Origin of the sequence: Paenibacillus sp. OK003, assembly GCF_900109515.1 — a bacterium.
Taxonomy (GTDB): domain Bacteria; phylum Bacillota; class Bacilli; order Paenibacillales; family Paenibacillaceae; genus Paenibacillus; species Paenibacillus marchantiae.
Map to the genome: position 1 here is coordinate 1 of NZ_FOBD01000032.1, position 40553 is coordinate 40553.

Annotated in this window: 33 protein-coding genes; 13 read left to right on the plus strand and 20 right to left on the minus strand. The window is 49.3% G+C overall.

The genetic code is table 11. From position 1 onward, the window contains the following. Positions 1-722: 722 nt before the first annotated feature. Together BMW94_RS29225 and BMW94_RS29230 are read left to right on the plus strand one after the other, a co-directional pair. The gene (locus BMW94_RS29225) at positions 723-914 is read left to right on the plus strand and encodes a hypothetical protein (protein WP_091002124.1); all 192 of its coding nucleotides are present in this window, start codon (positions 723-725) and stop codon (positions 912-914) included. A 6-nt stretch (positions 915-920) separates the two neighbouring features. Beyond that, complete coding sequence (locus BMW94_RS29230; protein ID WP_091002125.1) at positions 921-1547, plus strand: hypothetical protein; 627 nt, start codon at positions 921-923, stop codon at positions 1545-1547. 422 nt (positions 1548-1969) lie between these two features. Here BMW94_RS29230 and fni read toward each other — a convergent pair whose 3' ends face one another. The 9 genes from fni to BMW94_RS29275 form a co-directional block, all read right to left on the minus strand. Next, positions 1970-3037, minus strand: coding sequence for a type 2 isopentenyl-diphosphate Delta-isomerase (gene fni / locus BMW94_RS29235; RefSeq protein ID WP_091002126.1), 1068 nt, complete (start codon positions 3035-3037; stop codon positions 1970-1972). A 333-nt stretch (positions 3038-3370) separates the two neighbouring features. Further along, positions 3371-4852 carry a phytoene desaturase family protein gene (locus BMW94_RS29240; protein ID WP_091002127.1) on the minus strand — a complete coding sequence of 494 codons (1482 nt, stop codon included), beginning with the start codon at positions 4850-4852 and terminating at the stop codon, positions 3371-3373. After that, positions 4849-5997, minus strand: coding sequence for a glycosyltransferase family 2 protein (locus BMW94_RS29245; protein ID WP_091002128.1), 1149 nt, complete (start codon positions 5995-5997; stop codon positions 4849-4851). Before BMW94_RS29245 ends, BMW94_RS29240 begins: the two co-directional genes overlap by 4 nt. Before the next feature lie 2 nt (positions 5998-5999). Beyond that, positions 6000-6758: a lysophospholipid acyltransferase family protein gene (locus BMW94_RS29250; RefSeq protein ID WP_091002129.1), complete on the minus strand. Its 759-nt coding sequence runs from the start codon at positions 6756-6758 to the stop codon at positions 6000-6002. Beyond that, positions 6727-7494, minus strand: a complete 768-nt coding sequence (locus tag BMW94_RS29255) for a carotenoid biosynthesis protein (protein WP_091002130.1) — start codon at positions 7492-7494, stop codon at positions 6727-6729. The genes BMW94_RS29250 and BMW94_RS29255 overlap by 32 nt, the downstream gene beginning before the upstream one ends. Next, positions 7494-8366 (minus strand): phytoene/squalene synthase family protein, encoded by an 873-nt coding sequence (locus BMW94_RS29260; RefSeq protein WP_091002131.1) that lies wholly within the window; start codon positions 8364-8366, stop codon positions 7494-7496. The genes BMW94_RS29255 and BMW94_RS29260 overlap by 1 nt, the downstream gene beginning before the upstream one ends. After that, a complete protein-coding gene (locus tag BMW94_RS29265) occupies positions 8363-9826 on the minus strand; it encodes a phytoene desaturase family protein (RefSeq protein WP_091002132.1) in 1464 nt (487 codons plus the stop codon). Before BMW94_RS29265 ends, BMW94_RS29260 begins: the two co-directional genes overlap by 4 nt. After that, complete coding sequence (locus tag BMW94_RS29270; protein ID WP_091002133.1) at positions 9823-11373, minus strand: phytoene desaturase family protein; 1551 nt, start codon at positions 11371-11373, stop codon at positions 9823-9825. Before BMW94_RS29270 ends, BMW94_RS29265 begins: the two co-directional genes overlap by 4 nt. Positions 11374-11659: 286 nt before the next feature. Then, positions 11660-12592 (minus strand): MerR family transcriptional regulator, encoded by a 933-nt coding sequence (locus BMW94_RS29275; RefSeq protein WP_091002134.1) that lies wholly within the window; start codon positions 12590-12592, stop codon positions 11660-11662. Positions 12593-12856: 264 nt separating this feature from the next. Between BMW94_RS29275 and BMW94_RS29280 the strand changes: the two genes are divergently transcribed. The 8 genes from BMW94_RS29280 (at position 12857) to BMW94_RS29310 (ending at position 22561) form a co-directional block, all read left to right on the plus strand. Continuing rightward, positions 12857-14332 carry a phospholipase D family protein gene (locus BMW94_RS29280; protein WP_091002135.1) on the plus strand — a complete coding sequence of 492 codons (1476 nt, stop codon included), beginning with the start codon at positions 12857-12859 and terminating at the stop codon, positions 14330-14332. Between the two features lie 125 nt (positions 14333-14457). Next, positions 14458-15081 carry a TetR/AcrR family transcriptional regulator gene (locus BMW94_RS29285; RefSeq protein WP_091002136.1) on the plus strand — a complete coding sequence of 208 codons (624 nt, stop codon included), beginning with the start codon at positions 14458-14460 and terminating at the stop codon, positions 15079-15081. Beyond that, positions 15078-15419, plus strand: coding sequence for a DMT family transporter (locus BMW94_RS29290; protein WP_091002137.1), 342 nt, complete (start codon positions 15078-15080; stop codon positions 15417-15419). Before BMW94_RS29285 ends, BMW94_RS29290 begins: the two co-directional genes overlap by 4 nt. After that, positions 15419-15733: a DMT family transporter gene (locus tag BMW94_RS29295; RefSeq protein WP_063566950.1), complete on the plus strand. Its 315-nt coding sequence runs from the start codon at positions 15419-15421 to the stop codon at positions 15731-15733. Before BMW94_RS29290 ends, BMW94_RS29295 begins: the two co-directional genes overlap by 1 nt. Positions 15734-15872: 139 nt before the next feature. Next, on the plus strand, positions 15873-16007 hold the full coding sequence (locus tag BMW94_RS31200; RefSeq protein ID WP_302848018.1) for a hypothetical protein: 135 nt from the start codon (positions 15873-15875) through the stop codon (positions 16005-16007). Between the two features lie 284 nt (positions 16008-16291). Beyond that, positions 16292-17239, plus strand: coding sequence for a TetR/AcrR family transcriptional regulator (locus BMW94_RS29300; protein WP_091002138.1), 948 nt, complete (start codon positions 16292-16294; stop codon positions 17237-17239). A gap of 40 nt (positions 17240-17279) precedes the next feature. Next, positions 17280-20498, plus strand: a complete 3219-nt coding sequence (locus BMW94_RS29305) for an efflux RND transporter permease subunit (protein ID WP_091002139.1) — start codon at positions 17280-17282, stop codon at positions 20496-20498. A 374-nt stretch (positions 20499-20872) separates the two neighbouring features. After that, complete coding sequence (locus tag BMW94_RS29310; protein ID WP_254790411.1) at positions 20873-22561, plus strand: PucR family transcriptional regulator; 1689 nt, start codon at positions 20873-20875, stop codon at positions 22559-22561. Positions 22562-22565: 4 nt separating this feature from the next. Here the strand turns inward: BMW94_RS29310 and BMW94_RS29315 are convergent, their stop codons facing one another. From BMW94_RS29315 to BMW94_RS29370, 11 genes are all read right to left on the minus strand, one after another. Further along, positions 22566-22793: a hypothetical protein gene (locus tag BMW94_RS29315; RefSeq protein ID WP_091002140.1), complete on the minus strand. Its 228-nt coding sequence runs from the start codon at positions 22791-22793 to the stop codon at positions 22566-22568. Between the two features lie 5 nt (positions 22794-22798). Beyond that, positions 22799-24238: a dihydropyrimidinase gene (gene hydA / locus BMW94_RS29320; RefSeq protein WP_091002141.1), complete on the minus strand. Its 1440-nt coding sequence runs from the start codon at positions 24236-24238 to the stop codon at positions 22799-22801. Next, entirely contained in the window at positions 24235-25530 is a 1296-nt protein-coding gene (gene preA, locus BMW94_RS29325) for an NAD-dependent dihydropyrimidine dehydrogenase subunit PreA (protein WP_091002142.1), read from the minus strand. Before preA ends, hydA begins: the two co-directional genes overlap by 4 nt. Positions 25531-26019: 489 nt before the next feature. Continuing rightward, positions 26020-27390, minus strand: a complete 1371-nt coding sequence (locus tag BMW94_RS29335) for an NAD(P)-dependent oxidoreductase (RefSeq protein ID WP_254790412.1) — start codon at positions 27388-27390, stop codon at positions 26020-26022. A gap of 140 nt (positions 27391-27530) precedes the next feature. Beyond that, positions 27531-28412: a nitrilase-related carbon-nitrogen hydrolase gene (locus BMW94_RS29340; protein WP_175480884.1), complete on the minus strand. Its 882-nt coding sequence runs from the start codon at positions 28410-28412 to the stop codon at positions 27531-27533. 171 nt (positions 28413-28583) lie between these two features. Further along, positions 28584-29849 carry a M20 family metallo-hydrolase gene (locus tag BMW94_RS29345; protein ID WP_091002145.1) on the minus strand — a complete coding sequence of 422 codons (1266 nt, stop codon included), beginning with the start codon at positions 29847-29849 and terminating at the stop codon, positions 28584-28586. A 78-nt stretch (positions 29850-29927) separates the two neighbouring features. Beyond that, positions 29928-31301: an aspartate aminotransferase family protein gene (locus tag BMW94_RS29350; protein ID WP_091002146.1), complete on the minus strand. Its 1374-nt coding sequence runs from the start codon at positions 31299-31301 to the stop codon at positions 29928-29930. Between the two features lie 88 nt (positions 31302-31389). Further along, positions 31390-32466, minus strand: coding sequence for an ABC transporter substrate-binding protein (locus BMW94_RS29355; RefSeq protein WP_091002147.1), 1077 nt, complete (start codon positions 32464-32466; stop codon positions 31390-31392). Positions 32467-32567: 101 nt separating this feature from the next. Then, positions 32568-33518, minus strand: a complete 951-nt coding sequence (locus BMW94_RS29360) for an ABC transporter permease (protein WP_254790413.1) — start codon at positions 33516-33518, stop codon at positions 32568-32570. Next, positions 33515-34339, minus strand: a complete 825-nt coding sequence (locus tag BMW94_RS29365; RefSeq protein WP_368086961.1) for an ABC transporter permease — start codon at positions 34337-34339, stop codon at positions 33515-33517. The genes BMW94_RS29360 and BMW94_RS29365 overlap by 4 nt, the downstream gene beginning before the upstream one ends. Then, positions 34308-35123 carry an ABC transporter ATP-binding protein gene (locus tag BMW94_RS29370; protein ID WP_254790414.1) on the minus strand — a complete coding sequence of 272 codons (816 nt, stop codon included), beginning with the start codon at positions 35121-35123 and terminating at the stop codon, positions 34308-34310. The genes BMW94_RS29365 and BMW94_RS29370 overlap by 32 nt, the downstream gene beginning before the upstream one ends. Positions 35124-35666: 543 nt before the next feature. On the opposite strand from BMW94_RS29370, the gene BMW94_RS29375 reads away from it, so the two are divergent. The 3 genes from BMW94_RS29375 (at position 35667) to BMW94_RS31205 (ending at position 40166) form a co-directional block, all read left to right on the plus strand. After that, positions 35667-37889: a methyl-accepting chemotaxis protein gene (locus BMW94_RS29375; protein WP_091002150.1), complete on the plus strand. Its 2223-nt coding sequence runs from the start codon at positions 35667-35669 to the stop codon at positions 37887-37889. A 119-nt stretch (positions 37890-38008) separates the two neighbouring features. After that, positions 38009-39010: a GTP 3',8-cyclase MoaA gene (moaA, locus tag BMW94_RS29380; RefSeq protein WP_091002151.1), complete on the plus strand. Its 1002-nt coding sequence runs from the start codon at positions 38009-38011 to the stop codon at positions 39008-39010. Between the two features lie 319 nt (positions 39011-39329). Further along, positions 39330-40166 carry a methyl-accepting chemotaxis protein gene (locus BMW94_RS31205; RefSeq protein ID WP_076287553.1) on the plus strand — a complete coding sequence of 279 codons (837 nt, stop codon included), beginning with the start codon at positions 39330-39332 and terminating at the stop codon, positions 40164-40166. Positions 40167-40553 lie beyond the last annotated feature (387 nt).

The window sequence follows — 40553 nt, forward strand, 5'->3', positions numbered from 1 at the left end:
GACGTTTTCAAGCCAAACTCAAACAGCGCGCACCGATTGAATATCGATGCGCACTGGCAGCATAGCTTTTTTTATCTGTCTACTTGACAGGGGTAAGACCAATTTTCGGACGGTTTTTTTGTGTTTTTACTGAGTCCTACTAATGCGAAACCGTATTGGCCATGCTTAATTCATTTTGGCACTACAGAGTCCGACAAGCGAATGTGTAAGGTGGCAGAAACACTATCTCAAGCCTATCTTTCTGTTTATCCAAAAAAAACAGGTATAGATATAACTGCTCACCGTCATTCGGCTTGTTTCATAGCTGATGTTAATTTTTCCAGTTCATTATGATTCTCCATAGCAGTTTTCAACTGTCCATCATTGATCTATTTCTTATTTAAAAAATGGTAAATCCACCCTGTTGGAGTCTGCTAAGAACTTTAATTCAACTTATACAGTTAACGCTATTATGTGACCTACTTTTGTTAAAACGAAAAAATTTACTTCACTTCCTCAATTTTCGTGATAACTGATAAAATTAGGTGAAAATACTCAATTACATAATTCAAACGTCCTGATTTGTCTAAAAAATACATTTTAGATCGTATTTATGCTATAGTTATATTGTAAGCGTTTTAAAAATAATTTAGAGAGGAGGATTTCGTTCTTCATTAAAATAAAAGAAGTATGGGGATACATATAACAACTTAGAAAACACTAAAATTGAGGAGTAGGTTCCCATGAAAAACTATCATCGAATTATAATTTGGGTAGATCTAATATTAATGTTTATTTGCGGTTATTTTTATACTTTTTTTGGAATCAAAGAAGATAAGAAAGAATACTTCTTTTTAGCAGGTATGTTTGTATTTATCTTGATACTTGATGTTATTAGAAGGTTAAAGAAAATAAAAGAACATAAAGAAGGATGATATAAATTGTCTATTAAACAAAAAGCAACTAAACTACTCTCTACTGTAATGGCAGCAACATTAATTGCAACATTTTATCCATCAACAATTCATGCACAAGAAAATAATCCATATGAGGTTATAATTAATGATAATAAACAAGTTGTCATTAATCATGATACAAATCAGAGTGTATCACTCGAATTCACAAATGACGAAAAAACAGAAGGCATCTGGACAGGCGCTAACGGTGTAACGCAACAATATAAAAAAGATGCTAACGGAAGCATTTATTTAGATGGTGTAATGGTTGTTGAGGCTGTTAGAGAATACAGAAAGACAAATTCCTTGAATTCAGCCGCAGCAACAAGTTGGACATATGTTACAACATTTAAAACAAAACAGAGTAATTTAAACAACGCCGGAGATGCTGCTCTGTTAATCATAGGACTTGTGCCGGGTATGGGAACAGTAGCTGTAGTAATAGGGGCTATCAATCTTGCTAAAAGAGCTGGAGCAAGTGAAGTTTATATAAAAATTGATCAATATATTAGCCATGATTATAGAAATGTTAAAAATGTTACTTACTATTACTCTGATGCTAATTACTCTAAACTTATCACTAGCCATGAGGCTATAAAAAGTACTTTTTAAAAATAATTAGTTATATAGTAAGACAGACTATCACGTTATGTTAGAAAAGGGAGAACGAAATTTTCGTTCTCCCTTTCGTAGTTTCACAAAAATCCTGTGCATAATTTATCCTTAGAAAGCTATAAAGATAGCAACAAAATAAGGGTAATTAGGTTAGAAATAATTTGGGAAGCAGTCTAGAAATGAACCCACGTACCTCAGGCCCCTAACTTTTGGCCAGCGCGGCAGCTAAAACAATGTAATAAAGATACAAATACGGGACACCATTAAGCAACTTAATCTTCAAATATTAATTCATCTAACTATCCGAGAGAATAATCATGCCAAAAGGTCAAAAAAAGGGGGCCGACAAAATTTGAAGTACAAGTCCCCTAGGGAAATCATGTGAGCTTGGGGTTCGCACCTTTATTTCAGCCCAAAATCTAACGCCGTTCCACCAGACGCGACGTCTGCTTCAAATCCTCAATCCGCCCTGCACCAATGCCAAACATCACGGTACGCAGCTCGAATTCGACCTGCTCCAACCGCTCATTCAGCGCATCATCGGAAGCGACCGCAGATTCCAGCAAAGATCGCCCGAAACCGGCCAGGTCTGCACCAAGCGCCAGCGCTTTGGCCGCATCCACGCCAGTGTACAATCCACCGCTGCCAATCAGAACACCTCCGGGGTTTACCACTCTGACTTCCTGAATACACTCCGCTGTAGGAATACCCCAGTCTGCAAAAGCTTCTGCTGCCGCACGACGTACCGGATTCGAATTTCGGAACTTCTCGACCTGCACCCAGCTGGTGCCACCTGCCCCGGCTACATCGATAAAAGCCACACCTGCTTCATATAATCGCTGCGCTGTCACTCCATCGATGCCAAAACCCACTTCTTTCACGCCAACAGGCACATCCAATTGACGGCACAGCTCCTCGATCCGATGAAATAATCCGCTAAAATCCGTATTGCCTTCAGGTTGAAAGATCTCCTGCAAGCTGTTCAAATGCAGCACCAGCATATCTGCGCCAGCAATCTCAACGGCCCGCTGGAAATCAGCAGTGTTGAAGCCGTAATTCAGCTGCACCACGCCAAGGTTCGCGATGACCGGAATATCCGGTGCCCAGCGCCGCACATCAAAGGTCGTTGCCAGCTCCGGCTGTTCCACGGCAGCCCGAATCGAACCTACGCCGAGTGCCCAGCCTCGGGCGTTCGCCACACGGGCAAGCCGCTCATTGATGGCGCCCGTTGTTTTGCTTCCACCCGTCATCGAACTGATGAGCAGGGGTGTGCGCACCCTTTTGCCAATAAACGCAGTCTCCAGACTTACCTCTTCAAAATTCAATTCAGGTAACGGGTTATGACGAAAAGCATACCGCTCCATTCCGCTGGTTACCCCTTCTCCTGCCACATTCTCTTCAAGACAGAGGCGCACATGCTCCAGCTTACGTTCCCCCGTAGCCACCTCGGGAAGCAGCCGCTCGCGGGCTCGCTCTTGTTCATTCATGATGAGACCTCCTTATGTGAGAATAGTGCTGATGGACAGGATCATTGCCGGTTTGGGCTAGGTTCCGTTCAGGATGTTGACCAATGCAGCAGAGAGATTCTCAGAAATATTAATTCTTATTATGTAACGTACAAACGTATGATTTGGATCTATATTATAAATGATATTTACATACAACGCGTCAACTCTACCCAGTATAACGTTCCGGCCCAGCAATGGAAAGGGTGCCCCGAAACCCAACAATAACTTGAATTTCGAGGCCTAATTCATATTGGCTACTCAGATATTTGAAGGTTGGGTCTGTCATTCTGTTATACGAATTGCTTCTATAACTTACGTTACGATTTCCGATGCAAGCTGCGCGCCAACAAGCTGCCCGGACAATGTCACAATCGGTGTTCCGCCTCCCGGATGCGTCGTTCCGCCCACGTACCACAGCCCTTGTACATCCTTGCTTTTGTTGCCGGGACGCATGAAGGTCTGCTTCACCGAATTGGATGAGATGCCGTAGATCGACCCTTGATGGGCGAGTGTATCCCGTTCTATATGCTGTGGTGTGTACCGGATCAGCACATCCGACTGCTTCAATCCCGTAATGCCACGCTCGGCCAGCTTGTCCAACACCAATTCGCCATAACGGTCCATCTGCTCATCCCAATGCCAGGAGTCCGACAAATACGGAGCGTTCACCAGAATGAACAGATTGCTCGCTCCTGTCGGAGCCATACCCGCTTCCGAATAACCCGAATAACAGATGTAGATCGTAGGGTCGGCAGGCATTTTTCGGTCACTGAAAATATGGTCAAACTCAGGTTCATACCGTTCCGGGAAAAAGACGGTATGGTGCAGCAGGGATTCATACTTTCTCCGCACACCAGCCAATGTTACGAACCCGGATATCGACGGCTCATACTTGCGAATTCGCTCATCGCTCATCTGTTTGCGATGCTCTGGCGCAAGCAGCAGCCGATTGACGCTCAGCACATCTCCATTGGCAACGACCTGATCGGCTTCCCGGAAGCCCTGATCCGTATCCACACCTGCCACTTTACCATGTCTGACAACAATTTGCCGGACTTCGATGCCAGTAACGATCTGCACCCCTTTTTCCTCTGCAAGCCGTGTCATGGCATCTATGAGTTGATAGGTTCCACCCTTCACCCCATAGACACCCTCTTCTGCTTCCACATGGCCCATCATGGCAAAGATCGAAGGCGCCTGATATGGCGATGACCCCACATAGGTTGCGTACCGACCGAACATCGCAAGGGTATGGGGATGTTGGAAATAAGAACGCAGCAGCTTATCCAGCTTCACTGTAGGCCGTACACGCAGCAGACTGCGCAGCATTCGAAGATTATATTTATCCTTACGCGACAACAGCAGCTTTCCAAGAAAATGACGATTGGCTTCCGCATAGAGCGCAGCAGACTCGTCCATAAATGCATCATAACGAGCCGCATCCTCCAGGCTGTAGGCAGCAATCTGCTCCTTCATCCTCTCTCGATTGCCCGACAAATCGACCACGGTCCCATCTGCAAATATATTACGTGTACGTGGTTCCAGCTCATATAGCTGCACGTAATCTTCCATCACCACACCAGCTTGATCGAAGACGGAACGGAAGCTTGCGGGCATCGTGATCGTACTTGGCCCTCGGTCAAAATGATATCCATCCTGCTCAATCTGTTGCAGCTTTCCACCGACCCGCTCCTGCCGCTCCAGAATGGTGACCCGTACGCCCTGCGAAGCTAGCCGAATGGCACACGATAGACCTCCAAATCCTGCTCCGATAATAATGACGTTACCCTTCAACTGTACCGCCTACCTTTCCATACATACCCCTTGCCGGAACGGCCTGCCTGCCAGGAAGCGATGCCGATCGCAATGACACAGGCCATACTTATCGGTTGCAGGAAAGCAAGCCACCAGGGTTGTCCTCCAGCGTGATCCGATACCCTTTTGACTGCCATCCCGAGCACGGTTCCCACAAGACCATAGATGATGGACGTAGAATTGCCCGCCAACAAACCGATCATCAGACCGAGCGGAGGAACAATATACATGACTGTATACATCAGCATCGTGCCTAACAGCAGCACATCTTTGCGCCCCATGCCTTCGTACATGTTTTTCTTATACCCGTTCCACACTTCTGCACCATTCTGGTACATGCGCGTATTTGTCACATCATGAACATCGGCCAGCATGACTGGATGTCCCGCACGCTTAACCGCCTTCGCCAGACTCATGTCATCGACCAGATCAGCCTGGATTGCAGCATGTCCACCAGAGGCCTTATAACTGGAACGATGAATGAGCAAAAACGCCCCAGTAGCGGCTACAAACATCGGATTAGATGATCTGCGTATCATGAAAATGGGAAGATGACTGATGATGGTGAACACCATCATAGGCACAACGAGCTTTTCCATCCAGGTCTTCGTCACCTGATAGGGGAATCCCGTTACGAGGCCGCCGCCCTGCTCACACCCCGCAGTAATAGTCTGCCGGATGGCTTGCGGTTCTAAGCGCACATCGGCATCCACGAACATAAACCATTCACCCTTGGCCTCCTGCACCAGTCGGTGACAGGCATGAGATTTCCCCATCCAGCCTGCGGGCAGCTCCACACCATGCAGCAGGCGCACACGTGGATCACGATCGGCAATCCCCTGAACTATGGCTGCTGTCTCATCTTCGGAGCGATCATCCAGCACCAGTACTTCCATCCGAAATCCGGATGTATCGCTGGCAAGCACACTTTCCAGACATCCTTGAATGTGCAGTTTCTCGTTGCGGGCAGGAATCAGCACAGAGACCAGCATATCCCTGTCCTTCAATCCGTCTGCGTTGAATGAACGCACTTTAGGCAGACAGGAAATGTTCCATATTGCAAACATCAACTGAACGCCCAATACACAAGTCAGTATAATCCATCCTATTTCAGATGCACTCATCGCTAACGGTTCACCCGCTTTCGTGCCGCATCGTATTTTTCACTCGTAGAACGCACATGGCGGATTAGTGGAAAAGCACCCGGCAAACTGCCCTGCCCGATGCGTACCAGCTCTGATTTATGGTCATTCAACTGCTGCTCTAGCACCCTGCTCAATCTGGTCGCAATCTCTTCACTCTTCCATGTCTTCCAATCCTCTACCACAGGCGTACCCACCTGCATCGATACTTCCGGCAAATCATGTTGAACCATGCCATGACACAAAGTCACAGGTACAGCTACGGCGCGCGGGGAGCGGCGAAGCAGCAGACCAATGCCTGGACGAAACTCGATTGGCCTGGCATCCTGATGCAGAATTTCCCCTTGGGGAAAGATCCAGACCCTTTTACCGGAGTGAAGCAGCTCGGTCGTATATTGCAAGGAGGTTCGAATGCTGGATGCATTCTCCTTGCTGATTGAATATGCGCCAAGTTTGCGGAAAAAGGCATATTGTCGCAGCTGCTCTTCTTCCATCATGACATAATGATCGCCACGGGAAGTCTGCTGCGATGCATGATAGAGCAGCAGACCATCCCACCACGAGCTGTGGTTCATGAAATAGATGACTGGTTGATCCGGTTCCATGGGTGAGCCATTGTTCGGGAGAAGCGGGTCCAGTGACCCTGATAACGTAAACGAGCGAAAACGTCTCCGCAGCAAATAATAATGATTGTATAAGGAAAAAATCCGGTTAAATGGTTTTGATTTTACGGCGCGAATCATATAGCCAGCTCCCCTCAGCAAGAAGCACACCCACAATAGCAATGATGAAGCTGCCCGTAATTCCTTCTTTGAGAGCTAACAACCCAAACAAAAGAATAAACAGCTGATATAACCATTTTGAACGAAGCAATGAGCTTCGATCTGAAGGCATTGCCGGAAGAAACAAGGAGAGGAACGCTCCCATTACAAACCAGCTTATGTAATTGGTCCAGGGCACACCGTAGAATCCACCTGGGGCTTGCCATTGCCAGAATCCTCTGGCATGCGCAACCGGGTCCAGCACCAGATCGAGCACGATGGCCCAAAATCCGGTCTTAACTGCCCGAATCAGCTTGCCAGTCCAGGTCGATCCACCGCCACTGAGCAGAGCCGAGTTACCAACCACGGCAATCCAGGCGAAGCCTAATGTAACGGGTACACTGAACAGGTGGATTCCGAAGAAGTCCGAATACGAATACTCGCCAAAGGGCCAGTGTGTATGCACGCCGACCCATTCCACCCCCATGCCGCCCAGCCATATAATAACGGAAACCAGCCAAAGTCCAGGTTTCATCCAAATGACTGAATGGTCGGATAACCCTGTCCGTTTCCGTCCTTGATATATCAGATCCAGCACATACAGTGCATAGAAGATTAGAAACAAACCGTTGGAGAAGGACAGTACATCCGGAACACCGATCGTCAGCATCAGTACCGCTCCGATGAAGTACCACGCCCAGTACAGGCCCTGAACCATCAGGATACCGCCGTGCGGGAAGCATGGTAAGCCAGCATTGGATAACGTTTCACAATAGCACCCAGCATCTCCAGTTTCAGTTCATCACTAACAAAGGCACGCTTCGTATACACGTCATAGTCGTTGCGCTCAACCGCATGCAGAATGGTCGAATAAAAGGCTGCCGCCAGCTCAATCGCAAATGCACTCTCGATTGGATACGTATCCAGGCGGTCCATACCGATACGGAACCAGCCCAGCGCAGCTGTTTTTAGTTCATGGATAATAGCTTTAAACCTTTCGTCAACCACACCGTTAGCCCAATCCTGTTCGGAATATCCATGCTTCTCCATCAACTCCAGCGGAACATAGCGGCGGGCTCTTGCCCGGTCTTCGCCCACATCACGGATAATATTGACGATCTGCATACCTTTGCCCAGCGCAATCCCGTTGATTGCGACTTCCGCGCCGTTATCATCCCGCAATACAGGCAGCAGCATCTCACCCACGGTTCCGGCAACCAGATAACAATAATGCTCCAGTTCCTCCATCGTTGTATAATGCGTGACTTTAAGATCAGTCAACTGTCCGTCCATTTGACGGAAGAAAGGCCCTTTGTCCAAATGAGGGAAGCTTGTAAACAGCCATCGTAATGCCGGCCAAATAAAATGCCCTTCCGCTTCTTCCAACTGATTGAACAGATGGCGGATTTCATGAATCGTATAGGGCGACTGCTCCGGTTCATCCACACTGTCATCGATCATGCGGCAAAAGGCATAGATCACGTACACGGCCTCGCGGCGTGGGCTGGGCAGACCTCTGAAGGCTTGATAAAAAGATGACGAGCCCTTTTGCATTAATTCCTCACACTTGTTCAAAATCGCTTCATTCATGTTTCCATCTCCTTCGTGAGTAGATTCACTGCCATCCGTGCACTTTGCATCACAATAGGAACCCCGCCTCCTGGATGTACAGACGCTCCTGCCGCATATAGTCCCCGAATTGCCGGGAACGGCTTCGGTTGTGGACGATATACACCGGATTGAAACAGTACAGGTGCGATGCCAAAGCTGCCGCCGCCGTACAGCCCGTCACGCTCAGCGTCAGCGGGAGTACGTATTTTTTGCCACCTGATCGCTTCACGGAGTCCCGGAAATCCACGTTGTTCCGCTTCTTCCAACACTCGTTCTGCCAGTACCTCGCTCTCCCGAGACCAGTCGACACCATCGGCATCCGGCACTGGAATGAGGAAGTACAACACACTCTGACCTGGCGGAGCTGCTGTCTCGTCCAATGCAGCCGGATTGAATACATAAAAAGAGGACTTCGCCGGAATGCGGCGCTGGTCGAACACTTCCCGCAGACTGCCGTCCAGACTAGGAGGCAGGAAAAACTGATGCGTTGTTGCATCCTCCCAGGTTTTGTCTACGCCCGCATAGATCAATACACATCCCGATGAGGGACGATATGGCTTTCGTTTACGTGAAACTTCAGGCGTCTGACCCAGCAGATCCGACAGGTGGGGGAAATCGCCATTGTAGATAACTGCATCCACATTTTCTGCGCCTGCGGCAGTTTCTATACCTTCGCACACACCATTTTTAATATTCAGTCCCGTCACTTCCGTGTTCAGCACCACGCGACCACCACGTGATATCAGTTCCTGTTCCAGTATGGCAGGTAATGCAGCATAGCCACCCTTCACCATCCAGATGCCGTATTCATGCTCTGCATAAGGAAGCAGGGAGTAAATACCCGGCGTACCGAAGGGAGAGCCCCCAATATAGAGACTTTGCAGCGAATAGGCATCCAACAGTTCCTCATGCTGAAAATAATCACCAACAGCCTTCCGTACACTTTTGTGAGCACGTAATCGGCCCATTAGGGACATCAGAGAGGGAGTGAAGAAATCCCGTTTTCGCGGAAAAGCTCGTTCCAGAAAAGCAGCCCGTCCCGCCGGAAACAGCGTGTCCATATCATTCATAAATTTCGAGAATCCCTGGCTTTCTCCAGGGAAGAGACGTTCAATCTCTTCGGCCTGCTGTTCACGTGCCGTCATTTTGGTCATCACACGTCCGCTGCTGTAATGAACCCTGTACAATGGATCACAACGCAGCAGCTCAATCTTCGAACGATCCACACCCGCTTCCTCCAAAATGCCAAGCAGCATCTCGGGCAGAAGTACGATGGTCGGGCCTTGATCGATCCGATAGTCCCCTTCCTGCTCGTAGCCGATACGACCTCCAACTCTGGAACCCCGTTCGTATACCGTTACATCCCAGCCCTGTTTATTCAACAGCAACGCTGAAGTCAGTCCACCAATGCCTGCACCTACGATGGCAGCCCTTTTCATGAATGGCCTCCCGCTTCCGCCGTTTTCACATACGAGGATGGTTTCGAGCGCTTGCGAGCGTCCTCTTCCTGGATCAGCTTCACGCTAATCCGAGCCGATTCAAAGATGGTCGGCAGCCCACTGCCCGGATGCGTTCCGCCGCCTACCAGCCATACTCTTTTTAACTCTTCAAACTGGTTATGCGGCCGCAGATACATCATCTGCCCAAGGTTATGAGCCATATTAAATGTTGCTCCGCGGTATACGTCGAGTTCATTTTGCCAATCCAACGGTGTAAACATCATGGATTCTTCAATACGGCTGCGGATGTCTGCCAACTCAGGAATCGATTCCATCCGCTTCATCATCGCCTCCCGCACATTCTCACGTTCTACCTCCCAATCGATGTCTCCAGTCAGGTTCGGTGTAGGCATGAGAACATATAAAGCAGATTTTCCTTCCGGTGCGAGCGTCGAATCGAGTCTGGAAGGGTTATGAATATAGAGAGATGGATCTGCAGACAACACTTTATGCTTCGTAATCTCGTCGACGTTCAGTCGATAGTCCTCGGGAAAATAGATGGAATGGTGCGGCAGATCCACATCACCGTCTACGCCCAGATACAACATCGCTGTGGAGCAGGAGAACTTCTTGCGTTTCATTTTCTCGGGTGTATATTTCTTGAGTACTCCTGGCTCAAACAGATGATTCACCGCATGCGCGAAGTCTGCATTAACAACGACATGATCCGCTTCAACACGCTCGCCATTCTCAAGCAAAACGCCTTCTGCACGGCCATTGCGAACAATGACCTGTTTAACCGGACAGGATGTATGTATTCTTCCTCCATATTCTTCAACTACATCAGCCATGGCTTGAAATACGCGATTGACGCCGCCAATAGGGTGAAATAATCCATAATGGTGCTCAATAAACGACAAAATCGTAAACGTACCCGGGCAATCCCAGGCAGACATGCCAAGGTATTTGGATTGGAATGTGAATGCCCAGCGCAAGCGCTCATCTGTGAAATAGCGGGACAGAATGCCATAGACTGTATTGTTAATATCCAGTTTCGGCAGTGCGGATATGGCGTCTTTTCTCAAATAATCGGCCAGTTTCCCGAAAGGCCTGCGCAGCAAAGGCATAACTTTGCCAAACTTCACTTCCTCTTCCTGCATGAACCGAAGGTAATTGTCCTCGTTGCCGGGGAAAAGCTCCTTGATCTGTGCGGCTGTATCTTCACGATTACGAGAAGGCGTAAACACCTTATCGCCAAAGTTCAGGGCATACAACGGAGTCAGCTCTTTCATCTCCACATAGTCGGCTAGCTTGCGTCCTACAACGTCGAACATCTCTTCAATCAACTGCGGCATCATCAAAAATGTGGCACCACGGTCGAATCGATATTCGCCCAGCTCCAGTCTGGCAGAACGCCCCCCGATGACTGGCTGTTTCTCATATATATCTACTTCGTACCCCTGGCCGGACAATAACATCGCGGCTGCAAGTCCACCCGGACCTGCACCAATGACAGCTGCACGTTTACGTTGCTGATTCGGTATCATGCCACTCACCTTCCCTATGTTAAGAACTATGTATAGTACTATAGTCTTTAACCTATTATTAAACCGCCCATGAACAGTTCAAGCGGGGAAACGCAAAAACATTATACAAATATAGTACAAATATTATACGACCTATTAAAACAAAAAATGACCAGCTGGTCAAATTCTTTGAAAAGATATTTTGGAATATAAAAAAAACACCCTCTGCGCTCTTGCGTCAAAGGATGTCCTGTATACTCAAACCTATACATTTTATTTTAGAATACATTTAAAAAAAGCATACGAATCAGTATCTCCGCCCAGGCGATGGTTCAACAAAATACTCACGTTCCATCCACGATTGCCAATCCGCTGAATCTTCAGGCATAATCCACTGCGGATATCGAGCGTTCTCTGTACGCTCATAGCCCTTGCCTCCAAGTACAAAGCGCATATGCGGGAACTCGTCCACAATTCGCCCTATGAGTTGATCACACCGCTCAAGGAGTTCGGAACGGGTAACCGATAGACAGACCAATCGGATGTTCTGCTCCCGGATTATTGGGAATAGCCCCTCTTCCGGCGTGTTGGCTCCGAGATAGAGCACTTCCGCACCATTTTTACGCATAAACAGGGAGAATAACAATAATCCCACCTGATGATGTTCCCCTTCCGGGCACAAGGCCAGAACTTTGGGCAGATGCGGATAGATCGGGAACAGATGGAAAAACTGATAAAAGCGCTGTGAGATCAATTGAGTCATAAAATGCTCCTGAGCGACCGAAGCCCGGCCCTGCTCCCATGCATCCCCAACCCGAACCAGAATGGGCACCAGCACATGATAAAACATGGAATCATACCCGTACATCGTGAAGCCAAAATCAATCAGACCATTGGCTCGTTCGCCTTGAAAGTTGTATAGCGAGTCATAGATCTGATCGGCTATACGTACATACGCCTCTTCCAGTGTGGGTACTGGAGGCGTTAATGACGTAGGTAATGCAGCTTCGTTTGAACTGGTTTTGTTGACCTTGAGCATACGTACCGCTTCCGAAATATTCGTCTGGTGCTGCTCCACCTGCTCTTTCAACCAGCGCAGATCTGCAACATTCTCTTCCGTGTACAAGCGATAACCCGATTCCGTCCGCTCAGGGGTGACCGCACTGTACCGATTCTCCCAAGCCCGGAGCGTTACCGTCGGTATACCCAGCATGGCAGCGACTTGTTTGATGGAATACACCTTATTACCCACTTTCTTTCCCGAAATAGCCAGACTTTCGCAGGTTAAACGAACCCTTATCCCGCCCTTCTCAGGTATATGAAAATCCGAACATTCCACAAAAATAATACACTCATTATACACAACGGTCATATGCCTGTCGATTGCATCAATCGAATTGGTTTTGCCTTTCCTGATGACTTAAATAATGCATCAGTCACTCTGCGTCAATGTTGTCGTCCCGGTGGTAATAGAAGTCAGCACGTTCAGAAAGGGGAGTTATTGTTGTTTTCTTATCGCCGCCAGACATCAGACCGCAAAACTTCACGCGGCACATTTCCATACATACGAACAGGCCTCGTACTACTAGTGCTATGGCTCATCGCCGTCATGCTCTACCAGACCTATAAACCGTTACCATCCGGCATTGCCTATGAAAGTCCTGAATACCGTGTGGATCAGGTACAGTTTTTGCATGATCTGACCTATCCATCCGCTGATGGACAGATGGAACACGAACAGCAGATCTTCCAGCGCATGCTTCAGGTTATCGAGGACGCGGAACAATTCGTCGTCGTTGATATGTTTTTATTCAATAACTACCAGCACAAAGGTCAGCAATTTCCACCCATCAGCACAGAGTTTACGGAAACACTGGTTGCCAAAAAACTTCAGAAGCCGGATATGGACATCTGGTTCATTACGGATGAAGTAAACACCAACTATAACTCTGCCCCCAACCCGTTACTGGAGCAGATGAAACAGGCCGGAATTCACGTGGTTATTACAGATGTGGACCCTTTACGTGACTCCACTCCTGTCTACTCCGCAGTCTGGCGCACCTTCTTCCAGTGGTTTGGACAATCCGGGAATGGCTGGATTCCGAACCTGATGGCAACGGATGGACCGGATGTTACTGTGCGTTCCTACCTTAAATTGCTCAATGTGAAGGCCAACCATCGCAAAGTGGTGGTCAGCGAGAAGACGGCTATTGTTTCCTCAGGCAATGTTCATGATGCCAGTGCCTATCATTCGAACATTGCTTTTGAAATAACCGGACCGATCATTGGAGATATCCTCCAGTCCGAGCAAGCCGTACTAAACATCTCGGGTGGAGGTAAAATTCCTTCCTATACAGCTCCTACCACAGACCCGAATAAAGGAGATTTGCGAATTCGCTATCTGACCGAGGGCAAAGTGAATGACGCAGTGCTCCATGAGATTAATCAATCGGCAAAAGGTGATACCTTATGGATGGGCATGTTCTACATCGCTTCACCCAAAGTACTGGATGCCCTGCTCGAAGCCTTGAAACGGGGAACCGAGATACGGCTTGTGCTCGACCCGAACGAAAATGCCTTTGGTCAGGAAAAGACTGGCATTCCCAATCGTCCTGTAGCTGCTGAGTTGCATGATAAATCGGATGGCAAAATCCAAATTCGCTGGTATAACACAACCAAGGAGCAATACCATACCAAGATGATGTACATTGCCAAAGCCACCGGGGATCATATCGTCCTTGGAGGATCAACCAACTTCACCCCTAGAAACATGAATGATTATAATCTGGAAAATGACCTCTGGGTTGCTGCACCACCAGACAACTCATTTACTCATGATGTCGCGAATTATTTTGACCGCATATGGAATAATGAAGATGCCGAGTTCACCCTGAACCTGGATGAATTTCAGGAAAAGACTACATTTTTGAAAGAAATCGTATATAAGCTGCAACTGATTTTGGGTTTAACGACCTTCTAATTGAACATGAAAGCTCAAGCATAAAGCCGCCTGTACACTATCGTGCAGGCGTTTTTTGTGCCTTGACAGCGAATGTAAAATGTGAAAATATAGGTTACCTAACGACCGTTAGGAAGGTGATATTAATGACTGCACATTCGATTCGGGATGCTGCCCTGTTCTACTTTGCAAGAGATGGATATGAAGGAGCCTCCTTAAGAGCTATCGCTGACGAAGTCGGGATTAAAAAACCGTCCATATATGCACATTTTAGCGGCAAGGATGACTTGTTCTTGCACACCCTTGCGCATGCGTTCAAGGAGGTTCAGCGTCGAACGCTGGAATACTTCCGTGATCACGCCGAACTGCCACTGGAGCAGAGGTTGAAGGGTTTGCTGATATGGTTTGAGCAAGAGTATAACTGTAATGCCTCTGCCCGCTTTATGCTGCGTATGTGCTATTTCCCGCCGCTTGCGCTATATAACGAAGTGATGGATCTAGTTTATCCGTTTCTGGACGGGATGGAGCGGTCACTGACACGGCTGCTGCAAAGGGCGACGCGCAAGGGAGAACTACAGGCCGTTCCTGCGGAACAAGCTGCAATTGCCTTTATGACTTTTCTCGATGGCATCACGGTTGAGATTATATATGGAAGTTCACGTCGATACAGAAGACGGATTGAAGCTTCCTGGCCAGTCTACTGGCATGGCATTCATCATCTGAAACAAGAGGCACTGCCCGTTGTTTTGAAAGGAGATTCATCATCATGAACCGCAACTGGTTATATGTTTTTATCGGAGGACTCATTGAGATTGTATGGGTAAGTGGGCTGAAACACGCCTCCAATGTTTGGGAGTGGGCTTTGACGGCCCTGGCCATCATCCTGAGCTTTGGATTAATCATCGCTGCTTCCAAAAGATTGCCTGTGGGTACGGTATATGCCGTATTTACGGGGATTGGTACTGCAGGTACGGTACTGACTGAAATGCTGCTATTTGGTGAAGCATTCTCACTTGCCAAGGTTTTGTTAATCGGTCTGTTGCTATGTGGTGTGATCGGACTGAAACTGGTCACGGATCAACAATCGGCAAAAGGAGGTGAAGCATAATGGCTTGGATGGCAATTGTGGGCGCAGGCATATGTGAAATTTTTGGCGTCATCGGCATTAATGGTGCTTCTACCCGAAAAGGCTGGCCTTATATCGTGCTCATGCTCGTATCGTTCGCATTCAGCTTCTCCCTGTTATCCTACGCGATGACTTCTATTCCCATGGGTACCGCGTATGCGGTGTGGACTGGAATTGGTACGGTAGGCAGTACGTTAACAGGGATGTTCCTGTTCGGTGAGCGGAAGGAAGCCAAGCGGCTGCTGTTTATTGCCATGATTTTGGTGGCGGCAATCGGATTGAAACTGATTACGTAACGTAAATACTTCCATGATGTAAATTCTATAATAAATAAGGGTAAAAAAAGGCGACTTCGATCAGGAAGTCGTCTTTTTGGTATATGATGTTAATAGAGAAACCTCCCTACACTTTGTTACGTAAGAAAGGATGTTCGTGATGATGAAGAAATGGTTCGCGCGTGTGGGTTCTTTTACCGGGTACATCTTCCTGATTGCTGTGGGAGCCTTTTATTTGTTTGCTCTTGTAGCCATCATCCTTCTAGCTATTTACGTCTTTAAGGGCGGAGCATAACATAAACATTTGGAAATCTTGATCATTCATTTTGCTTATTCTTCTTCATTAATATTCAAGCTCATCGTACATACTATGGACATATCGCCCGTTTATACCACCTTTGTAACGTCTATATGTTGCGATCAATTGGCTAGAAATTCTTTATTCCTCTGATGATATGCCCTCTTTTTTTCCATTTTTCTCCCATTTGAATTCCATTGTATTTATCGTTTATACTTGGTTTGACCCTAAAGTCAATTCAAGAACTAGTAAGTTCCGCAGGTGAGGTGGATGTATCGTTAATGAACCCTATCCATGAAATGAATGAGAAGAAAAAGCTCATTATTACCACAGCACTCAAGCTATTCTCGGCCAAAGGCAGTGCCGCAACCTCCATGCAGGAGATTGCAGAGATATGCGGGATGTCGAAAGGCAGCCTCTACCTCATGTTCAAATCCAAAGAGGAATTAGAGGCCAGTACGATGGAGTACTGCATATTCACGCTCATGGACGAAATCTCCCAGATTGAACATGAAGCTGGGCTCACTTCGAGAGAGCGTCTGCACAGGCAGATTGAAACACTGCTTGTCCATGTATCCGAGCTGAAGGAATTTTTACGCGTGCAAATGCGCAGCATGATGATGGATGAAGAGCAGCATCGCAAGGAAAAGTGCAACCCGAAGCAAAAGGATTTGGAGATTCGCACACTGCACTGGTTTAAGGACAAACTGGAGGATCTGTACGGACCGGAGATTGAACCTTATACCGTAGACCTTATTTTGCTCACACATGGTCTATTCCTCTCCTACGTCAAAATCTGGTTTACGGAAATGCCTTCCCTTACCGTGTCCAAGATGGCAAGCAACATGCTGCAAACGATCGATTATGCAGCTCGCGGATTGCTCGATCAACGCCCTGCCCCTTTGGTTCCTTTGGAACATTGGCCAGCATGGAGCAGCGATTCAGATACAGATTCCACAATGATGCGTCATCCTATTCATATCATCAAACAGATGAAGGATATCATCACTTCTGATATGCCTCCAGGGCAATTGCGCAATGACGCGTTGGAGACCATCGCCATCCTGAGACAGGAAATGATGGAATTCACACCGCGACGTGCCATTATCCTGGGCATGATGCGTAATCTGGATCACATTCCTGTCATCCAGCCCTTGCACTCCGAGCTTCAGCACATTATGGATGCCATGTATAGCCGGTTCATCCAGGCTGACTCGTCACAACAATAAAGAAATACAGGGAGAAACAGAGAGGAGAAGAAACCATCGTATGAAAGGGATTATTAATTTTTCACTGAACAACAAGTTTGCGATCTGGATTCTGACCATCATCGTTTCCTTCGCTGGTTTGTACAGCGGGCTGACGATGAAACAGGAGACCATTCCAAACATCAATGTGCCATTCTTGAGTGTTACGGCCATTGATCCAGGGGCAGCTCCAGAGGGTATTGTGGAGGATGTCACCAAACCACTCGAACAGACCTTAAGAAATGTAGAGGGAATTAAGACACTCACCTCTACTTCCATGGAGAATGCTTCTTCCATCACCCTCGAATTTGATTATGGTACCGATCTGGACAACGCTACCGCAGCGGTACGCGAAGCACTGAATGAGGTGCAGTTGCCGGATGGTGTACAGAAGCCTACCATCTCGAAGTTCAGTATCAACTCCTTCCCGGTTGTCTCGCTCAGCTTGTCTGACAAGGACGGCGGCGATCTTGAACAATTGACTCGACTGGTTGAAACGGATATCCAGCCTGCACTCGAAGATATTGACGGTGTAGCTCAAGTCCAAGTTTCCGGCCAATATGTTAAGGAAGTTCAACTGAAGTTTGATCAGAAAAAAATGAACGAACTCGGTTTGACTGAAGATACAGTCAACGGCATCGTTCAAGGCTCTTCTGTCCGTGTACCACTCGGACTGTTCGAACTGGACAAAGCACAGAAAGCTGTTGTTGTTGATGGCAATATCATCGATCTGGATGATTTGAAAAATCTCGCTATTCCGGTTGTACCAAGCGGTGCAGGAGCAGGCAGTGGTTCGGCCACAGCACCACAAGGCGCCGGGGCACAAGCTGGTGGAGCAGCTCAAGGCTCTGCACAAGGTTCTGACCAGGCTGCAGGACAAGCCGCTGGCGGAAATGCCAGTGTGGGCAGCACTTCAGGTGCCGCAAACGCACCTGGAATTCCAACGGTTAAATTAAGCGAGATCGCCAAGATTGAAGTTATTGGTCAGGCGGAATCCATTTCCCGGACAGACGGTAAGGAATCCATCGGGATCTCGATCGTTAAGTCCAATGATGCCAACACCGTTGATGTTGTTAAGGCGGTTAAAGACAAAGCGGAAGAATTACAAACGCAGTTCAAAAACGCCGATTTGACTGTTTTGCTTGACCAAGGTAAACCTATCCAGGACTCCGTAAACACGATGTTGTTCAAAGCGATGTTTGGTGCTTTGTTCGCCATTTTGATCATTCTGTTGTTCCTGCGTGATATTCGCTCCACCATTATTTCCATTATCTCTATCCCGCTCTCCTTGCTCATTGCATTGACAGCACTGAATATGATGGACATTACGCTGAACATGATGACCCTGGGTGCCATGACGGTTGCGATTGGACGGGTTGTCGATGACTCCATCGTTGTTATCGAGAATATCTATCGCAGACTGACACTCAAGGGAGAGAAACTTAAAGGCCGTGATTTGATCCGGGAAGCTACCCGTGAAATGTTCATTCCGATCCTCTCTTCCACGATCGTAACCATTGCGGTATTCCTGCCGCTGGCACTGGTGAGTGGTATGGTCGGTGAGCTGTTCATGCCATTTGCCTTGACCATGGTCTTTGCTTTGCTGGCATCCCTGATTGTGGCTGTTACGATTGTACCGATGCTGGCACATACGCTGTTCCGCAAAGGTCTGAAGAACAAGCAGAATCATGAGGAAAAACCAGGCAAGATGGCGGAGGGTTACAAACGTCTCTTGAACTGGACATTGTCTCACAAACTCATCACCGTCGGCGTTGCTGTATTGCTGCTCGTCGGCAGTTTGTTCCTGTATCCGTTCATCGGTGCAAGTTTCTTGCCGGAACAACAAGATAAATATGTGACCATTACGTATAGCCCGGAAACTGGAGCTTTGCGTGAAGATGTAGAAAAAGAAGCACTCGTAGCCGAGAAATGGTTGCTGAAGCAGCCAGGTCTGGAGAAAATGCAGTATTCCATCGGCGGCAGCAATCCACTGAGCAGCATGGGTGGAGGCAGCTCCAACTCTGCTCTCTTCTATATTGAATATAACGAAGATACGAAAGACTTTACAAAAGTGAAAGAACAGCTTGTGGAAGGTCTGAAGAAAGAAGTTACTGTAGGAACTTGGAATGAGCTTGATATGTCCGGGGGACTGGGAGGCAGCAGCTTGAGCCTTTCCATCTATGGTGACAATGTAGATCAGATCAAACCTGTCTCGGATGAAATTCTGAAGCTGGTTCAAGCAGATACCGAATCTTTTGAAAAAGCCGACACCACACTCTCCGATACCTACGGGCAATACACGCTCGTCGCGGATCAGGAGAAACTGAGCTCGCTGGGTCTGACTGCTGGCCAACTGGCTATGGCATTGAGTCCTGCACAGGAACGGCCTGTACTCACAGAAGTGGATATCGACAACAAAACGTATAAAGTCTATGTAGAGACTGACAAAAAGACATTTACCAGCATTGCTGATATTGAAAACGAAAAAGTCACTTCACCGCTCGGCATCGAAGTACCAATCAAAGATGTCGCCAAAGTGGAAGAAGGCACCTCGCCGAACTCCATCATGCGTATTGACGGTAAGGTTGTCGCACAGGTGACTGCCGACATTCTCGCTTCCGATGTGCAGAAGGCTTCAACCAACCTGCAGGCAAACATCGACAAGCTGGATCTGCCGGATGGTGTGGAAGTGAAATTTGGCGGTACAACCGAACAGATTAATGACACGTTTACCCAGCTCGGTCTCGCCATGGCAGCAGCCATCGCGATTGTGTACTTTGTGCTTGTTGTTACGTTCGGCGGTGGACTGGCGCCATTTGCCATCCTGTTCTCCCTGCCATTTACCGTCATTGGTATTATGGTCGGCCTGTTCGTAGCTGGCGGTACGCTTGACGTATCTGCCATGATGGGTGGACTGATGCTGATCGGGATCGTGGTCACCAATGCCATCGTCCTAATTGACCGTGTTATTCACAAGGAAAAAGAGGGAATGCCTACTCGGGAAGCCTTGCTGGAAGCCGGAGCAACGCGTCTGCGTCCAATTCTGATGACAGCTCTGGCTACCATTGGTGCCTTGCTGCCACTGGTGACAGGACTCGAAGAAAGCGCAGGGATCATCTCGAAAGGTCTCGGAATTACCGTAATCGGCGGTCTGATCAGCTCCACGCTGCTGACTCTGGTTATCGTGCCAATCGTGTATGAGTTCCTGATGAAGTTCAAAAAGAAAAGAATTGAAGATTAATCGACACCTTCTGTTGATCGAATTAAATCATCACTCCGAATTAAGATAATCTTCTAACATAGAACACCCCTTAGTCCACATTAGATATGGTTTGTACATTCTGATCTGCGGCTAAGGGGTGTTTTACATTTACTATCATTTCTTAGCCTCGGTCATAGAAACATCTTGATGTCAGATAGAACTACATAGGAATAATCCATTTTGTTTTATTTCATAAAAAGAAGAGATCCTTTTGTAAAATAAAACAAATGAACGTGAGATTTCAGCCCATCTGCTGTAAACGGACTTATAATCAAAACAAACGCTCTTTAGAAGCCCGACTTACAAAACGGGTATGGAAAACTGCATGTATTTGTGGGAAGGACGGTGATGGTGTGGGGGAAACGACGCTGCATATTCAGATGAGAGACATGCTGAAACGTCCGGTGTTCCGCAAGGCTGAGGTGCTCGCCAGTGAACGGGCCTTGGAGCGATACGTGCGCTGGGTGCACATCATGGAGGTTACCGAAGTAGGCAATTTGCTGAATGGCGGGGAATTGGTGCTAACGACTGGCATTGGCTGGCAGGAGGATGAAAAGCAGGGTCTGTCTTTCCTGCGGCAGTTAATTGCTCGCGGAGCTGCGGGACTGTGTATCGAACTGGGGGCTCACACCAAGTCCCAGCTTGGACCCATGAAGGAGCTTGCAGCCGAAGAGGATTTCCCACTGATCTGGTTCCATGAACAAGTACGTTATATAGATATTACACAGGACCTGCATTTCGCCCTGATTCGCAGCCACCAGCGTATGCTTGCCGAGCTCGATAGCCTCACCACCTCGTTCAACCAACTTCTTTTGAATGGAGACGGTGTACAACCACTGCTCCGACTATTGTCTCGCACAACGGGTTACCCTGTAGCGTTATATCCACTGGATGGGGAAGCAAGTGCCGTTCCCTACTGCCCTCCAGCCCAATTGGAGATTCGTCGGCAGGCGTGGTTGACACGTCGTGGTCATTCGGCCGATGCAGATCATTTGGGAGATCATTTCGTGCAGAGGAATCACTCGGTGCATTCACTGGATGCACTCACCCTGCCTGTTCAGGCGCTTGATTATGTATTTGCCGATCTGGTGCTGATGCTCGATAAGCTGCCGGATCACGATCAGGAGCTGCATAACAGACCTTCTGATGAGTTCATCATCCAGGCACTGGAACGTTGTGCAGCCGCCATTGCTCAGGACTGGATGCGCACCAAATACATGGAGGAAAAACGACGCTACAAGGAAGATATGTGGGTCATTGACTGGCTTAACGGACATCATTCTGCAAAAGAAATTCATGAATATGTATCTGCTGCCAATGCCCAGCTTGCTTCTGGAAAAGGTACTGTCATTTTGTTCGATAGCAATCCCGGCTATACTGACAGTCTCAAGCTGCAGAAACTGCTGATTCAACGCAACATCGTTGCCCGTTCCGTGTTCTCGCGGGAAGGATTCGCCCTGTACAGCACGGTTCTAAACCACCAGATCATTCTGATTATTGTTGACCCATTGCCTGGATCTCAGCGAAAAAGCAGTCTTTGGCGCTGCATTGAACAGTTGCAGCAGCATGAACAGGAACAGACCCATCGCCTCTTCTCGGGTCTGTTCGGCATCGGTCACAGCTGTGCTGATCTATCACGTCTGAAAGACAGCCTTGAGGCAGCCAAGGATACCCTGCGCATACAGAAGGACATCGGTGTGATGCAGCAGCCCTTTTACAGCAATCTTCACTGTTATCGCATTATAGCCAGCATGAAGCAGAGCGGCAGTCTGGATGACTTCATTGAAGAATATCTCGGGCCAGTCATTCGTTATGATGCCGAAAAAGGCGGCCAGTTGTTGCGTACGCTTAAACAATATTTTATTCTGTGCTGCTCCAAGCAGGAGACGGCCACGGCTTTGTTTATCGTCCGACAGACGTTATATCACAGATTGCACAAAATTGAGACACTCCTGGGTGATGACTATACCCTCCCCGAGAAACGCGTCGCCATCGAACTGGCCATCTATGCATATGAATACGTTCATGGACCACTCGCGTGACCTTCTACGCTCCTTTTTGCTCCTGAAGCTGCCTGATCAGGATATGACTGAACCACTTCCGCCCAGATGCCGTACCCACATATTGCTCCTGCTTCTCTCCGGGAAGGTCGGGGTGCCCCCACACGACATGAGCACCCTCCAGATGTTCCCGAACGGCATAAATACGATAACCCTGCGCCACCATTCGTTCAATCGCTATCTTTTCCGCTTCAAATACATCATGGTCCGACATCAGCTTCACCCTCCATTCACTGCCGTCACAGGCTGTTTTACAGGTAATGGTACACCAGCATCATATTTGTCACGCTTCACATATCGACCCGCGCCTGCCACTCCGGCAAACTGCCGGTCCCGAATCACATATTCCCCGCGGCACAGCACTGTCACCGGACATCCCTGAATCTGCATGCCTTCAAAGGCGCTATAGTCCACATTCATATGGTGGGTAGCTGCCGAAATCACCCTTGAGATCGATGGGTCAAAAATGACGATATCCGCATCTGTCCCCACAGCAAGCGTTCCTTTCTGCGGAAATAAACCAAATAGCTTGCTTGCCCGTGTAGAGCATAAATCCACCCACTGATTCAGCGAAATCCGACCCTTCATTACCCCTTCGGAATATAAAATGCTCAGCCGATCCTCAATGACAGGTCCGCCATTTGGAATTTTGCTGAAATCTTCCCGCCCCAGATCCTTCTGTCCCTTGAAGTTAAATGAACAATGATCCGAGCCAATGGTCTGCAATTGACCGTTCTTGAGTGCATTCCACAGCACTTCCTGATGATGGACTTCACGCAGCGGTGGAGACCAGACATACTTTGCGCCTTCAAAATCAGGTTGATCCATCTTCGATAGATCCAGAGTTAAGTATTGCGGGCAGGTCTCGCCCCAGATTCGATAACCCATGTCTCGCATACGCGCGATCTGTTCCACGGCCTCGGCACAGGTCACGTGCACCACATAGAGCTGTGAATCGGCAAGTGCTGCCAATCGGGCCGCACGTCCTGTAGCCTCACCCTCCAGAATGGATGGTCGGGTAAGCGCATGGTGGATCGGTTCTGTTCTCCCATCCGCCAGGGCCTGCCGGACCAGCAGATCAATAACATCGCCGTTCTCGGCATGTACCATGACGAGTGCGCCGTACTCTTTGGCCTTTTGCAGCGTCTGAAAGAGAATGCCGTCATCGGCCTGGAACTGATTTTTATAAGCCATGAACACCTTGAAGGAAGACACACCCTCTTCTTCAATGATCTGTGGCAGTTCCTCCAGCACCTGATCATTCATCTCGCCAATCATCAAATGAAACCCGTAATCAATGGCGGCTTTGCCCTCGGCTTTGGCATGCCATTCCTGAAGGGATTCCAGCAAAGGTCGGCCTTTTTGCGTCAAACAGAAATCAATGACCGTCGTTGTGCCACCGAAGGCAGCAGCTGCGGTACCCGTTGCAAAATCATCCGCCGTCACTGTTCCGCCGAACGGCATATCCAGATGAGTATGCGGATCAATCCCGCCAGGGATGACATAACAGCCGGACGCATCCACAACCTCCGTTCGTTCATCCGGCACAAGTCCCATGCCAATCTGCACAATCTTTCCATTTTCAATGTAGATATCCGCTTCAAACGTATCCGACGCCGCGACCAACATTCCATTACGAATCAATTTGCGGGTACTCATGATATCGCCTCCTTGGTGGATTGATCTCTGGCCGATTGCAGCAGGGCAATCGCAGACTGACGGTCATTCCAGGTTAACGGTTCCTGTTTATGTGCGATCTCTACCATCTCAATTGCGCCGTCCACCGGACAGACAATCGAGCACAGATTACATCCGACGCAATCTTCCTCAACGACCTCCAGATACGAGCCAGAGGGGTCAGACAACATATCAATACATTGATGTGAGGTGTCTTCGCAGGCGATATGGCATTTGTTGCAATTGATGCAGACATCGCGGTTGATGCGGGCTACCACTTTGTAATTCAAATCGAGATTGCCCCAATCGGAATAACGCGGAACCGTTTGGCCAATCAATTCAGATACACTTCCCAGACCTTTCTCATCCAGATAGTCGTTCAAGCCATCGATCATCTCCTCCACGATACGAAAGCCATGATGCATAGCTGCGGTGCATACCTGAACCCCCGTCGCACCCATAAGTAAAAACTCTGCAGTATCCCGCCAATCGGATATGCCTCCGATACCGGAGATGGGCACCCCAACTGCCGGATTGCGCGCACACTCGGCAACCATGTTCAGGGCAATCGGCTTCACAGCCGGACCGCAGTAGCCGCCATGCGCCCCTTTGCCACCTACATGAGGCACAGTATTCCAGGAATCGAGATCCACACCCGCCAGGGAGTTGATCGTATTAATCAGAGAAATCGCATCCGCACCGCCACGTACGGCCGCCCGGGCAGTCGCCGTAATATCGGTGATATTAGGCGTTAGCTTTACAATGACAGGTGTGGTTGCCACTTCCTTCACCCACATCGTCTGTAATTCAACCAGATCCGGTTGCTGACCAGACGCTGCTCCCATACCACGCTCGGCCATGCCGTGCGGACATCCAAAGTTCAGCTCCAGCCCGTCTACGCCGACAGCTTCGACTTTCTTCACAATCTCATGCCACTTCTCCCGTTTCGGTTCAACCATGAGTGAAGCAACCACTGCCCGATCCGGGAAACGCCTTTTGGTCTCGGCAATTTCCCGCAGATTCACCTCGAGTGGACGGTCGGATATTAACTCAATATTGTTAAAACCCGCGACGCGCTGCCCACCAAAATGAACGGCTGCAAAACGCGAAGAGGTATTAATGATCGGCTCGCCCAACGTCTTCCAGACGGCACCACCCCAGCCTGCTTCAAAGGCGCGCTGAACCTGATATCCGGTATTGGTCGGCGGCGCAGAGGCCAGCCAGAATGGATTGGGCGATCGAATACCTGCCAGATTAATGGATAAGTCAGCCATAACGATCCCTCCTTGGTGTGGTTTGAACTCACAATGGTGTTTGTTTGAACTTCACAAGATAGACTGGAATCTCACGTATTGCTCAGGAATTCTGCGTAGTAATGGTGTTTCTGGATAGCACCTAAATTCTAACGAACCGCAGACCTCTTATTTGACTCATATGTGGTGAATTCAAAATCTAAGGAATCGTAGAAGTCTTATATTGCTGTAATAACTCATTTCGGCTTTATTCCAACGGTTTTTTATCAAAATAGGACGTGTGAGATTCATTAGATTTTTCAATCCTTCATCATCGCCACTATAAGATGTGTGGAGTTCGTCAGCGCGTCAGAAACACGAGAATTTGATGCACACCCACACCTCTTGCTTAGCTTTATTCCACTGTCACTCCCGCTGTCCCCTTGCGCTCTCCCACCCGTACTCTCTCCTTGCACCCTTTCATTGCACGCTTTCCGTGCAATCTCCACTTTCCCTTGTCTCCCTCGCTGCTCAAGCCGTCTCTTCCGCCTGTCCGGGCAACGCCTTCATCACCGATGCAGCCGCCAGCTTGCCTTGTTGAGCTGCGGAGACCACCATCGCTTCGCCCTGCCCCTGTCCGAAGATAACATCGCCTGCCGCATAGATCTGCGGGTGTGAGGTGCGGTACGTCTGTGGTTCCACCTCAACAACGCCCCAGTGATGACGCAGGCCAAATGCCTCAATTAATGGCAGCGAACGGTTCTGTCCAATGGCTCGAACAACGGTATCACATTCAAGCATGAACTCCGATCCCTCAACCGGCACAGGCAGCGCTCGACCACCTCCCGGTGGAGTAACCAGCTTCATTTTCACACATTCTATCGCCTGGACTCGCCCATTCTCGTCTCCAATAATGCGCTTCGGCATGGTGAACCAGCGAAATTCCACACCTTCCTGCTTCGCAAATGTATATTCAAAGGCATAAGCTGTCATCTGGCTCTCCCCGCGTCGATAAAGCATCTGCACACGCTCGGCCCCCAGACGTACCGAACAGGTCGCTGCATCCACCGCCGTATTGCCTGCACCAATAATGGCAACCTTCAGACCGTTCAGCGCCGGAGGCACACCCTGCTTCGTGGATTCCACCAGCTCAATGGCATCATAGACGCCCTCCAGCGTCTCTCCTTCAATGCCAAGCATCGGAACAGCGCCCATCCCGCAGGCTAAAATAACGGCCTCGTGCTGCTCCAATAACTCTTCAGCGGACACATCCACCCCAATACGCACACCATAACGAATCTGTACACCAAGTGCCTCCACCTGCTCTACTTCCCATAGCGCAACTGATTCAGGCAGACGGAAGGATACGATGCCATACGTATTCAGCCCTCCACCTTTCGATTTGGCTTCATAAATTGTCACCTCATACCCTGCACGCCCCAACTCTCTAGCCGCAGACAATCCCGCAGGCCCCGCCCCTACAACTGCAACACTTCTTCCATTGGCAGGCGCTGCCTTGAATAACGGCTCATTCTTCGTCCGTGCCCAGTCTGTTGCATATCGCTGCAAATCACCGATCCGAATCGGCTTGGATGACTCGTTCAGTACACAAGCGCCTTCACACAGTTCCTCTGTCGGGCAAACCCTTGCACAGCTAGCACCTACCGGGTTGGCTTCCATAATGGTCCGAGCCGAACCTTTGAGGTGACCCGTCGAGATTTTTTTGATAAACGAAGGAATATTAATGTCGGTTGGACACGCCTTGATACAGGGTGCATCATAACAGTACAGACAGCGGTTCGATTCCTCCATCGCCTCCTTGCCCGACATTGCAGGCTTCATTTCAGCAAAACGACTCTCCCATCCGTAATCGGACAACGTTGCTCCTGGGCTGTTCATCATGTCTTACACCTCCAAGGTTGATCTCTGTTTTTTCTTTCGCCGCCGAATAAAAGTTAACGATTGATTCACACAGGACTGCATGGCAGAACTAACTTCCGATCAACCGCTTTTATCCCCAGATTTTTTATCTCAGATCATAGCTACAAGTTAACGAGATGTTCGTAGGTCTCAGGCCGTCGATCCCGGTAAAATTGCCATACATTGCGCACTTCCCGAATCAACTCCGTATCCATCTCGCCAATGATGACCTCATCCTGATCCCTGCTGCCCATGGCCACCATCCTGCCTCGCGGGTCCACCAGATACGACTGACCATAAAATTCACCCATATTCCATGGCGATTCCACGCCCACGCGGTTGATGGCAGCCACATAATAGCCGTTAGCTACCGCATGGGCAGGCTGCTCCAGCTTCCACAAATATTCCGATGTTCCGGCTACCGTTGCGGAAGGGTTGAATACAATCTCCGCACCCGCCAGCCCGAGCAGCCTTGCTCCTTCCGGAAAATGACGATCATAACAGATGTACACACCCACTCTGGCGTAGGCTGTATCAAATACCGGGTACCCCAGGTTGCCAGGTCTGAAATAATATTTTTCCCAGAACCCATTCGTGCCTTCGCCCGCTTCCACATGCGGAATATGATGTTTGCGGTATTTCCCTAGGTAGGAGCCGTCCGCATCAATAACAGCAGCCGTATTGTAATACGAAGCGATGCCTTCCACCTCGTATACAGGCAAAATGATCACCACGCCGAGCTCCTTCGCGAGCCCCTGAAAACGCCTGGTTGTCGGTCCTTCCGGCACCTGCTCGGCAGATGCATACCACTTGGGGCTCTGCTCCGTGCAGAAGTAAGGCCCGTAGAACACTTCCTGCAAGCCAATAATCTGCGCTCCCCGAGCAGCCGCTTCACGTACCAGCGCAATGTGTTTCTGAATGGCGGCCTCCTTATGCACTTCAACTGATGCCGAGCCATCCACCTCGTGTGAAGCCTGAATCATTCCGATGCTGATTTTGCCCATAATGTCACATCGCCTCCTCTAAGAAACTGTCCGCTGTCCGTTTATATGAAAATCACCATCATCTTATATGACTGTAAAACCCCACCGAATATGATTGGATTTGAAATATCAATCGGATGGTTACCAACGAAATGAACTTCCATCGTCCTCCCTCCTGGTATGTTCCCCTCGTTACTCACCGGTTTCCGGGCTGCACATCTGCCTGATCGTGCGGTACAGCACTTCTGTACCGAGAGCAATGTCCTCGGGCGAAGAATACTCACTTGGATGGTGGCTAATTCCATCCTTGCTGCGAACAAAGATCATGCCATAGTCACACACGTAAGAAAGGGCAAGTGCATCATGGAACGGACCACTCATCAGCTCTGGTAAAGGCAGGCCGATTTCTTCGGCAGAAGAGCGAATGGCATTCTTGATTCGTTCTGCACAATATCGCGGCTCGCTGTTGGTATCTTCGGTCAAGGAGTAGGTCAGGCCGTATTCCGAGCTAACGTCTTCCAAGAGGCTCATTAACCTTCCTTCAAGCCGATTTCTGCGCTCCATCTCCATATCTCGCAAATCAACCGTAAAGCTGACCTGCTCAGGAATGATGTTGCGTGAGTCCGGGAAGACACTGAGGCTCCCCACGGTCCCTACTGTCGGAGCTTCCGGATCTTCTCTGACCATATCGTCAAAAGCCGCAATGACCTTGGCGCTGCCCACCAGCGCATCATGCCGCATCCCCATCGGTACGGACCCGGCATGCCCTGCCATGCCTTTCATGGTCACCGTGAGCCACAGCGGGCCCGAGATGCCAGTCACCAGACCTACCGGAGCGTCCAGCGATTCGAGCACAGGTCCTTGCTCAATATGCAGCTCCAGATAACTGCCAATAGAGCCAGCCGGATAGATCGCTTCAGCAAATTGTTCTGGTGCACAGCCAAAGGCCTGCAATGCCTCTCGTCGAGTCACCCCATTTTTGTCCTCCCGTTCCAATTCTCCCTCTTCCAGCTGTCCGGTTATGCCACGTGAGCCAAATAATCCTTTGTTGAAACGCGATCCCTCTTCATCACAAAAAGCAATGACTTCAATCGGCATCCGTGGGCGAATGCCTTGTTCCATCAGACACTGAACAGCTTCCAGCGCACCAAGGACGCCGATGGCCCCATCATACCGACCGCCATACGGCTGGGAATCGATATGCGAACCGATCATGAGGATCGGCAAGGACGAATCTGTACCTTCAAGGCGACCAATCAGATTGCCAAACGGATCAAGGCGAGTCACAAGTCCGGCCTCTTCCATCCAGAGACGAACCTGGATAATGCCCTCCATGTCTTCCGGGGTTAAGGCTAGTCGACAGACACCCGTCTCCACAATTCGGCCAATACGGGACAACTGTTCAATTCGATCATCCAGACGCAGCTGATTAATGATTTTTCCAGTGGTGGTCTGCATCCTCCCTCGCCTCCTTACGCCTATTCAAAAGCACGATATAAATGAAGATCTCACTAGATTAGCGCGTCTCCTTCATCACTATCCAGCATCCAGACTGCGTAGTGCAGCCAGCAAACTGCCAGCGATCAGGTCCAATTCTTCCTCGGTGGTGACAAACGGCGGTGAAATGGTCAAAATATTCGCAAATCCCGGCACCGTATCGCCGTTCTTGCCAATCAGGATGCCGTCCTTTTTGCAGCTTGCCAGCACGTTCATGACCTTATCCGCATGAGCAGGCGAGCCATCGGCTTCAATCAGCTCCACCCCGCAGGCGAAGCCAAATGTGCGGATATCACCAACCACCGACAGCTCCAGCAAGGGCTCCAGCTTATCCCGAAGCAGGTATCCAAGTTCATCAGCACGGCTGACCAGATTCTCTCGTTCCAGAATTTCGAGGTTGGTCAGTGCCACGCGGCAGGAGACTGGGTTGCCCCCGAACGTATTCACATGACGAAAATGTGAATCGGGTCCGGGTTCTCTGAACGTGTCATACAGATCTGCTCGAACGGCTGTCGCCGATAGTGGAGCGTACGCACTCGTCATGCCCTTTGCCATCGTGACGATATCGGGCTGCACCCCGTAATTCTGATGACCGAATTTTTGCCCAGAGCGGCCAAACCCGCAGATGACCTCATCCACAATCAACAGCACGCCATAGCGCTGACAAATCTCCTGCACGGTGCGCATGTAATCCGGAGGCGGGACAATCATGCCGCCCCCTGTAATGACCGGTTCCATAATGACCGCAGCTACCGTCTCCGGCCCTTCCCAGCGAATAACCTCTTCATAGATGGTGGCGCATTCCAATCCGCATCCATCCTTGTTTCGTCCAAATGGACAACGGTAGCAATAAGGAGGCGGTACATGAGTGAAGCCTACGCCCAGCGGCTCGTATTTGATTTTGCGGGCGGCTTGCCCCGTGGCGCCCAGTGCGCCCATGGAGTTGCCGTGATAGGCGCGGTGACGGGAGATGAATTTGTGACGGGTGGGCTCACCATTCTGGTGATGAAACTGACGGGCTATTTTGAACGCCACTTCATTGGCATCCGAACCTGAATTGGAGAAGAAAATGCGATATTCCCCCTCCAGCCAGTCGTTCAGCTTCTCTGCCAGCAGAATCGCCGGCTCATGACTCTGGGTCATGGGTACGTACGCGAGAGCTTTCATCTGCTCATAGGCACTCTGGGCAATTTCCTCGCGTCCATGCCCGACGTTCACACACCACAGTCCCGACATCGCATCCAGATACCGTGTGCCATCCTGATCCGTGATCCAGCTGCCCTCCCCGCTTACGGCAATCATCGGATGATCGTTATGAGGCGAGATGTGATGCCACACATATTTGCGATCCTTCTCCAGCCACTCTTCCTTCGTACCACCAAACGGCTGGGGTTGCTGATCCACTGAGTTCATTCGTCATCCTCCTCTCCAAGCTGAACCTATAGACTTTATAATTGAACACTTCGATTGCAGTACCCTATTCCGAACGCTCCACGCTTATTTAGTTCGTCACATCCTTCACGGCTTCTTCATAGATGCTTTTCTCCAGTGCTTCGTCCAGATTAGCGGCTTTCTTGATCAGGCCATACTTCAGGGCTATATCCGCAGTCCGGGTAAACGATTCATCCACGAAACTGCCCACTTGTTTCTCCGTAAATCCCTCCGGGCGAATCAGCTTCGCAATCTCTTCGAGCATGGTCACCTGATGTTCGCGGGTCGTGCTGCCGTCCGTTACGTTCTTCATCACGATATCCACCGTTTCATTCTGATTGTCGATAGCGTAGTTCCAGCCTTTCAGAACGGCACGGGTCACTTTCACCGCGAGCTCTTTATTACTGTCCACCCAATCCTTCTTCGCGATCAGCGTATCCTCCAGCATGCCTACCCCGGCATCCTCAATGTTGAATACATCCAGATCGGACTCCTTCGTCCCACTTTCCAGTACCACGTGATATTCGTTATAAATCGTCGCCGTGGCAACATCCACCTGATCGTTGAAGAACTGATCCATCGTGAAGCCCTGCTTCACCAGTTCAATATCCTTCTTGGGATCAAGGCCGTTCTTCTCCATAAAAGCGAGAACCTGAAACTGCTGGCTACCAAACCATGTGCTCACTTTCTTGCCTTTCATCTGGGCTGGATCGGTAATCCCTGCGGACTTCTTGGCAATCAATCGATAACTGCTCTTCTGCGAAATCTGGGCGAGGGAGACCAGCGGAAGACCGTTATCCCGGCTGACCAGCAAACTGTCCACCCCGGTAATGCCCACATCGGCTGCGCCGTTGACCACCTGCTGTTCAATCACGATATCCGGGCCACCCGGAATGATCTCGGCATCAATTCCTTCATCTGCAAACAAACCTTTCTCCTTGGCGGCGTATATCCCGGCAAACTGAGCCTGCGGTACCCATTTGAGCTGAATTTTCACTTTGGTTAAGGCCTGATCTGCCCCTCCCGCACCCTCCGAGCTGGCAGCAGCAGGGATGGCGGACGGCTCTGATTTTGCGGAGCATGCGCCCAACATCGCAACGACCAACAGTACCAACACCAGAAAACCCGGTTTTAACGTTTTGTACATATACAGAACAACCCCCTGTTTATATAAGGATCTTCATCAGGTACTGTGAAGCCTGCTTCACGAGTCAATCGATCTGTGGAAGGTTGGCACCTTGATGAGCTTTACGAATCTGTATGTGCACGATTCCACGGGGTCAGCCGTTTCTCGGCCAGAACGACGGCTTCATACAACACAATGCCGAGCACGGCGGCGATCACAATACAGGACCAGGCAAGTGGCATGTTGGCCAGTCGGATCTGATCCGAGAGCAAGTATCCCAGCCCTTGGGAAGCGATGAAAAATTCACCCACAATGGCGCCAATAATGCTGGTCGACATATTAATTTTCAGACCTGCGAAGAGGGAAGGCAGTGCATGAGGCCAGCGCAGCTTCACAAAAACCTGCATCCTGCTGGCGGCAAGACCACCCATCAGATCACTGTATTGTGGCTGAATCGAGGTCAATCCCTTGAATAAACTCACAGCCATGGCAGCCATCGTAATTACAGCCACGACAGCAATACGGGACCAGATACCATCTCCAAACCAGTTGTTCATAATCGGGGCCAGCGCAACAATCGGAACGGCGTTCAGAGCTGACATCACGGCAACCGCCGCCCTGCCACTCGTCGGGAAGAAGGATGCACCCGCAGCCGCCAAGGCTCCCAACAAGGAGCCGAGCAGAAAGCCACCCAACATCTCGGTTCCACTATACATCGCGTATCGGAAGAGCATTTCTGCATTTTCTCTGATGGACGCTGCAATCGCAGTTGGCACAGGCAATTGGTAACTTTCAAGCGAGAATAATTGATGGAACAACCGAAGCTGCCACAGGGTGAGAAATAAGGCTCCGGCAAGCCAGGGCAGCAGACGCAGGCCAATTGATCTTTTGCGAACGCTGCTGCCCAGCCGTCTCTGTCCGGCTTGTCCCTGTTGTCCATGGATATCCAAGCCTGAAGCAGTCGGCACCCTAACCGAATCCACGATAGATTCCCCCATGGAGGCCGTGCCAGAGACAGCGACCGTCGCACCCTCCTCACCTTTGCGGCTTACCATCACACGTTCATGCATCATGCAGCTCGCCCTCCCTTGGCCCTGAATTCGGGTTGCCATGGGGTTAGCCAGCGCTCAGCAAGGCTGATGGCAAGATACGAGATAAGTCCAATGCCAATGCTGAGCATGATGGTTGCCCAGAACATGCCGACTTGGGCACTCCCGTAATATAAGGAACTGACCATCAGTACACCAAGTCCATCCGGGGCTCCCATCAGCTCCACCACAATGGAGGAAGTGACTGCAAGTGGAGCAGCTATTTTCATACCCGAAAACAGACCCGGTAGCGCAGAAGGCAGCAGACATTTGATATAACGTGCAGGCAGGGAAGCTCCACAGGAACGCATAAGCTCCAGATGCTCCGGCGCTGCACTTTTTAATCCTTTGAGTGTGTGGATGATAATCGGGAAGAACGTAACGTAAGCCGCCATTATAATTCGGGCCCACTCGGCATTATGGATAATGCCATAGACAATGGGCGCAAGACCGATTACGGGCACCATCTGGGAAGAGATGACATACGGAGATAAGGTACGCTCTACCCAAACCGCCACACTCATGAGCAGGGCCAGCAGCAGACCCAACACGGTTCCACCGGCAAAACCAATTGCTGCATTCCCAAACGTTACGGCCCCCTGTTCAGCCAATGTGCCTGAGTAACGAAACAGGGCTGCGAGAACCTCGTGCAGATAAGGAAGACGGGACGCTGCCTGCTGGGGTGACATGAACAAGTGGAGAATCCAGGCGATACCTTCCCACAGCAGCAATACGGACAAAATCCAGATCACTACCCAGGAGCGAAAACCCAGCTTATTGGTGTGCAGGAACATGGATTGGATCACGCTCCTCATAGAAACAATTGCGGATGGTAGTCATCATGCGGTAAAAGGCTTCGGTTTCCCTCAGCTCTCGATCCCGCTTGGCTGGCAGGTTGACGGAATGAATGGAGTGCACCTGACCGGGGTGTGCGGAGAGGACGATGATGCGGTCAGATAGAAATACGGCCTCGGGGATACTGTGTGTAACGAACAGGAATGTCTTGCCTGTAGATCGCTTAATATCAAGCAGTTCCAGTTGCAGCTTCTCCTTCGTGAATTCATCCAGTGCGGAGAAAGGTTCATCCATAAGCAGCAATGGCGGATCAAGCGCGAGTGCACGTGCAATGGAAACACGCTGCTGCATGCCTCCACTGAGCTGCCACGGATAATGATCAGCGAAGCGGGTCAGCCCGACCATTTCAAGCAGTTCACCACTCATGCGGCGGCTCTCCTTCCGGCTTGTGCCGAGCAGCTCCAGGGGAAGCTCCACATTGTGGCGTACCGTGCGCCAATCGAATAACGCTGGAGTTTGGAACACAATACCGAACTGGCGCTGCAACCGCGCCCGCTCCGGTTCTTCCCCGGCAACCCGGATGCTGCCTGTCGTTGGCTGGAGCAAATCGGCTACGAGTCGCAGCAATGTGGACTTTCCACAACCCGAGGGGCCAAGCAGAGAGACAAATTCATTCGAATGGATTTGAAATGAAACGTCGGACAGAGCCGTAACTTGTTGTGCTCCACTGCCAAATACAACGGACACGTGATCCAGCTCAATATGGCAGGTGTCGGGGACGATGATAGAGGACATGGGCATTCTCCTTTTCGCGGGAAGCTCGCAATCTTTTCACACCAAGGCTGAATGGAAGGTTTATATACACGAACGTAACAGGTTTTGCTTGTTAGGTAATACTATATATCTTTGGGCGGGGATTACATTATACAGACTGTTTTGAGTATGGGCCTGTTCATGTTACACAGTGTAAAATGATACCGATTCTCAGTCCTAAGCATGTTAATTTTCGTGTATGTTATCTTACATCTGCTTCACTCCCGCAAAACTCTTGTCATATTCAATAAAGGCGCATAATCATTTGTATTTATTGAATAAATATTCGGAAAATATGACATATACCCTCGTATTCTTGTTGATTTTCTTGTATAAACATTGATAACAGCATTTTGCAAAATGCTCATATAGAAGGACGTGAAATCTCGCCCCGATACGGTGTCTGGTTCTGGGATCATGAAGGCGGTGTCATTGATTCCCTTCCACCACCCATAGTGGCTGGATAATCGCGTTTCCGAACAGTCTCGCAAAGGATTTTCAAAATCAGAAATCGGGGTGGTCCGTATGTTTGATTGGCTGGGATGGAGAAAAGGGTGGCCGCTGTGGCGGTCGTATCGGTTGAATGCAAATATGAAGCAAGACGTAGAGGAAATCTTTGAGGGCATCGCCGAGACCCGGCGGCAGCTTTTGATGGATTGGGCTGAGGAGCAGTGGAATCATCTGGATCGATTGCTTCAGCAGGTACGAGCTGTTCATCCGCAAGGTATGTTGCAAGGTACGGAAGATGTACACGGATTGGAGGTATGGTTCACAGCAAGTTATGCACGCGCTACGGATAGTACTGAGCTTTTTATGCTGAACGAGCAAAACCAGGTTGTATTTTCTACATATAAGAAACATATTGGACAAGTCTACGAAGATGGAAATGCTTTGATCGGGCCAGGACTGAGATATACCCAAGCGGATATCAACGGACAAAAGTGCCTGTTTGGACCTTATTCTGATCCGCTCACACTAGAAATTGGACCACGTTCTTCCACGTTTCACGATGATGTAACCTTGACGTTTATCGTACCGATCATGGAAAACGGCCGTTACATCGGTTCCCTGTGCAGTCGTGTGCCTAATGATGTATTGGGCGATCTGATCCAGCGTGAATCAGGCCACATCTACCCTGATTCGGGGGATAATTATCTTTTTATGGCTGAATCAAAACTGCGGCCCACGCTTCAACCCGGGACTGCCCTGTCCCGCAGCCGCTTCGAGGATCATACATTCACCCATGGGGAGAATCTGAAAGACGGCGTAACCACCGCATGGGGCGTTGTATCTGTTAAAGAACATACCGAATTGGAACTGATGTTTACCGATCCTTCCACCAACGAACTTCATCCTGGTGTAGCGAATACCATTCGCAATGGCTCCAATCTGTTTGTGGCTTTTCCGGGTTATTCGGACTATCGTCATATTTCAGTTATTGGTAAAGGCATCACATTCCAGCTTCCCCACTGTCCGGATCTGTGGGGCATGATGTGTGAAGGCGATCTGGAGGAAGTATATCGTATACGCAGCATTGGCTGGCGCCAATTCAAGCAGCACAGCTTATACATCCTGTTGTCAGGCATTGCAGGAGCGGCAATTGTATATGCGCTGACTGGAAGTGCATGGAGCGCAGCAGCCATCGCTGCCTTTAATATCATCTATGGATTTCTGACCGCAAACCAGCTGCAACGGAAACATGTTCAACGGGTCCATGAGGATTTGCGCCGCATTAGCCGATTTATTCGAATTAACGCAGAAGGCAAGGGCGATCTGACCCAGCGTCTGGATACGTCGGCTTTTGCCCAGGATGAATCAGGTGAACTGGCGAAATGGATCAACAATATGATTGACTCTCTGGAAGGAATTATGCTCAAAGTACAGCTTGCCACCGTGGATGTGATGAACAACCAGCACCAAATGCGGACGTCAACGGAAACTACACAGGGAACAACCGAACGTGTAAATCTCAAACTTGGCTCCATGATTCAGGGGATACGCAAGCAGCTTGAGGACCTGGATCAGGCCAAAGTAGCCGCCGACGAAATGCGCCTCACCCTTCAGCAGCTTGAAGTGTCTGCCACCGAGCAGATTGACGTTGCCCGTCAGGAAGTGGAGCGTATCGGAGACAAAATGACCCAGATCTCGGGAGCCGTGTCCGACACTAACCATACGATTTTATCCTTTATGGCGACCATGCAGGACATCTACCGCGCACTTGCTGTCATTGATGAAATTTCGGCACAGACTAATCTGCTCGCACTGAATGCTTCCATTGAAGCAGCTCATGTTGGCGAACATGGACGTGGATTTGCCGTCGTTGCTGGTGAGATCCGCAAACTTGCCGAATTATCCCGTTCCTCCACGGAAGATATTCATCAGATTCTGGATAATATCTCTGTAGCGGCAGGAGCAGCCTCGCAATCCATCAAGGAAGGCGATCAGGTGCTGGCTGAAGGCACCATGCTTGTTCAGGCTGCTTCGCAGTTACTGCAAAGTGCGACGGCTGAAGAACCCCAAAGAACACAGGTTGTAGATCAGGTCGTGGTATTGATGGAGAATATCGCTGCCATCAGCCACAAAAATCGTTCCACGTCTTCGGAGGTGGAAGCCGAGATGGTCGAGCTTATTAACGACATGCTGCACGTTCAGCATTCATCGCACAATGTCGAAGCCATCACGGTCTTCTTGCAGCAGCTTGTGGGACAATTCCAACTGACCCATCCCGATAAAAACGTAATTAACTGACGTCATCATTGACGCGGATTGGAGAAATAGCTAAAATTTGATGCAACTGTTCGTTTAGACATTGTCGGTTCATTTCATATAGAAGCTTTCCAATCTGAATCAATGAAAGGGTGGTCTGCATGGAAATGCTCCAGGATTCTTTTGGCAGAATACATGACTATATCCGTATTTCTGTTACGGACCGCTGTAATTTACGTTGTGTGTACTGTATGCCTGAAGAAGGCATGGAATTTGCCCCGCATGACCAAATTATGAGCTACGAGGAAATTGCCCAGGTGCTCAAAGTGTTGGCTCCAATGGGAATGCGCAAAGTCCGTCTGACCGGAGGCGAGCCTCTGGTACGGAAAGATCTGCATCAACTCGTAAGTATGATCTCGGCCATTGACGGGATTGAAGATATTGCGTTAACTACCAATGCATTGTTGCTGGACAAACAGGCTCAGGCCCTGAAGGACGCCGGACTGAACCGGATTAACATCAGTCTGGATTCGCTGCAGGCGAGCCGTTTCTCCATGATTACTCGCGGAGGCGATGTAAACAAGGTGCTGAAAGGCATTGAAGCCGCCACGGCAGTTGGACTTGCTCCGATCAAGCTGAATGTCGTCTTAATGAAGGGCATCAATGATGATGAGATTAAGGATTTCATTGCCATGACCATAGATCAGCCACTGCATGTGCGCTTCATTGAATATATGCCGATTGGGCAGGCTTCAGATTCATGGCGCAAATCGTATTTGCCGCTGGAAGCAGTCACGGATGTATGTGCGGAGGCTGGCTGGACGGTAGAAAATACGGCAGGTCCGGCAGGAAATGGCCCATCTCGAAACATGAAGATTGCCGGTTCACAAGGGACCTTCGGATTGATCCATCCGGTCAGTGATCACTTCTGTGACAACTGCAACCGTCTCCGCCTGACAGCAGATGGGCACATCAAAGCTTGTCTGTACTGGTCGGATGAATACAACGTTCGCCGCTTCGTAGATGATCCCGATGCTATGGCAGCTCTCTTCCTCAAAGCGCTTGGCACCAAACCGAAGAATCATGAAATGGCGCTTGCCCTGGAGCAGAAAATGCAAAGTCATACACCGACGGTACGACGCATGTCCCAGATTGGCGGATAGGCAAGCGTGATCTTGCGGGTACCTGCTCATCGTTTAAATGCATCAGAGCAGGCAGATATAAAGAATATAAAATTTCGATTTACTTCATGATTGTAACAATCATTGTTGTACAAAAAGCTGCTGAGGACGTTCTGTCTTCAGCAGCTTTTTGGGATCAGAAAAAATCTGGGGATAACAGCGATCGGAAGGTTGTTCTGTCATCGGAAAATAAAATTAATCTGCCATTTGTCCTCTTTAGGCCTTCAAGAATCACGCAATTCTGACGATGAATATACAATACATCACGATCATACGCACACATATATAGGAGTTGATCCAATTGAATATTGTTGAAGCACTTGTTGCAGCAAGCCCGTATTTTAAAATCATGCTCAAGGAAAATGATTTGATGATTGCTGTTACCGATATGGAGCAGTTCCGGTATTACGTACGGAGCGAAGATCTTGATTTGGGTATCAAGGCCGGAGATCCGATCTCACTCGAAGATCCTACACTACGCCGGGCACTTATCCATGGTGAGACTTCAGCCAATCGTATTGAAGCGCATCATTACGGGACTCCCATTAACTCTGCGGCTACCCCGCTTCGCGATGAAGCAGGCCAGATCGTAGGCGCATTGGCCATTGGATTTTCGCTCAAAAACGAGGAAAAACTGGGGCACTTCACCGAATTGATCGGGGAAATCAGCGGTAAGTTAACCGATATGGTTCAGACCGTAGCGGCTCAATCCCAGCAACTGACCGCTTCATCTTCACAGATTTTGGACAACACACGGATGGCGGTGCAAAATTCCAGTGAAGTCACCAAGGTCGCTTCATTCATTCGTGAAATTTCGGAGCAGACGAACCTGCTGGGTCTGAATGCTGCCATTGAGGCAGCTCGAGCAGGAGAAGCAGGCGCTGGCTTTGGCGTTGTTGCTACCGAAGTACGCAAATTATCCACCGGAACCAAAGAAGCCACAGTGAACATTGAACGCTCCTTGAAGGAAGTACAGCATTCCATTCGTCAGATGGAACAGGAGATTACATCCATCGCCCAATCCAGCAACCAGCAGGCCGAACTCGTCACCGAGTTCAGCGAGGTGATTGATCAACTGAACAACGCATCCCAGGATCTCAAAGCTTTTATTGAATCCATGCTATTGAAGGCAGAATAAGATAGAATACTCATTTGGCGCATTAAGTATAAGGCCAGCATACGACCATGAGGGTGTCCCATAAGTCATGAATATGACGGGGGACATCCTCTTTTAGTGTTATTTTGTTTTAATGAACCTGACACACGCTATTCGCTCCCATTGGCCAAGATCTAAGATCTAACGAATCACAGAGACGTTATTTCGTCGATTCACTTGATTTTTTAAGTTTTGACAACCTGTTATGACGAAATAGCGTTACGGAGGTTCGTTAAATTTCGCAACCGTTGATGATCTGGCTTTTAAGGTGTGATAGGTTCGTTGCTATGAACGTTTTTGTCAAGCCCATCACAAAAAGCTGCTTTTCCCCGAAGCCCTAAGCGCGGGAGTCCATATGCGAGCGACGGT

What these genes read in the sequence shown, in the direction of transcription:
- moaA (WP_091002151.1), top strand. Translation starts at nt 38,009, where the DNA reads ATGGAAATGCTCCAGGATTCTTTTGGCAGAATACATGACTATATCCGT.
- BMW94_RS29300 (WP_091002138.1), top strand. Translation starts at nt 16,292, where the DNA reads ATGAACCCTATCCATGAAATGAATGAGAAGAAAAAGCTCATTATTACC.
- BMW94_RS29295 (WP_063566950.1), top strand. Translation starts at nt 15,419, where the DNA reads ATGGCTTGGATGGCAATTGTGGGCGCAGGCATATGTGAAATTTTTGGC.
- BMW94_RS29245 (WP_091002128.1), bottom strand. Translation starts at nt 5,997, where the DNA reads ATGAGTGCATCTGAAATAGGATGGATTATACTGACTTGTGTATTGGGC.
- BMW94_RS29350 (WP_091002146.1), bottom strand. Translation starts at nt 31,301, where the DNA reads ATGAACTCAGTGGATCAGCAACCCCAGCCGTTTGGTGGTACGAAGGAA.
- BMW94_RS29265 (WP_091002132.1), bottom strand. Translation starts at nt 9,826, where the DNA reads ATGAAAAGGGCTGCCATCGTAGGTGCAGGCATTGGTGGACTGACTTCA.
- BMW94_RS29250 (WP_091002129.1), bottom strand. Translation starts at nt 6,758, where the DNA reads ATGATTCGCGCCGTAAAATCAAAACCATTTAACCGGATTTTTTCCTTA.
- hydA (WP_091002141.1), bottom strand. Translation starts at nt 24,238, where the DNA reads ATGAGTACCCGCAAATTGATTCGTAATGGAATGTTGGTCGCGGCGTCG.
- fni (WP_091002126.1), bottom strand. Translation starts at nt 3,037, where the DNA reads ATGAATGAACAAGAGCGAGCCCGCGAGCGGCTGCTTCCCGAGGTGGCT.
- BMW94_RS29270 (WP_091002133.1), bottom strand. Translation starts at nt 11,373, where the DNA reads ATGATACCGAATCAGCAACGTAAACGTGCAGCTGTCATTGGTGCAGGT.
- BMW94_RS29225 (WP_091002124.1), top strand. Translation starts at nt 723, where the DNA reads ATGAAAAACTATCATCGAATTATAATTTGGGTAGATCTAATATTAATG.
- BMW94_RS29315 (WP_091002140.1), bottom strand. Translation starts at nt 22,793, where the DNA reads ATGTCGGACCATGATGTATTTGAAGCGGAAAAGATAGCGATTGAACGA.
- BMW94_RS29375 (WP_091002150.1), top strand. Translation starts at nt 35,667, where the DNA reads ATGTTTGATTGGCTGGGATGGAGAAAAGGGTGGCCGCTGTGGCGGTCG.
- BMW94_RS29255 (WP_091002130.1), bottom strand. Translation starts at nt 7,494, where the DNA reads ATGGTTCAGGGCCTGTACTGGGCGTGGTACTTCATCGGAGCGGTACTG.
- BMW94_RS29290 (WP_091002137.1), top strand. Translation starts at nt 15,078, where the DNA reads ATGAACCGCAACTGGTTATATGTTTTTATCGGAGGACTCATTGAGATT.
- BMW94_RS29370 (WP_254790414.1), bottom strand. Translation starts at nt 35,123, where the DNA reads ATGTCCTCTATCATCGTCCCCGACACCTGCCATATTGAGCTGGATCAC.
- BMW94_RS29360 (WP_254790413.1), bottom strand. Translation starts at nt 33,518, where the DNA reads ATGATGCATGAACGTGTGATGGTAAGCCGCAAAGGTGAGGAGGGTGCG.
- preA (WP_091002142.1), bottom strand. Translation starts at nt 25,530, where the DNA reads ATGGCTGACTTATCCATTAATCTGGCAGGTATTCGATCGCCCAATCCA.
- BMW94_RS29285 (WP_091002136.1), top strand. Translation starts at nt 14,458, where the DNA reads ATGACTGCACATTCGATTCGGGATGCTGCCCTGTTCTACTTTGCAAGA.
- BMW94_RS29305 (WP_091002139.1), top strand. Translation starts at nt 17,280, where the DNA reads ATGAAAGGGATTATTAATTTTTCACTGAACAACAAGTTTGCGATCTGG.
- BMW94_RS29340 (WP_175480884.1), bottom strand. Translation starts at nt 28,412, where the DNA reads ATGGGCAAAATCAGCATCGGAATGATTCAGGCTTCACACGAGGTGGAT.
- BMW94_RS29335 (WP_254790412.1), bottom strand. Translation starts at nt 27,390, where the DNA reads ATGATGAACAGCCCAGGAGCAACGTTGTCCGATTACGGATGGGAGAGT.
- BMW94_RS29345 (WP_091002145.1), bottom strand. Translation starts at nt 29,849, where the DNA reads ATGCAGACCACCACTGGAAAAATCATTAATCAGCTGCGTCTGGATGAT.
- BMW94_RS29355 (WP_091002147.1), bottom strand. Translation starts at nt 32,466, where the DNA reads ATGTACAAAACGTTAAAACCGGGTTTTCTGGTGTTGGTACTGTTGGTC.
- BMW94_RS29260 (WP_091002131.1), bottom strand. Translation starts at nt 8,366, where the DNA reads ATGAATGAAGCGATTTTGAACAAGTGTGAGGAATTAATGCAAAAGGGC.
- BMW94_RS31200 (WP_302848018.1), top strand. Translation starts at nt 15,873, where the DNA reads ATGATGAAGAAATGGTTCGCGCGTGTGGGTTCTTTTACCGGGTACATC.